The 57671-nt window shown below is 38.5% G+C and carries 55 protein-coding genes (1 of these 55 running past the window's edge); 24 read left to right on the forward strand and 31 right to left on the reverse strand.

The genetic code is table 11. The features are described 5' to 3' along the window. Nucleotides 1-240 precede the first annotated feature (240 nt). Nucleotides 241-1425, reverse strand: a complete 1185-nt coding sequence (locus M998_RS01440) for an MFS transporter (protein ID WP_068443810.1) — start codon at nucleotides 1423-1425, stop codon at nucleotides 241-243. 117 nt (nucleotides 1426-1542) lie between these two features. Here M998_RS01440 and M998_RS01445 point away from each other — a divergent pair, with 117 nt between their 5' ends. Further along, nucleotides 1543-2442: a LysR family transcriptional regulator gene (locus M998_RS01445; RefSeq protein ID WP_111750950.1), complete on the forward strand. Its 900-nt coding sequence runs from the start codon at nucleotides 1543-1545 to the stop codon at nucleotides 2440-2442. On the opposite strand, the gene M998_RS01450 is transcribed toward M998_RS01445, so the two are convergent. Continuing rightward, nucleotides 2435-2809 (reverse strand): helix-turn-helix domain-containing protein, encoded by a 375-nt coding sequence (locus M998_RS01450; protein ID WP_082912985.1) that lies wholly within the window; start codon nucleotides 2807-2809, stop codon nucleotides 2435-2437. The two genes, M998_RS01445 and M998_RS01450, sit on opposite strands and share 8 nt — an antisense overlap. Nucleotides 2810-2990: 181 nt before the next feature. Here M998_RS01450 and M998_RS01455 point away from each other — a divergent pair, with 181 nt between their 5' ends. Then, on the forward strand, nucleotides 2991-3857 hold the full coding sequence (locus M998_RS01455) for an NmrA family NAD(P)-binding protein (protein WP_068907208.1): 867 nt from the start codon (nucleotides 2991-2993) through the stop codon (nucleotides 3855-3857). 51 nt (nucleotides 3858-3908) lie between these two features. Here M998_RS01455 and M998_RS01460 read toward each other — a convergent pair whose 3' ends face one another. Next, nucleotides 3909-4829 carry a DMT family transporter gene (locus M998_RS01460; protein WP_068443800.1) on the reverse strand — a complete coding sequence of 307 codons (921 nt, stop codon included), beginning with the start codon at nucleotides 4827-4829 and terminating at the stop codon, nucleotides 3909-3911. A gap of 104 nt (nucleotides 4830-4933) precedes the next feature. Here M998_RS01460 and M998_RS19755 point away from each other — a divergent pair, with 104 nt between their 5' ends. Together M998_RS19755 and M998_RS19760 are read left to right on the forward strand one after the other, a co-directional pair. Continuing rightward, the gene (locus tag M998_RS19755; RefSeq protein ID WP_232007504.1) at nucleotides 4934-5326 is read left to right on the forward strand and encodes a LysR family transcriptional regulator; all 393 of its coding nucleotides are present in this window, start codon (nucleotides 4934-4936) and stop codon (nucleotides 5324-5326) included. Nucleotides 5327-5332: 6 nt separating this feature from the next. Next, entirely contained in the window at nucleotides 5333-5806 is a 474-nt protein-coding gene (locus tag M998_RS19760; RefSeq protein WP_282956286.1) for a LysR family transcriptional regulator substrate-binding protein, read from the forward strand. 4 nt (nucleotides 5807-5810) lie between these two features. On the opposite strand, the gene yqfB is transcribed toward M998_RS19760, so the two are convergent. Then, nucleotides 5811-6131, reverse strand: coding sequence for a N(4)-acetylcytidine aminohydrolase (gene yqfB, locus M998_RS01470; RefSeq protein ID WP_068443792.1), 321 nt, complete (start codon nucleotides 6129-6131; stop codon nucleotides 5811-5813). A 230-nt stretch (nucleotides 6132-6361) separates the two neighbouring features. Between yqfB and M998_RS01475 the strand changes: the two genes are divergently transcribed. Beyond that, on the forward strand, nucleotides 6362-7144 hold the full coding sequence (locus tag M998_RS01475) for a GNAT family N-acetyltransferase (protein ID WP_068446488.1): 783 nt from the start codon (nucleotides 6362-6364) through the stop codon (nucleotides 7142-7144). A gap of 271 nt (nucleotides 7145-7415) precedes the next feature. On the opposite strand, the gene M998_RS01480 is transcribed toward M998_RS01475, so the two are convergent. Both M998_RS01480 and M998_RS01485 read right to left on the reverse strand, forming a co-directional pair. Further along, nucleotides 7416-7775 carry a LysE family translocator gene (locus tag M998_RS01480; RefSeq protein ID WP_082787552.1) on the reverse strand — a complete coding sequence of 120 codons (360 nt, stop codon included), beginning with the start codon at nucleotides 7773-7775 and terminating at the stop codon, nucleotides 7416-7418. A 90-nt stretch (nucleotides 7776-7865) separates the two neighbouring features. Next, nucleotides 7866-8639 (reverse strand): DeoR/GlpR family DNA-binding transcription regulator, encoded by a 774-nt coding sequence (locus M998_RS01485; RefSeq protein WP_068443787.1) that lies wholly within the window; start codon nucleotides 8637-8639, stop codon nucleotides 7866-7868. Nucleotides 8640-8728: 89 nt separating this feature from the next. Here M998_RS01485 and M998_RS01490 point away from each other — a divergent pair, with 89 nt between their 5' ends. From M998_RS01490 to M998_RS01515, 6 genes are all read left to right on the forward strand, one after another. Continuing rightward, the gene (locus tag M998_RS01490; RefSeq protein ID WP_068443785.1) at nucleotides 8729-9526 is read left to right on the forward strand and encodes an inositol monophosphatase family protein; all 798 of its coding nucleotides are present in this window, start codon (nucleotides 8729-8731) and stop codon (nucleotides 9524-9526) included. 29 nt (nucleotides 9527-9555) lie between these two features. Then, nucleotides 9556-10716, forward strand: a complete 1161-nt coding sequence (locus tag M998_RS01495) for an MFS transporter (protein WP_068443782.1) — start codon at nucleotides 9556-9558, stop codon at nucleotides 10714-10716. A gap of 233 nt (nucleotides 10717-10949) precedes the next feature. Then, on the forward strand, nucleotides 10950-12050 hold the full coding sequence (locus M998_RS01500; protein WP_068907209.1) for an NAD(P)/FAD-dependent oxidoreductase: 1101 nt from the start codon (nucleotides 10950-10952) through the stop codon (nucleotides 12048-12050). A 3-nt stretch (nucleotides 12051-12053) separates the two neighbouring features. Continuing rightward, nucleotides 12054-12827, forward strand: a complete 774-nt coding sequence (locus tag M998_RS01505) for a GNAT family N-acetyltransferase (RefSeq protein ID WP_068443777.1) — start codon at nucleotides 12054-12056, stop codon at nucleotides 12825-12827. 139 nt (nucleotides 12828-12966) lie between these two features. After that, nucleotides 12967-13518: a P-loop NTPase family protein gene (locus tag M998_RS01510; RefSeq protein ID WP_068907210.1), complete on the forward strand. Its 552-nt coding sequence runs from the start codon at nucleotides 12967-12969 to the stop codon at nucleotides 13516-13518. A 75-nt stretch (nucleotides 13519-13593) separates the two neighbouring features. Further along, nucleotides 13594-14649 (forward strand): alpha/beta hydrolase family protein, encoded by a 1056-nt coding sequence (locus M998_RS01515; RefSeq protein ID WP_197713305.1) that lies wholly within the window; start codon nucleotides 13594-13596, stop codon nucleotides 14647-14649. Between the two features lie 58 nt (nucleotides 14650-14707). On the opposite strand, the gene ddlA is transcribed toward M998_RS01515, so the two are convergent. Together ddlA and M998_RS01525 are read right to left on the reverse strand one after the other, a co-directional pair. Next, the gene (gene ddlA / locus M998_RS01520; RefSeq protein WP_068907212.1) at nucleotides 14708-15811 is read right to left on the reverse strand and encodes a D-alanine--D-alanine ligase; all 1104 of its coding nucleotides are present in this window, start codon (nucleotides 15809-15811) and stop codon (nucleotides 14708-14710) included. Between the two features lie 138 nt (nucleotides 15812-15949). Beyond that, the gene (locus tag M998_RS01525; RefSeq protein ID WP_068907213.1) at nucleotides 15950-16828 is read right to left on the reverse strand and encodes a LysR substrate-binding domain-containing protein; all 879 of its coding nucleotides are present in this window, start codon (nucleotides 16826-16828) and stop codon (nucleotides 15950-15952) included. A 168-nt stretch (nucleotides 16829-16996) separates the two neighbouring features. On the opposite strand from M998_RS01525, the gene M998_RS01530 reads away from it, so the two are divergent. Further along, nucleotides 16997-17611: a LysE family translocator gene (locus tag M998_RS01530; RefSeq protein WP_068443763.1), complete on the forward strand. Its 615-nt coding sequence runs from the start codon at nucleotides 16997-16999 to the stop codon at nucleotides 17609-17611. Between the two features lie 10 nt (nucleotides 17612-17621). Here M998_RS01530 and M998_RS01535 read toward each other — a convergent pair whose 3' ends face one another. Further along, nucleotides 17622-18110 carry an NUDIX hydrolase gene (locus M998_RS01535; RefSeq protein WP_232007505.1) on the reverse strand — a complete coding sequence of 163 codons (489 nt, stop codon included), beginning with the start codon at nucleotides 18108-18110 and terminating at the stop codon, nucleotides 17622-17624. A 378-nt stretch (nucleotides 18111-18488) separates the two neighbouring features. Beyond that, a complete protein-coding gene (gene leuE, locus M998_RS01540; protein WP_068443749.1) occupies nucleotides 18489-19130 on the reverse strand; it encodes a leucine efflux protein LeuE in 642 nt (213 codons plus the stop codon). A 497-nt stretch (nucleotides 19131-19627) separates the two neighbouring features. Here leuE and M998_RS01545 point away from each other — a divergent pair, with 497 nt between their 5' ends. From M998_RS01545 to M998_RS01565, 5 genes are all read left to right on the forward strand, one after another. Beyond that, nucleotides 19628-20329: an AzlC family ABC transporter permease gene (locus M998_RS01545; RefSeq protein WP_068907215.1), complete on the forward strand. Its 702-nt coding sequence runs from the start codon at nucleotides 19628-19630 to the stop codon at nucleotides 20327-20329. Beyond that, nucleotides 20326-20640, forward strand: coding sequence for a branched-chain amino acid transport AzlD family protein (locus M998_RS01550; protein WP_068907216.1), 315 nt, complete (start codon nucleotides 20326-20328; stop codon nucleotides 20638-20640). The genes M998_RS01545 and M998_RS01550 overlap by 4 nt, the downstream gene beginning before the upstream one ends. Nucleotides 20641-20860: 220 nt before the next feature. Then, nucleotides 20861-21340 carry a YehS family protein gene (locus M998_RS01555; RefSeq protein ID WP_068443741.1) on the forward strand — a complete coding sequence of 160 codons (480 nt, stop codon included), beginning with the start codon at nucleotides 20861-20863 and terminating at the stop codon, nucleotides 21338-21340. Nucleotides 21341-21421: 81 nt separating this feature from the next. Further along, nucleotides 21422-21886 (forward strand): Xre family toxin-antitoxin system antitoxin, encoded by a 465-nt coding sequence (locus tag M998_RS01560; RefSeq protein WP_068907217.1) that lies wholly within the window; start codon nucleotides 21422-21424, stop codon nucleotides 21884-21886. Beyond that, nucleotides 21883-22341, forward strand: coding sequence for an RES family NAD+ phosphorylase (locus M998_RS01565; RefSeq protein ID WP_068907218.1), 459 nt, complete (start codon nucleotides 21883-21885; stop codon nucleotides 22339-22341). Before M998_RS01560 ends, M998_RS01565 begins: the two co-directional genes overlap by 4 nt. On the opposite strand, the gene M998_RS01570 is transcribed toward M998_RS01565, so the two are convergent. The 7 genes from M998_RS01570 to M998_RS01600 form a co-directional block, all read right to left on the reverse strand. Beyond that, the gene (locus M998_RS01570) at nucleotides 22342-23232 is read right to left on the reverse strand and encodes a LysR family transcriptional regulator (protein WP_068907219.1); all 891 of its coding nucleotides are present in this window, start codon (nucleotides 23230-23232) and stop codon (nucleotides 22342-22344) included. It lies immediately after the preceding gene. A gap of 46 nt (nucleotides 23233-23278) precedes the next feature. Continuing rightward, the gene (accA, locus tag M998_RS01575) at nucleotides 23279-24238 is read right to left on the reverse strand and encodes an acetyl-CoA carboxylase carboxyl transferase subunit alpha (protein WP_068443729.1); all 960 of its coding nucleotides are present in this window, start codon (nucleotides 24236-24238) and stop codon (nucleotides 23279-23281) included. 120 nt (nucleotides 24239-24358) lie between these two features. Then, nucleotides 24359-24775 (reverse strand): helix-turn-helix domain-containing protein, encoded by a 417-nt coding sequence (locus tag M998_RS19980; protein ID WP_068443727.1) that lies wholly within the window; start codon nucleotides 24773-24775, stop codon nucleotides 24359-24361. 36 nt (nucleotides 24776-24811) lie between these two features. Further along, nucleotides 24812-25375, reverse strand: coding sequence for a GNAT family N-acetyltransferase (locus M998_RS19985; RefSeq protein WP_068443724.1), 564 nt, complete (start codon nucleotides 25373-25375; stop codon nucleotides 24812-24814). Beyond that, entirely contained in the window at nucleotides 25356-26789 is a 1434-nt protein-coding gene (locus M998_RS01590) for an AMP nucleosidase (protein WP_446000161.1), read from the reverse strand. The genes M998_RS19985 and M998_RS01590 overlap by 20 nt, the downstream gene beginning before the upstream one ends. Before the next feature lie 141 nt (nucleotides 26790-26930). Beyond that, the gene (locus M998_RS01595) at nucleotides 26931-27839 is read right to left on the reverse strand and encodes an AEC family transporter (protein WP_068443719.1); all 909 of its coding nucleotides are present in this window, start codon (nucleotides 27837-27839) and stop codon (nucleotides 26931-26933) included. Nucleotides 27840-28073: 234 nt separating this feature from the next. After that, nucleotides 28074-28532, reverse strand: a complete 459-nt coding sequence (locus M998_RS01600; RefSeq protein WP_068907221.1) for a GNAT family N-acetyltransferase — start codon at nucleotides 28530-28532, stop codon at nucleotides 28074-28076. Between the two features lie 104 nt (nucleotides 28533-28636). Here M998_RS01600 and pdxR point away from each other — a divergent pair, with 104 nt between their 5' ends. Further along, entirely contained in the window at nucleotides 28637-30163 is a 1527-nt protein-coding gene (pdxR, locus tag M998_RS01605; protein WP_068907222.1) for a MocR-like pyridoxine biosynthesis transcription factor PdxR, read from the forward strand. A 131-nt stretch (nucleotides 30164-30294) separates the two neighbouring features. Then, entirely contained in the window at nucleotides 30295-30876 is a 582-nt protein-coding gene (locus M998_RS01610) for a YebB family permuted papain-like enzyme (protein ID WP_068443709.1), read from the forward strand. A gap of 89 nt (nucleotides 30877-30965) precedes the next feature. On the opposite strand, the gene ahpF is transcribed toward M998_RS01610, so the two are convergent. The 6 genes from ahpF to M998_RS01640 all read right to left on the reverse strand — a co-directional run bounded on the left by ahpF (nucleotide 30966) and on the right by M998_RS01640 (nucleotide 39331). Continuing rightward, nucleotides 30966-32540 (reverse strand): alkyl hydroperoxide reductase subunit F, encoded by a 1575-nt coding sequence (gene ahpF / locus M998_RS01615; protein WP_068907223.1) that lies wholly within the window; start codon nucleotides 32538-32540, stop codon nucleotides 30966-30968. A 196-nt stretch (nucleotides 32541-32736) separates the two neighbouring features. Then, nucleotides 32737-33300: an alkyl hydroperoxide reductase subunit C gene (ahpC, locus tag M998_RS01620; protein ID WP_068443704.1), complete on the reverse strand. Its 564-nt coding sequence runs from the start codon at nucleotides 33298-33300 to the stop codon at nucleotides 32737-32739. Between the two features lie 190 nt (nucleotides 33301-33490). After that, nucleotides 33491-34615, reverse strand: coding sequence for an ABC transporter permease (locus tag M998_RS01625; protein WP_166696386.1), 1125 nt, complete (start codon nucleotides 34613-34615; stop codon nucleotides 33491-33493). A gap of 5 nt (nucleotides 34616-34620) precedes the next feature. Continuing rightward, a complete protein-coding gene (gene rbbA / locus M998_RS01630) occupies nucleotides 34621-37377 on the reverse strand; it encodes a ribosome-associated ATPase/putative transporter RbbA (protein WP_068907224.1) in 2757 nt (918 codons plus the stop codon). Further along, complete coding sequence (locus tag M998_RS01635; RefSeq protein WP_068907225.1) at nucleotides 37374-38444, reverse strand: HlyD family secretion protein; 1071 nt, start codon at nucleotides 38442-38444, stop codon at nucleotides 37374-37376. The genes rbbA and M998_RS01635 overlap by 4 nt, the downstream gene beginning before the upstream one ends. A 410-nt stretch (nucleotides 38445-38854) precedes the next feature. Continuing rightward, entirely contained in the window at nucleotides 38855-39331 is a 477-nt protein-coding gene (locus M998_RS01640) for a GNAT family N-acetyltransferase (protein ID WP_068443692.1), read from the reverse strand. A 397-nt stretch (nucleotides 39332-39728) separates the two neighbouring features. On the opposite strand from M998_RS01640, the gene M998_RS01645 reads away from it, so the two are divergent. Next, entirely contained in the window at nucleotides 39729-41471 is a 1743-nt protein-coding gene (locus M998_RS01645; protein WP_068443690.1) for an ABC-F family ATP-binding cassette domain-containing protein, read from the forward strand. Between the two features lie 204 nt (nucleotides 41472-41675). Here M998_RS01645 and M998_RS01650 read toward each other — a convergent pair whose 3' ends face one another. From M998_RS01650 to M998_RS01670, 5 genes are all read right to left on the reverse strand, one after another. Further along, nucleotides 41676-41882: a DEAD/DEAH box helicase gene (locus tag M998_RS01650; protein WP_068443687.1), complete on the reverse strand. Its 207-nt coding sequence runs from the start codon at nucleotides 41880-41882 to the stop codon at nucleotides 41676-41678. A gap of 4 nt (nucleotides 41883-41886) precedes the next feature. Then, entirely contained in the window at nucleotides 41887-42426 is a 540-nt protein-coding gene (locus M998_RS01655; RefSeq protein WP_068907226.1) for a PadR family transcriptional regulator, read from the reverse strand. 254 nt (nucleotides 42427-42680) lie between these two features. Continuing rightward, nucleotides 42681-43829 (reverse strand): tyrosine transporter TyrP, encoded by a 1149-nt coding sequence (tyrP, locus tag M998_RS01660; RefSeq protein ID WP_231906724.1) that lies wholly within the window; start codon nucleotides 43827-43829, stop codon nucleotides 42681-42683. 82 nt (nucleotides 43830-43911) lie between these two features. Further along, nucleotides 43912-45852 carry a pyridoxal phosphate-dependent decarboxylase family protein gene (locus M998_RS01665; protein WP_068907227.1) on the reverse strand — a complete coding sequence of 647 codons (1941 nt, stop codon included), beginning with the start codon at nucleotides 45850-45852 and terminating at the stop codon, nucleotides 43912-43914. 410 nt (nucleotides 45853-46262) lie between these two features. Next, nucleotides 46263-47240 (reverse strand): NAD(P)H-quinone oxidoreductase, encoded by a 978-nt coding sequence (locus M998_RS01670; protein WP_068907248.1) that lies wholly within the window; start codon nucleotides 47238-47240, stop codon nucleotides 46263-46265. Between the two features lie 396 nt (nucleotides 47241-47636). On the opposite strand from M998_RS01670, the gene fnr reads away from it, so the two are divergent. Continuing rightward, on the forward strand, nucleotides 47637-48392 hold the full coding sequence (gene fnr, locus M998_RS01675) for a fumarate/nitrate reduction transcriptional regulator Fnr (protein ID WP_068443675.1): 756 nt from the start codon (nucleotides 47637-47639) through the stop codon (nucleotides 48390-48392). Between the two features lie 124 nt (nucleotides 48393-48516). Further along, complete coding sequence (gene uspE, locus M998_RS01680; RefSeq protein ID WP_068907228.1) at nucleotides 48517-49464, forward strand: universal stress protein UspE; 948 nt, start codon at nucleotides 48517-48519, stop codon at nucleotides 49462-49464. Nucleotides 49465-49648: 184 nt separating this feature from the next. Here uspE and pntB read toward each other — a convergent pair whose 3' ends face one another. Beyond that, a complete protein-coding gene (pntB, locus tag M998_RS01685) occupies nucleotides 49649-51037 on the reverse strand; it encodes a Re/Si-specific NAD(P)(+) transhydrogenase subunit beta (protein WP_068446483.1) in 1389 nt (462 codons plus the stop codon). Between the two features lie 13 nt (nucleotides 51038-51050). Then, nucleotides 51051-52580 (reverse strand): Re/Si-specific NAD(P)(+) transhydrogenase subunit alpha, encoded by a 1530-nt coding sequence (pntA, locus tag M998_RS01690; protein ID WP_068907229.1) that lies wholly within the window; start codon nucleotides 52578-52580, stop codon nucleotides 51051-51053. 383 nt (nucleotides 52581-52963) lie between these two features. Between pntA and ydgH the strand changes: the two genes are divergently transcribed. Together ydgH and M998_RS01700 are read left to right on the forward strand one after the other, a co-directional pair. Continuing rightward, the gene (ydgH, locus tag M998_RS01695; RefSeq protein WP_068907230.1) at nucleotides 52964-53914 is read left to right on the forward strand and encodes a DUF1471 family protein YdgH; all 951 of its coding nucleotides are present in this window, start codon (nucleotides 52964-52966) and stop codon (nucleotides 53912-53914) included. 420 nt (nucleotides 53915-54334) lie between these two features. Next, the gene (locus tag M998_RS01700) at nucleotides 54335-55675 is read left to right on the forward strand and encodes a basic amino acid/polyamine antiporter (RefSeq protein WP_375342641.1); all 1341 of its coding nucleotides are present in this window, start codon (nucleotides 54335-54337) and stop codon (nucleotides 55673-55675) included. Nucleotides 55676-55953: 278 nt separating this feature from the next. On the opposite strand, the gene hrpA is transcribed toward M998_RS01700, so the two are convergent. After that, nucleotides 55954-57671: the 3' end of an ATP-dependent RNA helicase HrpA gene (gene hrpA, locus M998_RS01705; protein WP_068907231.1), read on the reverse strand. 2203 nt of this gene lie beyond the right edge of the window; 1718 of the gene's 3921 nt are visible here — the last part of the coding sequence; its start codon lies off the right edge, out of view; it ends in the stop codon at nucleotides 55954-55956.

The raw sequence follows: 57671 nt of genomic DNA on the forward strand, positions 1-57671 counted from the left end.
ATCTATGTGATATTTAAAAGCTATTCGCTTGGAACTTCACATTACAATAAATAGAATAAATTATTTAATTAAAACATATTATCCACATTGAATGGATAATTAATATAGTTTATATTTTTTATCCGATTCTTTAGTCAAATGTGCCATCTATAATTATTATCTACTACAAAGTCGTAAAGCGAATGTTGTTTCTTACGGTGGAAAAATATTGCCACCGTAAGAATATTTACTTTTTACCCATCAACTACAGGCACATGCTATTTCTTGCTCAGCTTTTTGATAAGAATTTCTGCGCATAATAATCAAAATAACCATCATTCCAAGCACTGCGACCAATGTTCCCATATAGCTAATCATTGAATAACTATAGCCATTCGCCAATACAGCCCCACCGATGGCAGCCCCAATTGCATTGCCCAAATTGAATGCCCCAATATTAACTGATGATGCCAACGCTTGCGCTCCTATAGCTGCATTCATCACTAATATTTGAATTGGAGGAATAATACCAAAGCTAAAGATACTCCAAAAAAGAAGTCCTATACCCGCACCTATCGGATTTACTGCAATAAAAGGAAATACAGCCATACTTAGCGCGAGCAAGATAAATAATGTCAATAACGTGCCGTATAATGATTTGTCTGCAAATAATCCACCAATATAATTACCAATAGTAAAACCGACACCAATAATCACTAACATGATGGTGATCATTTGATCTGACGCATTTATAAATTGCATTAGCATTGGTGTAATATAAGTGTACAACGTAAACATTGCACTTGCTCCGAGTACTGTTGCAGACATTCCTAATAGTACTTGCGGTTTACGTAAAATACGTAGTTCACTCCTAACATTGAGTGTTTTTCCTTGTAAATGACTCGGTATAGCTAAAATTAAGCTGATGATGGTTAATAGACCTAAGGCTGAAATAAAATAAAATGCCTGACGCCAGCCCACAACTTGAGTTAATTTTGTCATTAATGGGACGCCGCCAATATTAGCGATCGTTAATCCCATAAACATCGCTGCTATCGCACTCGCTTGTTTACCAGCAGGTACAACACTTGCGGCAACGATTGCACCTAAACCAAAAAATGCCCCGTGATTTAAACTCGTTATAAATCGAGAAAGTGACAATGTCACTAGATCTGGAGACAGTGCAGAAAGCAAATTCCCAACCGTAAATATTGACATCAAAAAGATTAGAGCAACCTTAGGCCGACGCTTTACAAGTAATAACGTCATAATAGGCGCACCAATCATCACGCCAAGGGCATAAATTACAACAATGGAGCCCACTGAAGGAATATCAGCGTGAATATTTTCAGCGATATACGGCAACATCCCCATTGGAGAAAACTCCGTAGCACCAATCGCAAAAGCCCCTACTGATAGCGCTAAAAGCGCAGTATTAATTTTCATTGAAAAACCTTATTAAAAATAAACTCTCTACCCACTTTTATATGGCAAGATTTTTTCATATTGAATCACAATATAAAAGCCGTTAAGGTGGAAATAACTTTTGTCGGAAATGCAATAATGAAAATTACCTTTGAAGAACTTCAAGCATTTATTAGTGTGATTGATTGTGGGTCAATTACTGCCGCAGCAGAACAGCTCGGAATGACCATATCCACCGTAAGTCGTGCTTTACTCCGGTTAGAAGAAAAGTTGGAAACCACGCTTATCTATCGAACAACGCGAAAAATAAAGCTGAGTGAAGAAGGCGCTGCATTTTTGCAAAAAGCGCGAGAAATAGTTAATTTAGCACAAGAAGCCGAAGAAATGCTTTCCGCACGCCAATCGATACCTTCAGGAAAGTTACGTATTGATGCATCTACGCCCTTTATTACCCATGTCATTGCTCCTTTAATTCCTTCATTTTATGAACGTTATCCACAAATTGAATTAGAAATAAATAATAATGAAGGTATCGCTAATTTACTTGAAAAAAGAATTGATGTGGCTTTTAGAATTGGTGTTTTAAAAGATTCATCACTCAATGCTACATTACTAGGTTATAGTCAAAAAAGGCTCGTTGCTAGCCCTGCTTATTTCGAAAAAAAGGGTATACCAAGAAGTGTTGATGACCTTAGCAATCATTGCCTACTGGGGTTTACAACCCCAGAGTCGCTAAATACTCTACCAATAAAAGATAACAAGGGTAATTTTTTAAAAATTACGCCAAACATTGCAGCAACCAGTGGTGAGGTACTTTTTCATCTTGCAATGAATGGAAGTGGTATTTTATGCTCCGCAGATTTTGTAACGATAGATGCATTTGCAAAAGGCCAGCTGGTGCAAGTACTTAAAGATCAAACAGTCAACATAAAACAACCCATTAATGCAGTGTACTATCGAAATCAATCGGTCTCACCTAGGCTGCGTTGTTTTATTGATTTCATAAAAAAACACTCATCTAAACTAGATCCTAATTAATTTTAATACGCGAATTATTATGCCTATATTTTTTAAATTCAGATAAAGTCATTCCCGTTTTCCGTTTAAAATAACAGCATAAATACGAGGTGTCTTCAAAATTGAGTTGTTCTGCAATTTGTTTAATGGACAATTTTCCAACATCATGTAGAGCTTTAATCTCTAAGACTACTTGCCTATCAATTAATGCTTTTGGCGGATCATTAAAAAAGTCTTGCGTTATTTTCGATAAATAAAATGGCGTAATCGCTAGCTTTTGAGCATAAAATTGAACATCTCGGCGAGCCTTACAATATTCAGTAACTAGCGCCCAAAATTTCCAACATAGCTGAGCTTTTCGACTGTTTTCAAGGCAATCAGCAATCAAAAATTGCCCAAGAAAAGTGTGGGTTTACCTATTGCAAGACTTTAGAACCTAAATTCATTGAGTTAATTGGTGAAACTAAGACTGAAGATACCAGCCGGATCACCTATAATGAGTGGTTAGGCTCCTTATAATAAATTTAAAGCCACTTAAGTGATTCTCTACAATAAAACTGGAATAATTTATGAAAAATACCCTCTTGATTACAGGTGCAACAGGTCAAGTTGGCAATTACCTTATTCAAGCATTGCAACGCAAAGGTTACCAAGATGTCGTCTTAGCAGTTAGAGATCCGGCAAGAATTAAAGCTGCGCCCTATCCAACTGTTTTAATGGATTATGATAAACCAGAAACCATCAAAGCTGCCCTCCAAGGTATTGATTCTGTTTTTATGATGACAGGCTATACCATCGACATGCTGTCCCAAAGCAAAATTTTTGTTGATATGGCAAAGTCAGCTGGAGTGAAATACATCGTTCATTTAGGTGCGTGTGGTGATGATAATGCCCAAGTTGCTCATTGGGCTTGGCACCAACTTATTGAGCGTTATATTGAATGGTCTGGTATTCAATATACTCATTTACGTCCCGAATCCTACATGCAAAATTTATTAGGTTATCAGGGGGATAATAATCTACAAAAAGGTGTTTTACGGTCATATTTTGGGAATGCAGTGCTTAGTTGGGTTGATTGTCCGGATGTTGCCGAACTTGCGGCTTACTGTTTACTTTCGCCTGAACAACATGCTGGTAATATATACCGTTTAGGGTATGAAAATAAAAGTTATCCACAAATAGCTCAATGTTTAACAGATGAAATTGGTATTCCTTTCCAATATCAAGCTGAAAACCCCGATGAATTTTGGCAACATGCTCTTAAAAATAATTTAGAATTAGCTTATATGAAGAGCATTTATGACCACTATGTCACCTTTACATCTGGAGAGTTAGACCGCACAGGTATGGTATTCGATAATTACCTTAGAATTACAGGTAAGTCACCCACAACGTTAAAAGAGTTTATTTTAAAACACCAAAAACACTTCGAGTGATTTTGAGCACCGCGCAATTGTGTGCGGTGAACTTTAATTGGTAAGCTTATTTTATGCTTTATTTTTTCTATTGGTTATCAGTATCCCTAAAATTACCATCGCACCGCCAGCAAACACAATTGTATTTATATTTTCATCAAGAAACAGTGATCCAATGAGAACTGCAGTTAATGGATTAAGTGCAATAAATGAACCTGCACTCGCCGCACCCAATTGATCTACGCCTTGGTAATACCATACGTAGGCTATTGCCGATCCTAAAATACCCAAATATGCAAGGCTCAATAAGTCATAAAAGGAGAATAAAGCGAAGTTATCTAACGTTAGCGTTTGTGTAAATAATGAGGCAACAACCAACAAAAAAGTACCCAATAAAATAGCATAAGTCACTGTATGTAATGCACCAATTTCACGGATAACACGCTTTCCTGCAACGGTATAAATTCCCCAGCTAATCACACAACCTAAAATAGCCAAGTCACCTTTATTTGTTAAAAAACCATCAGCTTCAGCTGCTTTATTTGACAATAAAACAACGGCACCTATCACGCAAAAAGCAATCCCTACCCCTTTAGTTAATGTGATTTTTTCTCTCCATAATAGGAAAGCAATTAACGCTATCATGGCTGGGTTAATCGCAACTAATAATGCAGCCCTAGAAGCAGGAATAATTTGCAATCCGTAAAAAAATAAAACTTGATAGATAAATACGCCACTCACACCCAGCACCATAATTTGGAGGAATTGATTCAGTGTTACCTTTTTCCATCCCAAACGAGTAACAGTTAACAATAAAACCAATGAAATAGCGGCAAAAATAAAGCGTACCGTTGCTGACAGCAAAGGGGGAATTTCTGGTTGTAAAATTCTCCCCGCAATAAATGTTCCCCCCCAAATAACGGAAACAAGCACCATTTGAATGAACATAGTATTTATCGTTAACCGATGTGTCATTATTTTTACGTTATTCATTTATGCTCCTATAGCAATCTAATCTGTGAACCTGAATTAACTGGACAGCCGAATAGGAATAAGTTATTACTTCTCAAAACTCATAAACAAATGAGCAAAAACTCATGACATTAACTCAACTTGAAATATTTACCATTGTTGCGGAATTAAAAAGCTTCACATTAGCTGCGATGAAATTAAATATCTCTCAATCCGCAGTATCTCATGCGATAAAATCCCTTGAAAAAGATATCAATGTCACCCTATTTACCCGCGAACAGAACCAAACTACATTGACAGAAATAGGCAATATATTGCTGTTGCGTGCCCATAATATGCTCAGTATTCAAGAAGCGATGAGGCAAGAGGCTCTGGCGGCTAATGGGTTAAAGAAAGGTATATTGAGAATAGGCTCGTTTGGCCCTGGTTCTTCCTCGCGAATTTTACCCCCTGTACTGGCGCAATTTCGTCAACAATATCCTCTTATTAATATTATTGTCGATGAAGGAGATGATTAAAGCGTAATTCATTGGCTTCAAGAAAAGCGTATTGATATTGGCTTTGTCATATTACCTGATGAAAGATTTGATACTTATAAGGTAAAAGAAGACCAAATGGTCGCAATATTACCTGTTGGTCACCCATTAGCAAACAATGATGCAGTTTCATTGAAAGAGCTTTGTGAATACCCTTTCAATTTAACTCAAGCCGGTTCAGGAAAAACGGTTATGGACTTATTTCATGCACAAAAACTGACACCAAAAATTCAATTTAAAACGCGACAATTACTGAGTACATTTGCATTAGTCTCTCGAGGAGAAGCAGTTTCCATCGTTGCTCAATTAGCTATTCCTGATAATTCGGATAATATTGTGGCCAAACCACTAAAGCCAGCCATAAAAAGAACCATCGCTTTTGCGGTAAATAACGAGCGTGACGCTTCACCCGCAACAAAAGCATTTATCAAAATAGCGAAAACCATCTACAAAACATGCTAGCGCTTTAGTTTACTAACCGATAGTGGATTACATATAAGTATTGCTCTGTCGGGTAAATCTCACGAATCAATTTTTTCAACGTATCGAGACTCATCGCTTCCTGCTTTGCATGGAAATCAGAGATATCATCATATGAAATTGGCTCGACTGACAATATTTCGATATCCGTATAATATTCCCCTGTTTCAAGTGCATACACTTTAACTATTGAGCTGGGTACATAATGGCTCTCGCTTTTATCACGAATGGTAATAATTTTTTCACCCGAAACAACTAAGGGTAATAGGCGTTCAAAAAAAGTTATTGTATCAGGAACTCTGTTCACTTTATTTTCCCTAATATTGAGACTCATTATCAGATTGTAACCACTATTGTTTCTTTAATTAATCTAAAATGCAACAAAATAGCCTTATGAGAAAACAGCGGATCACACCGCTAGCAAGCCTCCTATCCATAATGGGTAATATAAATGCGTTATAGTTTGTTATAACTATGACAAGAAAGTGATTATTGATAAGATATGACTAAATTATTATGTATCCAGCATGTGATAAAATGAACAATAATGAAGCATTATTTTATGAACAAGAAAAATATTTTTGGTCAGCAATTTGCTGTAATACGGTAAATATTGATGACCAGACAATTGCCTATTTTACCAAGTTAATGACCCCTGAATTTAACTTTATCTACCTACATCAAGGGGCATCTGTTGATAGTTTTAAATCCGCAGAAAGTTTATTTAAAGAACAAAGAAAATCCTATATCCTTGTTGTTCATAATGCTGAACTTGAAAAGTTTCAACCCTACATTAGTCAAAGAAATCTGATTAACGATGGTGAATCAACCGCTATGGTTTTAAATCATGCAGATTTGATTAAACAGACTAAATACAGCGTTCCAGAGAACTACCACATTCAGCAATGCAATAAACAACTAATATCTTGGGCACAACCTTTAATCACGGCGTTTCCTTCTGCAAAAGAAGATGGTGAAATAGATGATGATACGGTTATTAATGAGTATATTCGTTATCACCAACGCGCCTTAGATAAAAATATTAATATGATGCATTTTGTCTTATTTCATGAACAGAATGCAGTGTCTGCCTTAACATTAACCATAAATGGTCAGGTAGCTCGCCTTGATGATATCGGTACTGATGTTCGATATCAGAAAAAAGGATTAGCAACAATATTGATTAAATTCGCATTACAATTTTGCCAGCAACACGGTATTGAACAATGTGTATTGGAAGCATCCAGTGATGGTTTATCCATATATCGCAAGTTAGGTTTTCAGCCTATCTTTAACTACACCAGTTTTATCGCTGAATAAAACTTAAAATATTGCCAAAATATTTAACCCAATATAAAGGGGTTTAATATTATCAACAGCAATAGTATTCCTCCTCCAAGATTAATGTATTTTCTCATCATCGTTACTTGTACCGATGATGAGAAAGAAACCAGCATCCCGCAAGAAAGAACTAACCTGAGTGCCATTATAACCGTATGAATAATTGATAGAAAAAGGAAATCTAGCAATGTCGGATTATCACCAACAAAGCTTGAAATAACCACAAGATATAAAATAATAGTTTTTAGATTCAATAAGTTAGCATGAAAACATCTTTGATTGTTACTTTTTTTATCTTATTTTGATGTTGATTTTCACTCGCCCTAATACCTGAAGTAATTAATGAAAAGGAAAGATAAAGTAAATAAATAGCCCCTAAAATACCAATTAGGCTCATCATTACCCATTCAGAAGAAGCTAATATCTTTGTAAGACTTACTCCAACTAATAGCCCATGAGTGATAATACCTAAACCAGTCCCAACGATAGGAACAATTAACCCTTTCATTACGTTATTTAGAGTACTATTCAATGCAATAGCAAAGCTTGCACCCGGTGAAATAATGATGGGAAATAATGTGATTATGAAGCCTAAATATCCATAAATTATCTTTTATTGGCTGATCTCAATTTTGATTATCATTCACAATCATAGCATTCTGTGATTTTTCTTTGCTATCTTCAAAAAAATAATAATGCGTTAATCTGTGAGTAATATACGAACAGAACTACCATCAAATAAAGTGGTTACATCCACAGGGGTACGCTTATCCATTACTAAAACCGAAAGTTGATCACAATCCGCAATTGCATATCGCGCCACACCCGGTAATTTATCCATCGTGACTCCCATAATAATTTGGTTACTTTGTTCAATTAATACTTTTTTAAACTCAGCCTCTTCATAATCAAATATCGTAATTCCTATTTGGGGATCTAACGCGCAACCCCCAAGAAAGCATTGATCAAAATGAATTGAGTTAATTTGTCGAAGCGCAGCACTATCCACACTCGCACCAATTTGCGAATTCAATTTTCCACCAATTAGAATCACCTCACACTGAGGTTTTTTCATTAATTCAAGGGCAATTGAAGGTGAATTAGTCACTGCAGTAATAACGAAATCATTCGGTAAATACCGTGCTATTTCTAAATTTGTTGATCCTGAATCAATAAAAACACACCCATTTTCTTTGATAAGAGTCACACATTTCTGCGCGATATTGATTTTCTCTGCTTGATTTTGCCCAGTTCTTTGCTCGAACGAGCCTGATTCTTCGAGTATATTGACTGCGCCTCCATGTACACGGCGACAAACGCCTTCCTGCACTAACTCATTTAAATCCCGACGAATTGTATGCTCTGACACCGCCATTTCTCGGGCTAATGCCGTGCAAATCACACGGCCTTCATCTTTTAGTCGCTGGCGAATTTTATTTTGTCTTTGATCTGGGAAAGCGGCATAATCGAGCATATATTACTCCTGTTAGCGATTTAAAGTATCATAATCGAGCACGTCTAGATGTCAAATTATATGTATAAAAACGGATAAAGGACTGAAAAATGAATACCTCTGTGCTACCTGATAGTTTCTTTTTACACGAACTGGCGAATATTGCCGGTAAAGCATCTTTAAAACATTACCGGACGAATGAATTAACCGTACTACAAAATAAGCCTAAAGCTGATTACCGTTTTGACCCTGTCACGCAAGCTGATAAACTTGCTGAAAAACTTATGCGTGAGCATATCTCTGCAATTTATCCTAACCACTCAATTATGGGCGAAGAGTATGGCATCACAGGTGATGGGCCTATTCAATGGGTACTAGACCCTATTGATGGTACTCGACCTTTCTTATGCGGTTTACCACTATGGGCAAACTTAATCGGGCTCACTCTCCATGGAAAAGCAATTATGGGAATGATGAGCCAACCTTATGCGGGTGAACGTTTTTGGGCCGACGAAAATGGAAGTTGGACAAGTAGTGCTCATGGGCAATATCGCTTAGAAACACGTAAAAATATTGAATTAAGCCAAGCTATTTTACATACCAATTCGCCAGAACCTTTCGCCTCACATCCTGATATCCATTTTATGACACTCACCGAGCAAGTTTTAATGACCCGTTATGGCGGTGAATGTTATGCAATGGCGATGTTAGCGGCGGGTAGAATCGATATTTGTTTTGAATTCGCACTAGAACCTTATGATATTGTTCCATTAATCCCTATTATTGAGCGGGCTGGTGGAAGAGTAACAACACTGGATGGAGGTCGCGCGGAGTCAGGTGGCCCAGTTTTAGCCTCTGGCTGTCCTATATTACATGAACGGATCCTGACTATCCTAAATAAAGGTTAGTTTATTTTAACTTATTGAAAATCGATAAAATGCAATCAACTCAACAACGAGAAGCCAATATTAACGAAGATTCTGCTAAAACTGAGCAGATGTCTACCCGTATTATCTTTTTTATCGCAGGCTTTGTAACCGCAGCATGGGCAGCACTCGTACCCTATGTGAAACTAAACACCGGAGCAAATGATGCAACGCTAGGCATGCTATTACTTTGCTTCGGTGGGGGCGCACTGATTGCTATGCCGGTTACCGGTGCTCTCGCGGCTAAATATGGTTGCCGAAAACTAATGGTTTTCTCCACCATCGCCTTTAGCATTTTGTTACCCATGTTACCTTCTACTTCACAAATTAGTTTTTTGGTTGTTGGGTTATTTTTATTTGGTATTTTTATTGGTTTAACGGATTGTGCTATGAACGTGCAAGCGGTTATCGTTGAAAAATCATCGGATAAGCCGATTATGTCAGGATTCCATGGGTTTTATAGTATCGGAGGGATTGCTGGTGCAGGATCGATGAGTGCAATCCTATTGTTTGGTATCCATGCCACTTTTGCCGCAACCATTATCAGCATCATTGCATTAATATTACTGACGATGAGCTATAAAGGATTTTTAAATTACGCGAGTGCGCCATCTGGCCCTTTAATTGCCGTACCTAAAGGGGTTGTCCTTATTATTGGTATTGTTTGTTTTGCAACTTTTCTTTCTGAAGGCGCAGTACTTGATTGGGGTGCTGTGTTTTTGATTGAACACCATGGCTTGCAAGAAACACTGGGTGGACTTGGCTTTGCTGCGTTCGCCACAACGATGACTATAGGACGATTAACGGGTGATAAAATTGTTATGCGAGTTGGTTCATCTAGAGTGGTATTTTTAGGTGCTTTTCTTGCTTGCTTTGGTTTTCTTATCGCGGTTTTATCCCCCTATTTACCGCTTGCCATCGCCGGTTTCGCCTTAGTCGGCGCTGGATGCTCTAATATCGTTCCTGTCATGTTTTCAGCCATCGGTAAACAAAATACCATGCCTGAAGCGCTGGCAGTACCCGCCGTTTCGACGCTTGGATATCTTGGTATTTTAGCAGGCCCCGCAGCCATAGGATTTGTCGCGTTTCAATTTACGCTTGGGACCGCATTGTTGATTATTTCTGTTTTATTGATTGTGATTGCCTTTGTCACGCGATTTATTCGAGTCTAGGTTTAATGATCAATTAAGGTTACTTCGCGTGATCTTAATTGGTCATCCATTTGCCCAAGTATAATCTGTACTTTGTACCCTATTTCACCGATATACATGAATAATAACGCCTATATATTTACTATTTTGTCTCTATAATGTCAGGTTAATTAATCAGATAATAAAAAATTAAAACACGCTATTTCAAATAAGTACTACGCTTATTCAACTTGATTCGGTTATTCAGGTAAAACATGATTTTAGAACAAAATGAAAATATCGTTATTATTGGTGCAGGTATTGTCGGAACCACCCTTGCATGGTACTTATCCCGTCATTACCAAGGAAAAATCACACTGGTAGACAAAGGTCGTGCCGCTCAAGGTGTTACACAACATGCTTTTGCTTGGCTTAACGTCTCTTATGGTCGTCCTGATAACTATAGTAAACTCCGTCAGCAGGCATTACAGGAATGGCGAAATCTCGATAAACTCACAAAGGGTAAGCTTGATATTGATTGGTCAGGGGCTATTAGCTGGCATGATTCAGATGAAGCCACCCAAAATTTTATCCAAGACCATCAAGAAACAGGTTTTAATATCCGAGCACTAACTAAGAATGAATTAAAACAGATGGAACCTAATTTACAGACATTGCCATCTGTTGCTGCATTTTCTATCGATGAAGGAAGTGTTGACCCCGTTCATGTCACTGAAACACTGCTAGCAGGGGCTATCGCACAAGGTGTTACCTATCTCCCAGAACATGAAGTTTTTAATATTCAACTTAAAGATAACAAAATTATCGGCGTTACCACTAATCAAGGTAGTCTCTTCGCTGAAAAAGTTATTGTCACTGCGGGTGTTGGGTCGATTGATTTAGTGGAGTCATTGTCGATAAGCCTACCTTTATCTGCTTCTCCGTCAATCATTGCACATTTTAATCATCCAGATGCACAACCTTTTATTAAACATATTATTTCAACGCCTGAAATGGAGTTCAGACCTGTTTCTGCAGGTAAAATACTCTGTGCAGAAGACTATATTGATGATGCGCCAGAGCATAGTGCAATACACATCGCACAAAACGCCTTATCAACAATTAAAAATTCCTTTATAGGTACTGAAACGCTAAATCTTGAAAAAGCTTTCATAGGAATGCGACCTATGCCAAAAGATGAGATGCCAATCGTCGGAACTGTTGCTGATTTCGAGGGTTTATATATTATCTGTATGCATGCAGCAATCACCCTAGCGCCTTTGATGTGCCAATTAGCTAAAGAAGAGATTATACATGGGACTGAACAGGCTGCATTACGCCCATATCGATTAACACGCTTTGCTTCAGGTAACTAAGAAATGAATATTCCGTTGTATTATTTAAGACATTACCAATCTATTGAAAAGACGTTCTGGACCTCGATTTGCGAGCACAGCATACAGATTGCACAGCATACTATCTGTTATCTGACCCCATTAGATTCCCCTGCTTTTAATTTTATTTATCTTCAGCCTGAATCAACTATTCATACGTTTATGCAGGCACATAACCTTTTTGTCGCACAGAAAAAAAACCATACGCTGGTTATTCCTGAAGAAATGTTACCGCAAATTGTTGAAGAAGCGGAAGCACTTAACTACAAACGTGACAGCGTCACAACAGCAATGGCACTTTCCTTAGATGAACAACGTGAAGTCGCATTACCTGATCATCAAATTGATATTGTCCTTGCTAATCATGACCTTTCTTTATGGGCTAAACCTCTCGTTTCTGCGTTTTATTTATCGGATGAACATGATCAAGTTATTAATGAATATGTACGCTACCATGAAGATGCTTTGCAGCAAGGTGCCCCTCAGTTCCATTTAGTCTTACTTGTTGACGGTGAGCCTGCAACGTCAATGACTGTCACAATAGAAGGTCAACTGGCTCGTTTTGATGATATCGGTACCGAGCCTTCTCACCAAGGAAAAGGCTATGCATCACAACTTATCAACTATGCTTTAGCATTTTGTCGTCAGCAAGGTGTTGAGCATTGCTTCCTTGACGCATCAGAAGCAGGCTTTGATTTATATAAAAAATTCGGCTTCGAACCTCTTTTTCGCTATATCAACTATGTTTGGTGCAAGTAATTTTCTCGATGAGTAGCCCCAGCATGCCAGCATGATGGCCCCTCTCTGAAACCATTGCTTTCAAAATGGTTTCAGCATGAGTGGTTAAAGATAAAGACCCTTCTGCTTCATCTGATAATATAGAGTGTTGATATAAATAATGAAGATCAATGTTATTGGCACCACAGGGAGTGGGAAAAGTACGCTAGGCAAAGAACTCGCCGCCCTTTTCCAGGTCTCTTATGTTGAACTTGATGCAATTTATTGGAAAAAAAATTGGCAATCATCGAGTGATGATGAACTTAATCAAAAATTAACTCATGCATTAAATAGTGCTAAAACGGGTTGGATACTTGATGGTAACTACAGTCGTACCATCCCAATCAAATGGCAAACTGTTGATATGGTCGTTTGGCTCGATTATTCTTTCCTTCGTACCCTCTATCAATCTATTAGCCGTACAATTACCCGAATTTTAAGCCAAGCTGAACTTTGGTCTAATACTGGAAATACAGAAACATGGCGAAAAGCCTTCTTTAGCCGAGATTCGATCATTGTTTGGTTGTTTAAAACTTATCACTTAAATAAAAAACGTAACATAAGCTATTTTATTGATCCTCAATATAAACACATCCAATTTGTCCGGCTCACCTCGCCCGCAGAAACAAGGCTTTTTTTGCAATTGATGAAACAACATAAAGCACACCCATAAAACACAGATCTTATTTGCAAATTAGCACAATTAAAATTAGACTATTTAGTCTAAAATGGCAATATGGCTATTCTAATGACTAAAAAGCGGTTTTTAATCTACTTAATACTTTCAACTTTATTGATTGTATTTGCTATTCTTTTCACTGCCCGACTTGATGACTTTAGTCTAGAAAAAACACAAACTGTTGATATTAAATTCAAGGTAAATAATAATTTATTATCAGGTACGCTCATTTTGCCACCATCAGGAAGACCAAATGCGATTACCCTTTTTATTCATGGGGATGGCCCTCAAGATAGGTATTCTAATGGTGGGTATATGCCTTTAATCAATACACTTGTTGCCAATAACATAGGCGTATTTAGCTGGGATAAGGCAGGCATCGGTGAAAGTGAGGGAAACTGGCTAACGCAAAGCATGAACGAACGCGCTACTGAAGCACAAGTGGCGCTAAATTTATTACGCGAAAAATACCCTACCACTCAGATCGGCTATTTTGGTTTTTCACAAGCAGGTTGGGTTATCCCAATTGCCGCTTCTAATAGCTCACCGGATTTTTCAGTCATTATTGGCGGTGCCGTAAATTGGCGTGACCAAGGTGCTTTTTATCATCGCACTCGCTTAAATCGAGCGGGTCTTTCACCAAAAGCCATTAACCAACTAGTCGATGAACAACTTCAATCCAACGACCATACTTTTGGTATCAATGGCAACCATGACCCCGCAACAAGCCCTGAAATGTCAACTGACCGCTTTAATTTTGTGGTTAAAAATTATCTCAATGACGCCTCAAAAGATATTCCACAGATGAATGGCAGAATTTTAGCTATTTGGGGGGGAGATGACTTAAATGTTGATGCAAGAACCGATGCTTGTCGTTATAAAAAGTTATTAGCGAAAAAACCAGACAGCACCGTTATTTTAATTAAAAACAGCACACATGGATTACTCAATGCATCTTGGTTTAATTATCAATTAGAAAGCCAATGGCCATGGTGGAAAAAAGCCTATTTCCTCTATTTAGGCCGTGATGGTTACAATCCGGAAGCGCTAAATTTCTTAATTAATTGGCTAAATGATCTGCAAACTGCCATTCCTACAGATTGGCAGCCTCATTGTAATAAATAATTTAAATACGAAAAACATAGCCAGTGACTTCAATAATAACTGGCTATATCATTTGATATTACACGGGGTCACATGCCGTTTTTAAAGCTGCGGTTTGCTGGTATTTTTCAATACCTAGCTCAATTAAACGACTGATCAGCTGTTGATATGTCATGCCGCCTTGCTGCCATAATTTAGGGTACATGCTAATATTGGTAAACCCAGGCAATGTATTGATTTCATTAATAACCACATCATTGTTTTCAGTCAAAAAGACATCAACACGAGACATGCCACTACAGTTCAGTGCCTGATATGCCGCTAACGCAATTTTTCTTATTTTATCGCTAATATCATTATCTAATTCAGCAGGAGCGACAACCGATGCGCCATTTTCATCAATATACTTAGTGTGGTAAGCATAGAAGCTATCATGCAACACTATTTCACCACATGGGCTCGCCAATGGTTGATCATTACCTAAAACCGCACACTCTATTTCCCGCCCTTTTACTGCACTTTCAATCAATATTTTAATATCGAATAAAAAAGCAAAATCGAGCGCTGCATAAAATTCGGTTTCATTGTTAACTTTACTGATACCAACTGAAGAGCCTTGGTTCGCAGGCTTGATGAATAAAGGCAAACCAAGCTCTTCAACTGTCGATTTATAATTAATAGATTCACGTTCAATTTTTGTATATGTAAGAAATGGTGCAATATTTAGGCCGGCATCTCTAAGTAATCTTTTTGTGACGTCTTTATCCATACAGGCAGATGAACCTAATACACCCGGCCCAACAAAAGGAAGATTAGCCATACGCAGTAGGCCTTGTAATGAACCATCCTCCCCTAAATTACCGTGTACTATCGGAAATATGACATCAATTTGCGGCAGTGGCCGCGCATCTTCTAATGAGATAAATTGCTCACGCGTTTTTCCTGGCACAATCGCGATGCTGCGTTTAGGGGTATTCAGGGCAATACGGGATGGGTCGTTACCATGCAATAAAAAATCGGCTTCATTATATTCGTGCCATTGCCCATCTTTATTAATACCAAGAAGACATACATCATATTTATTGCGATCAAGACCATTAATAATATTTTTAGCTGACTGTAAAGACACTTCATGCTCTGTCGATTTGCCACCAAAAATCACACCAACCCGTAATTTGCTCATTATCTACTCCGACTGAAATACACCAAACCATAGCAGGGAAATATAACACGCAAAGAAAGGGTTATGTCACAAAATCTTTGTTTTACAGCGAGGTTCGATGAATTAATCGTCAATCAGATGTGTTTTCTTTTTCTGATCTCATTTAGTGATTGAATTTAAGGTTTCATTCATTCGTTCCATAAGCCATTCCATTAAAATGGATACCGCACTTTTTGGCTTTGGAGTTTTAGCAGCTAATAAATAGTACGCCGAGCCATCTTCAATAAAACCTTTTGGCGCCATTAATTGTTTTGATTGTATTTCATCTGCAACCATTAAAAATGAGGCAAGTGCAATCCCTTGTCCAGCAAGAGCCGCTTGAATACAAAGGTAAAAATGTTCATAAGTGATTTTCTTGTTTTTTGACAACAACATCCCTGTTCGTTTTTCCCATGTTTCCCAAGCATTTGCTCTTGATGCACTGGTGAGTAATATTGCCTTATTAATATTATCCGTATGCTTATTTTCTGGTGGCTGAACTAGCCCCATGTTTTCACTACAGACTTCTCGCGTATAAATATTTTCATCCCATTTAAAATCATTACGTCGTAAAGCCAGATCAACACCTGTCTTTGTAAAATCGATTGCGCCACCAGCAGCAATGAGATGTACCGTAATGTGTGGATATTGTTGATAAAAGCCAGTAAGTCGTGGAATTAACCACTTCATCGCTATCGTGGGTTCACAAGATAAACTCACCACATTAGATTCAGTTTTTGTTTTAAGATCTACAACCGTTTCACTCAGTTGAGTAAACATATTCGTCGTTGTATTGAATAATTGCCGCCCTTCCGCGGTTAAAAATATTCCACGATTACGTCGTTCAAATAACTCAATACCCAAATACGTTTCTAACAATCTAATTTGCCGACTAATTGCGCTATGAGTGACATGCAATTCTTGTGCTGCTTTCACAAAACTGCCGCATCGTGCCGCAACATCAAAAAAATGCAACGAAGCTAAGGGAGGAAGTTTCATAGAATAGTCACTCCATTTAAATAGGTAATGAAAACTAACAGATTAATGTCAGAATAAATCGCTTTTTAGATAACTACAATCTATTGATAATAAAAACAATAAATAATCTAGCTAACTTAAAAAATAGAATAGTTAAGTTAGTTTTCATTGTCTTTTAGGGGAATTAACATGAATGAGTTAATTGCAGTCGCCACAATTACAATCTTAGCCGTTATTAGTCCAGGACCTGATTTTGCCATGGTTACGCGCAATAGTTATACCCATGGCATAAAAACCGGTTTATTTTGTGCACTAGGTATTGCTATCGGTGTTCAAGTACATGTGTTTTATACTATTTTTGGTGTAACGCTCATTATCATGAATTCACCCACGTTATTTTTAGCCGTTAAACTACTTGGGGTGACCTATCTGATTTATATCGGCTTTAAATCATTAACTAATAAAATTAAAATTGATACTGAAGAAAGTGTGATGCCACAACCTTCTGTATTTTCAGCCTTTAAAAATGGATTTCTGACTAATGCCCTAAACCCCAAAACAATGTTTTTTGTTGTTTCCGTTTATACCCAAGTGATCCATGCAGGAAATTCATTACTTTTAAACTTCAGCTATGGGTTATTTATCTCTTTTGCTCATTGGGTATGGTTCAGTCTTATTGCACTATTTTTTGCCGCGCCATTGATTCGCATTAAAATACTTAAATATCAATTAATTATGGATAAAATTATCGGTTCACTTTTAATATTACTAGGAACCTCTCTACTATTTTTTAATATCCAATAATTTCAAATAATTAGTCTTGATAGCATTCATTAACTCTACTCGCTAACTCAACTACATCATCTGGGATATTGAGCTTAGTGAGTTCTTCAAAAGGTACCCAGCGAAACTCATCATAAGGTTGTTTATTTGGCATTGTGAGTTCACATAAATACACCATATCAATATGCCAATGACCACCTATTTTCTTATCGGTAATAAACTCTTTTAAAATAGCCAATGGCATCGGTAAAGACTGTACATGAGATGAATGGCTAATGCGTGTTTTGAATGGATAAGCACAACTTACTACCTTACATTCAAGACCTGTTTCTTCTAAAACCTCACGAACCACTGTATCTTGAGGTTCTTCATTAGGTTCAACATGCCCACCAGGAGGAAGCCAAATTCCTAGTTTTTGATGCTTGTGCAATAAAAAGTCCCCCTTTTCATTGCGGATCATACCTGTTGCCGTAAAGTGTTTTACCTCTTCGCTCATGACTTTTACCCTATTCTTTATCATTACGTTTAACCTCAAACCCGAGCAGTAATAGCCGGAAGCACTACAGTTGACGTCAAGTAAGACCCCCATGCTACTTACCGTGATATGGTACTCAATACCGTATCGAAACGCACTCCTTCTGATAATGGAAATCAAATAAAACAGTTACTCACTTAATTGAGCGCTTATACCAAGAGTATCGCCTAAACACTGATGAGAATCTTTACTTGTATACTCCGGATATGCAGGTACTTTATCGTCGTATGGGATGGGTAGATGTTGAACAACGTTCGGTTAACGGAGAGTTTGTGACGGTAATGAAACGTTAAGTTCATAAACCTTATATCGAAAAAAACAGCCGGTATTAGACCAGCTGTTTAATCAAAATAAAATAGACTTCTAGGCGGTAAGTGCCAGTTTTGCACCAAACATTAAAAAAACAGCACCAATACAGCTATTTGAAAATTTAGACAACTTTTTATTGTGCTTAACCATATTGGTCACTGCCACTGCACCGAATATCAACATTGTCAAATAAATCATGCTGCAGACTTCTAAAATAATGCCTAAGATAAAAAACGGGACGCCAGCATTTGGGTATGCAGGATCAATAAATTGAATAAAAAATGAAACATAAAAAATAATCATTTTAGGGTTCAATAAACTCAAGAATACTGCTTTTTTATACGTTCCTTTCGTTTCTAAAATGATCCCATCGACATCTGTCGTTTGCTCTTTTTTATGTAATACGCTGTACAGTGTTTTTATTCCTAAGTAAAATAAATAAGCCGCACCAGCATATTTAATAACACTAAAAAATATTGGAGAGGTTTTAACTAATGAAGCCACGCCTAAAAATGACAAAAAAATCAACACAGCGTCACCAGTAAATACACCTAATGCTGCTTTATATCCATTTTTAACACCATATTTTGCACTACTAGTTAAAACAAATAAAGAATTAGGGCCTGGTACCAGAGTAATAAAAATCACACCAATAAGATAAGTCCACAAGTTTGTAATACCGAGATTTTCAAGCATAAGAAACCCCTAACTCAATAAAAGTTATAACAAAAAATTCACATTAATACTGTATGGTTACTATAATACAGGCTTTGTGTTTTTTATAAAAGATATCACTGCATAAACAACCCATTTACAGTTATTTGTGCTAAACATATTCTAATTGATGGATTAAACACCATAGTTTAGCAGCGGAAAATGAAACTATAAACCAAAACAACAATGTTATTCAGCTTATTACTAAAAACAACTTATCCGATAGCTAAATAATCTAACTATTTATTAAATATCATTATTAAACACTAAAACAACCGTAATAATCGCTATAGTGAATTTATGTTGATTTCGAGATATAACATTAACGCCTATTTTTAGTGGCAAACTGATTTTTATTAAAAGTAATTAAATAGATTTTGTTAAAAAGTAATTTTGTTCTATCCACCAGACATTTGTATCACCAAGATAAAATAAATTTTATTCGTTAATCAATATGAGTTAATAGGTGCTAGTTTAATATGAGTTATCAACAAAAAAATCACTGGCGGCGAGCAATGATGGACGGTGCCGTTCATGCTTCTCCCCTACATCTTGCCGTTATTCCTTGGGGAGTCTTGGCTGGGTCAATGGCCGTCGAGACCGGTTTGGATTTTTGGCAAAGTATTGCTATGTCAGCGATGCTTTTTGCAGGCGCAGCACAGCTTGTCACTTTGGGACTGCTTAATTCAGGGGCAGGTTATATTACCATTGTTATTTCTGTATTTTTCATTACCTCCCAGCACTTATTATATGGGCTAACCATGCGTCCTCATGTAAGTGGTTTCACTACCCCTCAACGTATCGGTATTGGTTTTTTACTCACGGATGAATTATTTGCCATCAGTGCTGCGAAACGACAAGTCCTCAGTTTTCCTTATTTATTCGGCGTAGGCTTTAGCTTCTATCTTGTTTGGGTTATTACCAGCCTACTGGGAATATTGATGGCCAATATGGTCGGTGATCTTAGTCGATTACACTTGGATTTTTCAGTGGTTGCGACATTGCTAGCGATTGTTGTGCCGTTAACAAAAAAAATAAGTACAGTTTGTGGGGTTTTATTCTCATTAATTACTGCAATCACTTTATCGATGTATTCGATTAGTAGTGCGATCGTCATTGCCGGTGTTGGTGGGATGTTTGTCTCGGTTGCCGTATCGCGCTTGCTGAAGGAAGAAAAATGATTTGGGCTTTGATTATCACGCTAACCGCAGTTGTTTTCTCCCTGCGCTATGTTTTTTTGATCCCGCAACTGCCTGTGCGATTACCATTAATTATTCGCCAAGCCTTAAGTTACTCAGCACCCTGCTTGCTTACTGCGATTTGCGCACCGGTTATTTTATTAACAGAGCATGAATTAAAAAGTTTTCCTGACAACCCTTACTTATGGGGAGCGCTTTTCTGTGTAGTCATCGCATCTGTGATTAAAAATATGTTATTAACAGTAGGATTAACGCTCGCCTTCTTTTATGGGCTAATTTACTTTATGGGCTAACCTATTTATGGTTTAAAATGGATAAGCATCGGCGTAAACCTTTGCTTTATTCTAACACTCTCGACATAATAAGCCTGCTCATCAACCGCCCCTGTGCCTTATCGATGAAAAACGTTGTAATGACGAGTTTTGCAATAGCAATTTTTGCTGTTGATTCTATTTATTACTGCACTAATTTTTATTGTTAATTATATTAACAAATGATGGATAACCAACAACCATGCTTAATAACTATGTTTTACGAAGTGTTCGCTATATGCTGGATTTGAGCGATGCTCAAATGGTCAAAATCGTAGAACTTGCAGATTTAACGGTCACCAAGGAAGAGATGGCCAGTTGGCTGAAAAAAGAAACCGACCATGATTATGTTGAATGTAACGATAACGTTATGGGACATTTTTTAAATGGTTTTATTTTTCATCGCCGTGGGAAAGATGAAAATCACCCAGTTCCTGAAGTTGACTCGCGTCTAACGAATAATATAATGCTAAAAAAATTACGCGTAGCTTTTGAGTTAAAAGATACCGATATGATTGAAATTTATAAATTAGTTGATTTTAATGTGTCGAAGCCAGAGCTTAACGCTATATTCCGTAAACCAGGACATAAAAATTACCGCGATTGTGGTGACCAGCTACTACGATATTTTTTAAAAGGCTTAACAATTCGCCTGCGTGGTGATAAAAAACCTACTAAATAAGCGGTTTATTTTTGACCTATGGTTTTACTCCATCATGACATTTGTCTATACTAAGAAAGACAAATGTCAATGGAGGTTCAAATGAGAAATTATATTCCCACCCTTCCTACCTCAAATATTGTATCGCCTACATTCAAACCACTGTGGCGCTTTGCAGGTTTGCCTGCAGAAAGAGGCGTTGAACTCACTCACTTTTTACGCCAAGGGCTATCGGTCAACGTATTGGACAATATCCAAGAATGGTCAGGAATGAGTAAAGCAGAATTACTTCGCATATCCGGTATTAACGAACGTAATTTTGCTCGGCGTAAAAATGCCGGTCAGCCACTTAATACGGATGAAAGTGAACGAATTGCGCGTTTAGTTCGTGTTTTTGATGCTGCAGTACGACTATTTAACGGTGATAAGGTTGCGGCCAACGACTGGTTAAACCATCCGGTAAAAGGCTTAGGACATCTTCGTCCTATTGAATTAATTGCGACAGAAAGCGGGGCATTAGAGGTTATAGACCTTATCGGGCGCATCGAGCAGGGTGTCTTTTCATGATTTTATACCGGTTAATCAAATCTGATTTTGTACATGATGCATGGTCAGGGCAAGGTGCTCGATTATACGGTGGTCGTTGGAATCATAAAGGAACCTCCGCAGTTTATGTCTCTACACAAATCTCTTTAGCTACTCTTGAAATACTGGTGCACCTTAATCAAGAGCGCTTATTGAATCATTATAATTTATTTTCAATTGAAATCAGCGATAAGCAAGTGATGAGGCTACCGTTAGAGCATCTACCTGACGATTGGCAGAGTGATCCAGCCCCTACATCTACAATGGATATCGGCACCGCTTGGCTAACCGATAATGCGAGTGTTGCACTACTGATCCCTTCTTGCGTGATCCCATATGAATATAATGCAATTATTAACCCGAACCATCCCCAATTTACTAAGGCAATCAATAGTATTAAACCGCTCGATTTTAGTTTTGATGCTCGGCTTAAATAATTAAACACATTGTAGAATATGATTTAAAAAGGCTTCAATCTTTGGCGATAACGCGCTACGGCTCGCATAAACAGCCCTTAGCTCAATCGGCGCAGGTTGTTGATCTTTAAAAGTAACCACTACCAGCTTACCTTGCTCTATTTGAGTCTTACATCCTTCATAAGATAATATGGCATAACCTACCCCACTTATAGCTGCGGCATTTGCCAATATACCGCTATTAACACGATACTGACTGTTTATATTGACCTTTTTTTGTTGCCCTTCCTTATTGATAAAAATCCATGGTTGCCCCTGCAATGCACTTAAACTCGAAATGCATGGCATGTTGGCAAGTTGAGTTAGGGTTTCTGGCATCCCCGTTCTTTTTATCAACGCTGGCGCTGCAACAACGACACTGCTCCATGACTTAATTAAGCGTGAATGGTAACTACTGTTCGCTAATTCACCACGATGAAATGTTAACAATAAATCGATATCATCACTAATTACATCTAAAGGCATTAATTGAGTATCACAATGAAGGCTCAATTTAGGATGGGATAAAGCAAATTGAGCCAGTAAATCAGCAAGTAATAGACTACCAAACTCACTCGGGATAGTGAGTCTTAAAGTGCCTGACAGCGCTTGAGGATGACTAATCTGCCTAATGGTTTCGTCTAATTCATGATACAGTTTTTCACTTTGCTGCAATAATACAGCACCTTGCTCCGTCAATCGCATTCGCCTTGTTGTGCGTTCGATCAATCGGCAATTAAGTTGTTCTTCTAACTGTTTGATGCTTCGACTCACATTCGATGTTGGAATTGATAACTGCTTAGCTGCGTTGGCAAAGCTACCTTCCGTGGCTACACAGACAAATACTCTCAATAAATTCAAGTCAACTGACATCACATTTACCCACGTATTTATTATCAATAGGCCTGAACTAATAACACTAGCAATAACCAAAAGCCATGATTTTTTGGTAGCGTTCTGCTAATAGAGTTTCTGTATCCAATTGACTAAGCATATGTAAATCTACCAACAATTGTTGCTTTAAATTTTCACCAGCTTGTTGATAATTACGGTGTGCACCCCCTAAAGGCTCAGGAATGATGGTGTCGATGATCCCGAGCTCTTTAAGCCGTGGCGCTGTCATGCCCATCACTTCAGCCGCAATTTGGGCTTTTTGGGCATCCTTCCACAAAATGGAAGCGCAACCTTCCGGAGATATTGCCGCATAAGTGCTATATTCCAACATATTAATCCGATCGCCAACACCGATACCCAGCGCTCCTCCTGAGCATCCTTCGCCAGTGATAACACAGATAATCGGTGTTTTTAAGCGGGACATTTCCATGATATTCCGTGCAATGGCTTCCGCTTGGCCTCGTTCTTCAGCGCCAATACCTGGATAAGCCCCTGCCGAGTCAATAAAGATGATCACGGGCAAATGAAAGCGTTCCGCCATTTCCATTAATCTCAATGCCTTGCGATAGCCTTCAGGTGATGGCATACCGAAGTTGCGCTTTACTTTTTCTGTGGTACTACGTCCTTTTTGCTGCCCCATCACCATAACGGGGCGCCCATCTAATCGAGCCAATCCCCCCACTAAGGCTTTATCATCAGCGAATACTCTATCACCAGCAAGTTCTTGGAATTCTGTAAAAATTAACGGAATATAATCAAGGGTATAAGGTCTTGACGGGTGCCGAGCCAACTGCACGATTTCCCATGCACCAAGGGACGAAAATATAGTTTTAGTTAATGAATAGCATTTTTTTTCAAGTAACTTTATTTCGTCTTCAAGTTTAATTTCAGAAGGGTGGCCCTGTTGTTTAAACGCAACTAATGCTTCAATTTTTTCATTGAGTTCAACAATCGGTTTTTCAAAAGCAAGAAAATGAGTAGACATAACAACCTTAAAATTAATCTTGTAATTTTAACAGTGTAATCATGTTCTCAATCCCATTCTATGCATGATAGTAGGATTAATTGTTATCAATAATGGGATAATAGAAGAATGACATGCGCTTTATTTATGCTTTTTACGACTTAGCTTCAAACTAGTGGTCATGATTTTTTGAAAATTAGGGCACATTAAATGGTTTTCTTCAGGGCAATTTGCGATATGTATGATGCCGCTTTTCAGTACCTTTAAATTTACAATCGTTTTTTCAATTTCTTCGGCTTTACGTATTAAACTTGCACGCTCAACGCTAGGACCTTCTTTATTATTTAACATTTTAGCGATTTCATCGAGGGAAAACTTCGCTTGCTGGCCTAACGAAATTAACGATAAACGAGTCATAACCTCTTTAGATAGATAAACACGCTTAAGCCCTTTGCGGCCAATTGGTGTAATTAGCCCCTTCTCTTCATAATAGCGCAGAGTCGAAGGCGCTAGCCCTGATAATTGGCTTACTTGAGAAATATCGAGCTCATCATTCATAAAGTTATAACTCGTTATCAGTCTAATGGTAAAGACTCAATCTAAATTTTGCTGAAACCGAAGGGTTAGTTCCCCATTCATGAATATTTCACCATCTTCGATATAACCTAATTTTTTGGCAACACGTAAAGAGGCTTCATTATTAGGTTCAATAAAGCAGATTGTTTGTTTATGTTTATTTTGCGATTTTAGCCAGACTAATGCAGCCCTCATAGCTTCAGTTGCATAACCCTTACCTTGGTGTTCAGGCGCAATCACCCAACCCGCTTCAGGGATCCCTTTCACTGACGGCTCCACGACGCGGTGAAAATCAGCAAAACCTAGATCGCCTATATACAAACCGGTTTTCTTGTCACGTAAGGCCCAATAGCCAAAGCCTAATAATGGCCACAAACCGCTATATGTCAGCATTCGCATCCAAGATTCACGCTCTGTTGAGGGGACTCCCGTAATATAATGAGTAACAGAATCAGTCGTCCATAATCGAGCTAGACTCGGAAAATCATCCACCTCATGCTTTGATAAAATCAAACGTTCCGTTTCAAGTATAGGAATGCGTTCCATTAATGACTTCTCCTGATTATCTAAAAGGTGGCTCATCGAAGGTTCTCAATTTTCTTGAATGCAATTTATCCCCTTCTTGTCTCAGTAAGTCAATAGCACGAATACCTATCTGTAAATGCTCCGAAATAGCACCCTCATAAAAACTATTTGCTTGGCCTGGTAGTTTAATTTCACCATGTAGTGGCTTATCTGATACACAAAGTAATGTGCCATAAGGAACGCGAAAACGATAACCTTGCGCCGCAATAGTGGCGCTTTCCATATCGACAGCAACTGCGCGACTTAAACTGAATCTACGTGCTGTTGCAAAAAAACGCAGCTCCCAGTTTCTATCGTCGGTAGTGACGACTGTCCCTGTACGTAAACGCTGTTTAACCAGCTCTCCAGGCATGTTACTGACCTGTTTAGTTGCATCATACAAAGCTCTTTGTACTTCAGCGATACTTGGAATAGGAATATCTGGTGGTAATACATCATCCAATATGTGGTCATCACGCAAATAAGCGTGAGCAAGAACATAATCACCAATTTTTTGGCTTTCACGTAATCCACCACAATGTCCGATCATTAGCCAAGTATGAGGACGTAATACCGCCAAATGATCGCAAATATTTTTTGCATTAGATGGGCCAACACCAATATTGACCAATGTAATACCCGCGCCATCTTTTGCTATCAGATGATATGCAGGCATTTGGAATTTTTTCCATGTTAAATCAGAAATCGCAATTTGAGGATCGGCATTTTCATCAGTAAGGTAATTGTGTCCAACACAAGACAGCGCAATATAACGGCTTTCAGGATCGCGTATTTGCTCACAGGCCCAACTCACAAATTCATCCACATAACGATTATAGTTTGTGAATAAAATATAAGGTTGAACATGTTCAGGAGGCGTACCCGTATAATGTTTTAATCGCGCTAAAGAAAAATCAACGCGTAATGCATCGAAATGGGAAAGAGGCATTTCATCGGTGATTTGATACAGACCATCTGTAATATCATCACTGATATCGGCTAAATCTGTAATAGGAAAATGCGCGGCAAGACTGCTACTCATACTTCGATCAAGGCTCAGGTCTGAGCCGTCAATAACGAAAGGATAAGGAATTTCTGTCTGTGAAGGACGCACAGTAAACGAAACATCATAATCCTGCTGTAAAATTGTTAGCTGCTCAACCAAATAAGCTCTAAACAATTCAGGCTGTGTTATCGTAATACTGTAATTCCCACGCTTTACAAATCTTGCATACGCCCGAGTTTTCTCACAATGATCAACTTCACCTTGCCACATCACGCAAAGCTCAGGATAGGCAAACAACCCGCTTTTTCTCGCATCTATATCAGGTAAGCGCCCTTCTTTTACATAAATAGCGATTGCATTTCTTAACGATTCAATCGCATTTGAGTACAAAGATGAAAGTTTATCTAAAACATCTTCAATAGACAGTTTTTTAGATTTCAGACTTTTTTCCAAAGACACACACAACTCCTTATCAGATGTAGTCATCAGTCGATAACATAGTGTATGTGCGCAGCGGTTGCAAAATATATCTTAATGCTTTTATTTCATCATGTTTTAATTAAAAATTTAATGCATAACTAAGGTTAAAACTAATGGTAATGTGAGCACAGCGATAATGGTTTGTAATGTAATGATCCCCGCCATCAATTGGCTATCACCACTTAACTGTCGAGTAAGAATATAGGCCGTTGGAGCTGTAGGTATCGAAAAGAAAATAACTAATAAAACCGTTTCAAGCTCAGGCAATGAAAATAAATAGGCTGTAAATACAGCTAAGATAGGCATCACAAGCAAACGTAATAATGTTGTTAATACAAGTGGCTTAAACTCTTTCTTCAATGTGGAAGTTTGTAATGCACCACCTATACAAATCAAGCCTAATGGCAGGCTTGCTGCCGCTAATAATTTTAATAACTGGTCTGAACCAAATGGCAAACCAATTGGTGATAAGTTTAATAAAATTCCGAGAAAACATGAAATAATCAGCGGGTTTTTAATGATTGGTAAGAAAATTTGTTTGATTGAAATTTTCTTACCTGCCGTTAATGACAAAACTGATATGATATTTGTGCTTGGTACTAAAATCGCCATGATAACCGCAGCAATCGCGATCCCCTCATTGCCAAACAGGTCTGCAATAATCGCTAATCCTAGATATGTATTAAAACGGATAATTCCCTGTATATATGCACCAAAGCGGGGAATATTAATTTTAAATAAATATTTATTTATGAGTGCCAACAATGCACTTACCGCGAGAATAAAAAATATGGCACTCGCTAAATAAGGTAATTTAGGATTATCAAGAGGTGCCTTTGCCAAGCTATTAATTAGCAATGCAGGAAATAAAATAAAATAATTTAACTTTTCAGCACTAGGCCAAAAATCCGCCGAAAAAAGCGCTGTACGACGTAACACAAAACCCATAGCAATTAGTGCAAATAATGGCCATAAAACGAATAAAATCTTTTCCATGTTGATTAATTTATTTTTTCATTGCATTAAATTAGGATATCAACAAGCCTAACGTTACACGCATGTAAATGTTAGGTAAAAAAAGCGCTTATTTTTATAATGAACATTTTGTATTGCGTTATTTTGTAAAAATCAAAAGTAACTCACACTTATATTATAAAAACCCGTTGTTGCCTAACAACGGGCCAGCCAATCACTCACTGAAATGCGTAGAATAATTATTACTCAATATATTTACAGCGGCATTCTGTATTCAATTACGCCTGGTTTTTCTGCGACCCAATTATACAATTTTTGACCACGTAAATTGGTTTCTTGAGTATGCCAGTATAAACGACCACATTGGTTTTCTTGTGCCTGTGCTTGGACAAACTCAATCAACTGCTTACCAACATGACGCCCTCTGACTTCAGGGGTGACATAAAGGTCTTCTAAATAGCAAAAGTCATTTTTAGCCCATGTAGACCGATGATATAGGTAGTTAACAAAACCGATAACCTTATCCCCTTCAAGTGCAACAGCACAGTACATAGGTTCATTAGCATCAAAAAAACGTTCCCATGCTTTGAGAGTCACATCTTCATCTAAATCAACACGGTAAAATGCTTGATAATCTAACCAATAAACTAACCACTGCGGATAATGTTCTACTGAGACAAACTCAACCGTAACTGGTAATGCTTCATTATTCATAATAACCCTTCCGTTTGTAGATATATTACATAATGCAGCTATAGTACATACCAATATGGTGCCGTATAAGATACACTTTTGTTATTTAAATAGGATCCACTTAAATGCGATGTAAGCAACAAGCTCAATTTCCGCTTCTACTTCTAGATGAAGGGATCCTAAAAGAGAACAGTATTAAAGACAGCGTATATCACACTATTCGTAATGCCATACTTGACGGAAGAATAAGTACGGGCATCAAACTCCCTTCAACCAGAGCGTTAGCTGAAATGATGTCGATTTCACGTAACTCTGTGATTGCCGGTTTTGAGCGGTTAACTGATGAAGGATATCTCTATTCTAAGCAAGGATCTGGCACATATGTTTCAGCAAATATCCCAGATGAACTGGTTCGAACAACAAATAACCCACATGCTACTGAACATCTTGAATATACTGCACTTAATCTGAACCCTATGGTTAATCATCTCACCAGATCATGGAATCAATCACGCCCTAATACCAATAAACACCAAATGTTTAATATCGGTATTGGTTGTGTTGACCAATTTCCACACGAGCTTTGGGGAAGGCTATTAGGGCGTGTTTGGCGTAAATCAAAACATGTCATTACTCACTACAATCATCCAGATGGTTATTCACCATTAAAACAGTTATTAGTCGATTATGTACGGTCAACCCGAGGCGTTCACTGCTCAGAAAAGCAAATTATTATCGTTAATGGAACACAACAAGCCATAAATCTTGCAGCCAGAGTACTACTGAAACAAGGGGATAAAGTTTGGTTAGATGACCCGGGCTATGACAGTGCTAAAGCCATTTTAATGGGGCAAGGTGCTCAAATAATACCTATCCCATCGGATGATGAGGGAATGAATATAGCTTATGCTGCTAAATATCATCCCGATGCTAAATTAGTTTATACCGCCCCTTCCCACCAGTTCCCGCTTGGGACCACCTTGAGTTTAGCCCGCCGATTAGCTTTATTAGATTGGGCACAACAAAATAACGCATGGGTTTTTGAGGATGATTATAATAGTGAGTTTCGTTTTTTATCTAAACCCATTCAAGCATTACAAGGACTCGATAACCACCAACGCGTTATTTACGCAGGTACATTTTCTAAAATGATGTATCCCGGATTTCGCCTCGGATTTTTAATTGTGCCAGAAATTCTGAGTGATGCATTTACGATGATGAAATACTACAGCGATAGCCATTGTAGCTATTTAGAACAAGCCGCCTTAGCGCAATTTATTCAAGAAGGCCACTACGCTCGGCATGTTAGAAAAATACGTAAAATATGTCACGAACGGCAAAATACCTTTTTTACTGCAATTAACTCATATCTACCTGATATATTTGATGTACAGCTGACCGATTCTGGAATTCATACCGTATGTTGGGTCAAACAAGGTTATGATATTGATATCATTTTACAGCAATGCCGCTTATTAGGTTTTGGCGCACAGCCGCTATCAAGGTATTGTATTAATAGTAAAAATAACAATGCAATTTTATTTGGTTATGCAGCACATGCAGAATCTGATATTACCAATAGCGTTAAATTGCTTAGTGAAAGACTTGAGAGCATATACTCTAGATCACTCAACACTAATTTAGATGAGTAATTAATTTAAAATATGATGATATACCTTAGATAAACAAATTATAGATTTGAGTTATTGTCTGATTGTGGCTTTTCTTTATGTCGCTTTAAATGGTCTCAATATCTTTATTTTATTTATGTTGAGGTGTGTTGATGGAACAAATTAATTATCCTTATAATCTCGAAGTTGGTGATGTCATTTTTACCAGTATCGGTACTGAGCTATTTCGTCAAATTGCATCTGCATCGCAATGCTGGAGTAATCATGTTGGCATGATTATCGGGCATGATGGTAATGATTATTTAATCGCCGAAAGCCGTGTCCCTCTCTCAACTACCACCACATTGTCACGCTTTATCGCGCGTTCATCGGATAAACGTTATGGTGTGCGACGACTAGCGAGCCACCTAACTAATGAGCAAAAAAATGCATTAGTGGCGGAAGTTCCACCGAGACTTAATAAGTTTTACCACACTGGATTTAAGTATGAATCCTCAAGACAATTTTGCTCTAAATTTGTTTTTGATATTTATCAATCCGCATTATCTATTCGCATTGGTGAAATAGAAACTTTCCATGAATTATTAAGCAAAAATCCGAATGCGAAATTAAATTTTTGGAAGCTATGGTTTATCGGACAAATTCCATGGGAACGCACCACTGTAACCCCAGCAAGCCTATGGCATCATCCTGAGTTATCGTTGATTTATCGGAGTCATGAAGATATTCATTAGAAATATAACGATTAAAATACACACAAAAAAAGGCACTCGCCCCCGAGTGCCTTTTGACTACAACCTACTGAATTTAGAGTAAAAAACTCCTATTCAGCGGTTCTGGTACTTGTGCGGATTAGGTAGTCAAATGCGCTAAGTGCGGCTTTTGCGCCTTCTCCGGCTGAAATAATGATTTGCTTATAAGGAACAGTGGTACAGTCACCTGCAGCAAAAATACCTTTAATATTGGTTTCACCACGAGCGTCAACTTCAATTTCACCTATGCGATTACGGGTAATTGTATCCCCTAACCAGTTGGTATTGGGTAATAAACCAATTTGTACGAATGCGCCAGCCACGGCTAAAGAATGCACTGTTTCATTAGTACGATCTTTATATTCAAGGCTCGTCATCTTGCTACCATCACCTTTAACTTCTAAGGTTTGTGCGTTCAAAATGATATCGATATTTTTTAAACTACGCGCTTTTTGTTGCAATACTGAATCCGCTTTCAGTTCTGGTGCAAACTCAAGCACAGTCACGTGTTCAACAATACCGGCTAAATCAATCGCGGCTTCAATGCCTGAGTTACCACCACCAATCACCGCAACTCGCTTGCCTTTAAATAGAGGGCCATCACAGTGTGGGCAGAATGTTACCCCTTTGGTACGATATTCTTGCTCCCCCGGTACACCCATGTTTCTCCAACGTGCGCCGGTTGAAATAATAATACTGCGTGATTTTAAGATACCACCTGATGCGGTTTCAATTTGATGTAAGCCACCCGCTTGTTCTGCGGGGATTAATTTAGTCACTGACTGACCATCAATGACATCGACATCATAATTATCTACATGGTTTTTTAATGCACCGGCAAATATCGCACCTTCTGTTTTAATCACAGAAATATAGTTTTCAATATCAACCGTATCCATAACTTGGCCGCCAAAGCGCTCGCCAATCACGCCAGTACGAATGCCTTTACGAGCGGTATAAATGGCAGCAGAAGCTCCCGCGGGACCACTACCAATAATCAATACTTCAAATGGCTCACGTTCGGTCAATGATTTTGCCGCACGCTCATCGGCTTTAGTATCAACCTTGCTGACAATTTCACTTAATGTCATGCGCCCTTGCCCAAATTCTTTTCCGTTTAAGAAAACAGCGGGGACGCCCATCACATTGCGTTCTTCAATTTCATTTTGGAAAAGCGCGCCATCAATCGCCGTATGGCTGATATTTGGGTTCAAAATCGCCATTAAATTAAATGCTTGAACAACATCTGGGCAGTTATGGCACGATAATGAATAATAAGTCTCGAAATGAAATTCGCCTTCAAGGCTTTTAATCTGTTCTAATAGTTCTTGTGCTTCTTTTGATGGATGTCCACCAACTTGTAATAATGCTAAAACAAGAGAAGTAAATTCATGTCCTAGTGGGGAACCCGCAAAGCGAACACCACTATCCACACCTGGATTAGTAATTAGAAATGATGGCATTCTTAATGATTTGTCATGAACTTCACGAACACTAATTTTGTCTGATAGCGAAGCAATTTGTTCAATTAATTGTTTTATTTCATTTGATTTTTCGCTGCTATCTAAATTTGCAACTAACTCTAAAGGTTTAGTTAATTTTTCTAAATAGGCTTTCAATTGTGCCTGTAAATTATTATCGAGCATGTAATCCCCTTTAATTTTAATCATAAAATCGGGTACATATACCCGTCACGCTTTTAGCTACAGGCTTATTTAGTTACCTATAACTTCAATATTTTTCAGTTAATCTATCAATTTATACTCAAAATAATTCGAGTTGCAGGTTGCTGAGTGTAGTCAACAACCCTGCAACTTGAAATATGACGAGTCAGTGAGCGAATTAGATTTTGCCGACTAAGTCTAACGACGGAGACAATGTAGCCTCACCTTCTTTCCATTTCGCTGGGCAAACTTCACCTGGGTGACTTGCAACATATTGAGCTGCTTTAACTTTACGCAGCAAATCTGATGCGTCACGGCCGATGCCTTCCGCTGTGATTTCGATTGCTTGGATGATACCTTGTGGATCTACAACGAACGTACCGCGATCTGCAAGGCCTTCCGCTTCACGCATATTTTCAAAGTTACGCGTTAATGCGCCAGTTGGGTCACCGATCATGGCATATTTGATTTTGCCGATAGTATCTGAACTTGCATGCCATGCTTTATGCGTGAAATGTGTGTCTGTCGAAACAGAGAAAATCTCAACGCCCATTTTTTGGAATTCTTCGTAATGATCAGCAACATCACCAAGTTCTGTTGGGCAAACAAAAGTAAAGTCCGCTGGATAAAAGAAAAATACACTCCATTTACCTTCAACGTCTTTTTCAGTAACTTCGATAAATTTGCCGTCTTTAAATGCTTGATTAGTGAAAGGTTTGATTTGAGTATTAATTAATGACATTTGATGTCCTCCTGTTGGGTTGCCTATTAAGTTACTGTTTTCCAGCAGCTTTATCCAATCAGTAGGCACTATCGATTTGATAGGTATAATCTTTTGATTATTTAATTATTGATAGGTTAAACATTAAAACGCCTACTGGGAATATCAGCAAGCGTTTTTGACATAATGACAACAGCATTTATTTATAACATTAGGCCATCGTTGCAATTGTTTTGCGAAAACGCACAAGTGCAAGACTAAAGAATACAGCACCAATTATCACCAAAATGATGAATTGAGGCCACACAATCTGAAAGCCAGCCCCCCGATATAAAATAGCCTGAGCAAGATTAACAAAGTGTGTTGTTGGCATGGTTAACATGATGTCTTGAACTAGCTGCGGCATACTTTCTCGAGCTGTCATCCCTCCTGAAAGCATATTTAATGGCAATAGAACGAGTATCATTAATAAACCAAACTGTGGCATCGAACGAGCAATCGTCCCCATAAAAATACCAATGGATGTCGTTGCAAATAGGCTTAGTGCCACACCACACATAAACAATAGGATAGAGCCTTCAATCGGGACTTGTAGCAGCGTTTTGACTACTAAAAGCAGCGAAACCCCCGAAGCAATCAACACGACCAGCCCCATTGACCAAATTTTAGACATCATAATTTCAAAAGGCGTCAATGGCATCACCATCAGATGCTCAACCGTGCCATGTTCTCGTTCACGGATCAAAGCCGCTCCCGTTAATACAATAGAAAGCATGGTGATATTATTGATAATCGCCATTACAGAGCCAAACCATGACTGCGTTAAGTTTGGGTTAAAGCGCATTCTCACTTCCAAATCAACCGGTAAGCTGGCATTACTACGAGACTTGGCTAAAAATTCATTCACTTCCCCTAAGGTAATATTTTGAATATAACTATTGCCTAAAAATGCCTGACTCATACGAGTCGCATCAATATTAACCTGTATTTCAGGATGGCGGCCTGCAAGCACATCCCTTTGAAAATTAGGTGGAATATCTAAGGCAAAGGTATAAGAACCTCGATTCAGTAATCCATCAATTTGGTCGGGCGTAATATCCGCAGGGGGTAAAAAATAGGGTGCATAAAAGCTATTAATAATTCGATTGGATAGTTGCGATTTATCCTGATCAGCAATAGCGATGGGGGCATTATGCAGTGAGCCCGGTGTGACTGTTGCAGATGAATAAATTGATACTGTAAAGGCAAATACGATCAATGCCATCATCGCTTTATCACGGCTCAAGCTGCGTAATTCTTTGATACCTAAGTTAATAATATTTTGTATTTTCCGCATCATTGCTAAGACTCCTGTTTTTTCAGGAAATAGACACTCAGCCCAATGACGATTGGGATCGTAATCAACAGCGGTATAAACGACCCCTGTAAATCAAATAAATTAAGCCCTTTTGAAAATGTGCCCCGTGAAATGGTTAAAAAATGGGAGGTTGGATACACCATTCCGACCCAACGCCCTATCCCTTCCAGAGATGAAACCGGGTCAATCATACCTGAGAATTGCGTCGCCGGGATGAGTGTAATAATCGAGGTTCCAAATATCGCGGCAATTTGGCTTTTCATAAAGCATGAAATAAGCAACCCCATTCCCGTCGCTATGGTGATATAAAGGAAGGCTGCAAGCGTTAATGTCAAAAAACTCCCTTTAAATTCAACACCAAATATATACACCGAAAGAATGCACAGCATCACAAAGTTAAACATTCCTAAAACAATATAGGGGAGTTGTTTACCAAGTAAAAATTCTAATTTGGTGATCGGGGTGACATATAAATTAATAATTGATCCGAGTTCTTTTTCACGCACCACACTCAGTGCACTCAGCATCGCGGGGATCATCATCAACAATAATGGAATAACGGCAGGAACAATCGCGGGAAGGCTACGTACGTCTGGGTTGTAACGATAGCGAGTTTCAATGTCGATTGCAGGTATTCCCGCGACGCCAACAGGTTGACGTGCCGCCATCGTACTTAGCCAAGCAAGATGCATCGCTTGCACATACCCTCTCACCGTTTCAGCGCGATTTGGCATTGCACCATCAATCCACACACCTATTTTGACATTATTACCTCTGGCAACATCACGTGCAAAATTAGGTGGAATTTCAATTGCTACCGTAATTTTTCCACTGCGTAAACCTTGCTCTAGTTCATCATAATCTTGAATAGGCGGCTGCTCAATAAAATAGCGAGAACCTGCTAAATTTAAAGTGTAGCCTTGGCTAAGACCTGTTTGGTCACGGTCTAGCACCGAGAATCTCAAGTTTTCAACGTCCATGCTGATACCGTATCCCATAATAAACATTAGGATCACAGTACCGAGCAATGCAAGTGTTGAGCGCACCGGATCACGCCGCAATTCCATGCCTTCTCGAATAGAGTAGCTAAATAATCGACGTAAACTAAAACGCTTTTTAAGCGCTTCTGTAGCTTGCGCTTTTAATGCAGAATCAACATGGAATTCAGGGACGCTATCTTGCTCGGCTGCGGCTTCACCAACGGCATCTTGCAAGTAGGCAATAAAGGTTGCTTCAAGGGTATCAAGCCCTCTTTTTTTGGTTAAATTAGCCGGAGTATCACAATCTAATACTTTTCCTGCATGCATTAGTGAGATACGGTCACAACGTTCCGCTTCATTCATAAAGTGAGTAGAAATGAAAATAGTGACGCCGTCACGTCTTGATAAGTCAACCATCAAATTCCAGAACATATCTCGAGCAACTGGGTCAACGCCAGAGGTCGGTTCATCAAGGATCAGCATTTCGGGTTTATGGATAACCGCAACGGCAAGTGATAAGCGCTGGCGAATACCTAAAGGTAAATCATCGGGCATCGTATCGCGCACATCATCAAGCTCAAATCGCTGACACATTTCGTCAATACGTTGTTTTATCTGCTCTTCAGGAATATGAAAAAGTTTAGCGTGTAAATCAAGGTTCTGTTGAACGGTTAATTCACTGTAAAGGGAAAAGGCTTGGGACATATATCCAACACGCTTGCGTGTTTCAATATTTTTCGGGTCGATTTCCTGACCAAATAACCATGCTTGGCCTTCACTTGCTTGCAACAACCCCGTTAGCATTTTCATTGTGGTTGATTTACCGCAACCATTAGAACCGAGAAAACCGAAAATTTCACCCTTAGGGATCTTGAAATTAACGTGATCTACCGCAACAAACTGGCCAAACCGCATGGTTAAATCTTGTGCTTCAATAGCAATAACATCATCTTTCGATGTATCACGAGGGGGGATAATAACTTGTTTGTGTCCGCTACGTTTCTCTTCAGGCAATAACGCGATAAAGGCAGCTTCAAGGTTATCACATTGAGTTTGAGCTTTTAATTCAGATGCATGGCCTGTTGCCATAACTTTGCCATCATCCATTGCCACTAACCAATCAAAACGCTCAGCCTCTTCCATATAGGCCGTGGCAACCAAAACGCTCATATTGGTTTGTCGTTCACGAATTCGGTCGATAAGATCCCAAAATTGAGCACGAGATAAGGGGTCAACCCCAGTGGTTGGTTCGTCTAATATCAATAAATCAGGGTCATGAATTAAAGCACAACATAGGCCCAGCTTTTGTTTCATACCACCAGATAGCTTTCCTGCCGGCCGGTCTTTAAAAGGGGCAAGTCCCGTACTTTCTAACAAATCTTGTATACGATATTGCCTTTCTTCTTTTGATTGACCAAATAGTCGACCGAAGAAATCCACGTTTTCATAGACAGAAAGTGTATGGTAGAGGTTTTTACCTAACCCTTGTGGCATATACGCAATTCTTGGGCAAACCGCTCTGCGGTGTTGTGCATCCGTCATATCACCATCAAGAACCATTACACTGCCTTGTTGAATGGCTCTTGCGCCGGCGATTAATGAAATCAGGCTTGATTTACCTACTCCGTCAGGGCCTATCAACCCGACCATTTTTTTAGCCGGAATAGAAAGTACAATGTCATCCAACGCACAATTATCACCATAATGTTGGCTGACATGTTTTATATCAACAATCACATCATCCATCAGTTTATTGGTCATTGTGGAATTCTCACCTCAAGGTCAGCAGGCCATGGTTCATTAGGGTCTAAACTGATATAGGCTTTTCCCGGCAAACCTGTTTTGACATATTCAAGGTGTTGTTCTAGTAATTCAGGTGAAATCCGTGCACGAACACGGAACATCAACTTTAAGCGCTCATTTTGGGTTTCTACTGTTTTGGGGGTAAATTGTGCCACACTCGCAACAAATGTAGTTTTCGCTGGAATAACAATGTTTGGCGCCGCATCCAAAATAATATGAACTTCACTGCCTAAAGCCACTTTTCCGGCATCTTCTGTTGGTAAGAAGAATGTCATGTATACATCACTTAAATCCACCATATTGAGTACACGTCCACCAGCGCCTAGCACTTCGCCCGGCTCTGCTACACGATACTGAATACGACCATTTCGAGGCGCTTTTAAGACACTATCATCTAAGTCGGCAATGATACGTCTTTCTGTTGCAGTGGCTGCCTCAACACGATTTTTGGCTTGAACGATCCCTGCACTAGCGGAATCTATTGCCGCTGTTGCCGCTGCGACTTGGGCTTTCGATGCTTCAAGTGCAGCTCTTGCACCTTGCATTTGAGCGGTATCATCATCGACTTGCTGTTGGGATACAGCATTTGTTCTAACCAATATTCTTGAACGATTTAGCCGTTTTTGTGCCGCATCAAGTTCTGCTTCACGTTGACGAACTACAGCTTGAGCCGCTAACTTTTCACTTTTTCGTTGCGTTAAACCTGATTCCGCTGTCACGACCGCACTAATCGCTTGGCGCAACTGAGCTTGTACTTCATGTAATTGTTCTTGTAGAGCACGGGTATCCATTCTCGCTAACTCTTGTCCTTCCGTTACAAAGTCTCCTTCTTTAACCGTGATGTTTTCAATCCGCCCCGCTGTTTTGGTCGCAATATCAATCTCTGTGGCTTCTATACGCCCATTACTTTGCGCAAAGCCAGAAGGCAACCCGCCAGAGTTTACACTCCAGTAATAAAAACCACCCGCTGCAATAATTAAAATTAAAACTATGTAAAAAGACATTTTCTGCTTATTTATTTTCATACCATCCCTTTTCCATTCAATGAAGAAAATAGCGAATAACAATTATTTTGATTATTAACCTGGTGAATTAATAAACCCACATAACTGCCTATATGTGAAATAAATATCGATAACAACCTAAAATATTTTTTTATTATTTTTAACATTATCGAAAACCATCGAACATTCTCTTAATAATGCTATCTATCTAATTTAATGTGATTTTATCAGAATTATACTTAAGTAAAATAGCCATGTATCACAAAAAAACATATTATGATTACAAAAGTATACATAAGGCATTATTTGTATAAATTTACCCATAGCAAGCAAAAAATAAAGCCAGTATTTATCCTTACTAGCTTTATCGTGAGGGGAATAATAAAAGTATGATTTATAAATATTCTTTGTCGAATTTATTTTATATGAAATTAACGCACAAATTCAGCGATGGTTTTTGCATCCATACGATAGCGGATCCACTCATCTTGTGGCTCTGCACCAATACTATTATAGAAGTCGATAGCCGGTTGATTCCAATCCAGCACACTCCATTCCAAACGTTGACATTTTCGCTCTGCCGCCAAGACCGCAATATGTTTTAATAATTTTTTTCCTGCCCCTGCTCCGCGAAAATCAGGCGAGACATATAAATCCTCCAAATAGATACCGTTATTTCCCAGCCATGTGGAATAACTGGTAAAAAAGACCGCATAACCCGCTGCTTTTCCATCTATATAACAAATAAGCGCTTCTGTTTTTGAATCTTGACTGAACAAAGAATCTTCAATATCCGCTACGCTCGCCTTGACCTCATGGCGCGCTTTTTCATAATCTGCAAGTTCGATAATCATATCAAGAATTAAAGATGCATCTTTAATTGTGGCTTGTTTTATTTCTACATTCATTAGCGACTCTCTTTTAAGTTAAGGACTAACTTTAAACGGGGTTATGCGAACTCCCAATCCCTCAGAAATATAATTCATGTAAATACCGCCATCATTAGAATAAGTTATAACAATGAATAAACAGCGTAATTATTACTATTGCTATAAAAATATCGAATTTGCTATGATGAGGTATTGTTTCACCCTATGAAAAAATAAGGAGGCTAATCTATGCTGTTGTGTGATCTAATTGAATATTCACACTTCTTTGGTAATCGCCAAAGCTCAGGCTTTCACAGTTTTATACTGCGATAACCCTGCCTGAGCGAAGCGACTAACTAAAGAGGCCTCCCTCAGCTTACTGGGTTGTCGTCAAGACTATACCCCGGCATTATTATGCCTAAAATTCGAGTAAGCTATGAGCACATTATTATCTGTAAAATCACTGAATTACGACACATCTACTACCCTATTATTGAATGATATTACCTTTACACTGCAACAAGGTGATCGCATTGGCTTAATTGGCCATAATGGTAGCGGTAAAAGTACTTTACTTAAGCTAATCACACATCAATTATCCCCTGCTAGTGGGAATATTACCTATGCCAACCATTGTGTGACGGCTTATATTGAACAGCACCTACCTGATGATATTGCAGAATTAACGCTTATCGATGCCCTTGTGCAAAAAATTCCAGAGCAAGACAAAATGGCCGAACGCTGGCGGGCGGAAGTGCTGTTATCTGAACTCGGGTTTACAACTGAACAATGGACGCAAAAAGCCAATGAAATAAGTGGAGGCCAGCACACTCGACTATTACTTGGTCGTGCATTAATTTCACAACCTGACTTGCTATTACTTGATGAACCAAGCAATCATCTCGATTTGCCTACCTTGCTTTGGTTAGGTGATTTTTTACAATCATGGAAAGGTAGCTTTGTACTGGTATCCCATGACCAAGCTTTACTCGATAAAGTCACCAACTGTACTTGGATATTGCGTGATAAATCATTGCATTTTTATCGATTACCTTGCAGCAAAGCTCGCCAAGCATTGATAGAAAAAGATGTCACTGATGAACGTCGTCATCAAGCGGAACAAAAAGAAATAGACCGGATTGCAGCAAGTGCAAAACGCTTGGCGATCTGGGGACATGTTTATGACAATGAAAGTCTGTCAGGTAAAGCAAAACAAATGGAAAAGCAAGTTGACCGATTGAAAGAGGTTCAAACCGAACTTTCAGATGGTTACCAATGGAAGTTAACACTTAGCGGTAAATCAATACCGGCCAATCGAGTTCTCGAACTTGATTGTGCAAATATTAATACGCCAGATGGCGCGTTATTATTTACAACCCTTTTTCATCAAGTCAAAAGTGGCGATCATGTTGCTATCATTGGTGCCAATGGGTGTGGAAAATCAACACTTTTACGTTTGCTTTGGCAAAATTATTTGCAAAATGAATGCAATAGCTCACAGTTAAAATTTCATCCAACAATTAACACGGGTTATTACGATCAACAATTAGCACAACTAAATGATAATGATAGTTTGCTAGAGGCATTGCGAAATTTTGCCCCTTTAAATGATGAGCAACGAAAAATGGCATTAATTGGTGCTGGTTTTGCTTATACCCGACATCAGCAAAAGGTCGCCACACTCAGCGGTGGTGAGCGAGCACGATTACTTTTTATTGGTTTAAGTCTTGCCCAATATGAGCTTATTTTATTGGATGAACCAACCAATCACCTTGATATCGAAGGCAAAGAAGCACTTAGTGAGCAAATAAAACAATTTACGGGCGCATTATTGGTTGTCAGTCATGATAAATGGTTGATAGAAAACAGTTGCCAGAGATTTTGGTATATTCACAATAATCGTTTAGAAGAATATCTTAATGTTGACGATATTTATCAGCAAATTGAGCTTCAATCGCATTTATCTAGTCAATATAACATGAGTAGCAATTTACCAAACTTAGCATCTAAAGCTATTGTTGAAACTCTTGCTCATGAAGATAAATTGCTTGAGCAGTTATTTGAATTAGAGGAAAAATTGCAAGCAGATAGGCAGCGTAAACCTTCTCATCAAAAACCACAGTTACAACAACGATGGATTGAAGAGATACACAAGATTCAAAGCCAATTAGATTTTTAACCTAAACAGCCCTTGATAATTATCGGTTATCAAGGGCTGTGAATAACATTTTGATTGTGATGTGACTGAAAACATTTTACCAAAAGAAGATACCGAGTTTACAAAATAACTATACCTATACCCGAAATACGCATTTATCAAAAATAAATTATCCTTGATAAAAACTTATCGTTATAAGAATAAAGATTTTGTAAACCATCAATTTTAATATTGATTTTTTTGCTTTTTCGCACGTTTAAAATAAGACGTCGGCACTTTAGGGCATACTGCCTCCTTAAATTTAGCATCTGTCGTATTTTTTTTAACTGACTCAGTGTCTGTGAGGTCAGTTGAATTTTCTGGTGCTGATTTCGGGGTTTCTTTCATATATGACTGCTCTTTAGCTTGAATAATATCATTTGTTTTGGCCATTTTATTAATCCTCTACCACTAACGCGGCATTCACTTGCTCTATCCTATCAACTGCACTATTAATAATGTTCACAACCTTTGCCGATTCTTCGCAAGTTAATTGCTGTAAAACAATTTTGTGTCTTAGTAATGATTTAAACTTATCTACTGCACACTCAATTTCATTTGCAAACAAATTACCGGCTCTAAGCTCTTGTGCATAATCTAATTTCATCTTAACTTCAGAAAAAATATCTGCTTTTAATAACAAAAAGCATCTTCCTTCGGGGGTGATTGTATAGCACTTACGCCCCTTTCCACTCTCTTTACCTGCCGCAATAAAACCTAATTCTTCCAGCAAAGTTAATGTAGGATAAATAACGCCGGGGCTTGGACAATAAAACCCTGCTGTTTCCTGGCCTATTTTTTTGATAAGCTCATAACCGTAATTCGCACCATCGATAAGCAGATGGAGAATATAAATCCGCAACTGCTTCGGATTAAACATGCGCTTGACGCTTTTTCCGTTACATGCACATACATCAGGCAGTTTTTCATTACTCATTAAAATACTCAACGTTATTTTGACATCTAAAACAGATATATCTAACATCATAGTATATTTTGCAAAAAATACCAGCTTTAGATATATCTGTTTTTGTGCATAACGTGCTAATGATAATTATTCGCAGATAAGCCACTCCAAAGAAAAGTGAGTGTCGATGATAACCCTGCTGGCGACTTAAATTATTACCTATAAAAAAGCCAGTAACTGTAAAAGTCACTGGCTTGATGACGTTTATATTTTAACGATAATAACTAACCAATATTCGGCAATATATTAAACGCAATGCCTAGCTGAACACCTATCACAATAATTCCACATAAAAAAACCACCAATAGCCCTGTTGTACCACCTAGTACCTGATACTTACGTTGATTGGTATAGCGAGATTTAAATGCCATTGCACTTGGTAATAATAAGGCGAGCACTGACAGAGCAATAGCCGCAAAGCCTAATGCCATCACAAAGCCTTTCGGATAAAATAATGCAAATACCAGCGGGGGTAAAAATGTTAATAGCCCAGTTTGCAATCTTCCCGAGGCATTATCTTGCCTTTTAAATAAGTCAGCTAAAAAGTCAAATAAACCCAATGCTACGCCAAGGAATGATGTCGCTAAAGCTAAACTCATAAACATTTGAGCAATTAATTCAGTTCTACCCGATTGAGCAACATCCTTAATCGCATCCAGTAATCCATTTAGCCCTGCATTTTCTGCTAAAATTCCGACAAACGTTGTAGTGCCAATGCTGCCTAATGTGGCGATTTGCCATAAGATATAAGCAACCAACGGAATAGCACTACCAATAATAAATATCATCCGTAGTTTTTTTACATCACCGCCCATGTATTTCACAATGCTCGGCACGCTACCATGAAAACCAAATGAAGTGAAAAAGACAGGTATCGCCGACAGGATCAATACTTTTTGTGTTGGGGCCGATAATAAATTTTGCTGCTCAACATGGGGTACCATTAATGCTAATATCATGACTAAAAAAACAATTTTAGCGGCAAATAGAATGCGGTTGATAAAATCAACCGATGAGGTACCAAAGCAAACAACCCCCCCACCAATCACCGTAAAAACAACAATCCCCATCCAATCTGCCATATCAATGGCAAAACTACTTTTTAAATTTGAAGTGATGATTTCCCCTGCACCGCTCACATAAGCAGCGGTTAACGCGTACATTAGGAACATCATACTGAAGCCTGTAATAAATTTACCACCAGAACCTAAATAGCGTTCTGCAACACTGCCGATCCCCGTTTCATGAGATTCATGCTGATACACTTCCACTAATAATAAGGCTGTGTAGCACATCAGCGCCCATAAGATCAGCAACATGGCTAAGCTAACCATAAAGCCATTACCCGCTGCGGCAATTGGCATTGCCAACATTCCCGCGCCGATCGTAGTACCTGCAACAATAAAAACACTACCAAATGTGCGATTTTTCATATTGAGATCCTAACAAGTAAAATTAAATACTAACCTTTTGATTGGGTTGACTATGTTTATTTTCTTCATCAATGAGCTGTTGTAATTTGTCTTCAAAGATGTTTGTTAATTCTTCCCAATAACTATCAAAATGTTGTTTATCCCGCAGGCAATGGGTCATGATTGCGGCTCTTAAAACATAAATAGAACGCACTTTATCCCATTCACTTTCACTAAAACCAGCATCACAACATAGATTTTTAGGGTTATCCCCATATTCTTCATAGCTTAATGACGTCGATGATGTCAGGAAATCATTGGCATAAGTCCGCCCCGCAGCATATGAACACAGCTCATATATACGTTTATTAAGTTGATTTTGCTTCACGAGACAGGTGTTACTGCTCTCTTTAAACATGAAATTGACCATATGAAAATCCGGTGATGGCATCGCCATAATTTCAAATTCACGGTTATCGATAACAAATGGTTGGCTTAAATTAATTTTTTCTATCAACCAATTTGCGGTTGTCACTCCCGCAGCAATCACTTTCCCATATCCCCACAGATTTAACGGCACTAAACGATGAGCAGCCCAAACAGCGGCTGCGGTAGCGCCTGCCTTAGAGCCTTCCATAATTGAGGATCCAAGTAATACATTTTGCTGTTTATCTGATTTGCGGCTTTTTTCTTGAACTTCTTCAAAAACGTAGGCGGCATGATAGGAAATAAGATCCACAATTCGCTTATCTTTCATACAAATTGCGCCCGCGGCATAAGGTATAAAGCCAACTTTATGCGGGTCAACGGTAATTGAATCAGCTTGATTAAGTGCCTTAAAACTTTCATAAACATCCGGTTTTGGCCAGACAACATCAGGAGGGAAAACACCTTCATTGTGATAACGCTGTATTAATGCTTCATAGTCGATAAATTGATTGTTTTCATCGCGAAACATTGCACAAGCATATCCCGCATATGCTGCATCAATATGCACATAAAAAGAAACGCCAAAGCGTGTTTCACATTCACTGCGTAATTTGATCACTTCAGCGACATTATCAATTGCCCCTGTTTCGGTTGTTCCCACAACCGCAACAACCGCCAAAATAGGTTCACCCTGTTCAATCAATGAAAAAATGATTTGTCTCATTTGATTGACATCTGTACGGTAATTTTCATCAACAGGTAATTGTACGATATTTTGTTGACCTAACCCCAAAATGTCCATTGCCTTTAACCACGAATAGTGTTTGGATTGTGGCACTAATAGCTTGCCAAGCTTTCCTTGCTCAATTCCTTCACCACGGCAAGTCATCTCTCTAACTGCTTCAAATAATCCTTGTTTTTTAAGTACATCTATTAAATCCAATATAGATACCGTAGACATATTTAATAATGCATGGTCAGACTTATCACTCAATAGCGCTTGAGCTTGTGGATGCTTAGCCATCGCCAAAGGAAGCGTCTTCAAGTTACGGGCAACCCATAACCCTTCATAGTTAGCAACCGTTCCTCCTGATGTTATATGACCCCAAGAATTTTGTACGTCATAACCGAACATTCCACAAAGATCCAGCCCAGCTTCTATTTCCAACACAGTCGTGGTTGGTGAAGATTCTTGAGCACAATTATTGGGGTTGTACATCATGGCCATTACATAAGCGAGGTTGGATATCATAAAGGTATCCGCATTCATATGACCCATATAACGAGGTGAAAACCAAGGTACTGAGGTTGTTTTAAGTTTAGATGAAAGCTGATTCAAAATACCTTCTGTACGATATAAAGTATCTCGATATTCCGGAGCATACCTGTCTACCGTAGAGATAAGGTCGGGGTCTTCAGGGTGATAACCTGAACGCCAATGCATATGCTCAGAAACAGCATACTCCATCATTTCTTTGAAAAAGACGGCATTTTCAGATTTTGGCCCAAGAAATAAGGCGTCTACATTCATTTTTGAGTTTTTAAAATTATTCATTTATCACTACACCTTCGACTCACAGTGTCAAAAAAACACCCACTGCTTTTAAGTTATTTAACTTATTATCATTGGAAAGTGCAATAACGGGTCTATGTCCTTATAAGACAACAATGTATTAATGACATTGTCATATTCTCTATCATTTCATTATTAAATATTGATAGGCAAACCGTTAATGAGCCAACTTATCTATAGATATAATCTATCTTCATTAAAATATTAATAAACTCATATTTATTTCGTTCGGATTTGTGGGCGGGGACAAAAATTCAAAATTTAGTCAGCTGTAAAGAGATATTTACGCCAAAAAGACTTGATAATGTAAATTATTTGTTATAAACAAAAGTTAAATGTAATTATTGGCAATATCCTCACCCTAATAGAAACCAGGATGAGGATTTCTTTATTTAATTATTTAATAAAACAATTTTCCCAAAAAGATCGCCAGATTCCATATAGCGGTGCGCATCAGAAACTTGAGCCAAACTGTAAGTTTTGTTAATAATGGGTTTTATTTTACCTATTTGCAACATGTCCCAGACCTGTTCTTTTAACTCAAGTGAAATTTGACATTTTTCTTCAATAGTTCGTGAGCGCATTGTGGAGCCCGTATGTTGTAATCGCTTCACCATCAGTGGCATCATATTCAAATGTGTCGGATTTCCTTTCATCATACCAATTTGAATAATACGCCCACACTTAGCCGCAACCACATAATTTTTAGCAACATAATCACCGCCAATAATATCGACAACCATATCAACCCCACGTGATAACGTATAATTTAGCGAGGCTTGGACAAAATCATCTGTCTTATAGTTAATCACACAATCAGCACCTAACGATTTCGCAATATTGACTTTTTCTTCCGAGCCCACCGTTGTGATCACCGTTGCGCCAAATGCTTTGGCTAACATGACAGCAATACTACCAATTCCTGATGTTCCACCATGAATAAGCACGGTTTCATCTTTTTTAAGTTTGCCTATTTGGAATACGTTCGCCCAGACTGTGAAAAAATTTTCAGGAACGGCTGCTCCCTCTGCAAATGATAAATTGCCTAATGGCAAAGCAATATCTTTGTGAACTAAACAATATTCTGCATACCCCCCACCAGCAACTAAACCACAAATTTTATCGCCGAGCTGCCATTGAGTAACATCATCCGCTTTCGCAACTATTGTGCCTGAGACTTCTAATCCCATAATAGGCGAAGCATCTGGTGGTGGTGGATATGACCCCATTCGCTGAAATATATCAGGTCGATTAACGCCTGCGGCTTCAACCTTCACTAATAAGTATCCAGCTGATAAACTAGGTAGTGGTTTATCTATTAATTGCAATTTTTCTGGTCCGCCGGGTTCTATAATGTCGACAACTTTCATTGTTGTTGGTAATGTTAATTGGTTGTTTATCACTATGATTTCCTTTTACAGGTTCATTTGAAAAATTGATATTTTTATGTTTACTTTTCTGTTAAATTAATGCTAATTAGTTTAATGAAAATACAGATAACTCATTAATTTATTTAGCTAAAGAAATATCTACTTAACACCTTTTATTATATTTAAAATACAATTATTTAATTTATATCCGGCTTATCATTTAGTAATCGTACTTAATTTAGCATTTCCATCTAAAATCATTAATTTGATATTTTTAGCTTCTTTTGCTTTTTTATTTGATAACTTTGTTCTGTTCTATATTACTACTTACCAGCCGCATTATCTTATGCTAAAATTGACTCATATCAATAATTTTAACTTGATTGAGCATTTAATATGATCCCAGAAAAAAGAGTTGTTCGTCGCATCCAGTCTGGTGGTTGTGCTATTCACTGTCAGGACTGCAGCATTAGTCAACTTTGCATTCCTTTTACACTGAATGAACATGAACTGGATCAACTTGATAATATCATTGAACGCAAAAAACCAATTCAAAAAGGTCAAGCCTTGTTTAAAGCAGGTGATGAGCTACGTTCGTTATATGCCATCCGTTCAGGCACAATAAAAAGTTACACAATCACCGAAGAAGGTGATGAGCAAATTACAGGTTTCCACTTAGCGGGCGACTTGGTTGGTTTTGACGCTATTATACATACACAGCACCCAAGTTTTGCTCAAGCGCTTGAAACTTCAATGGTTTGTGAAATTCCATTTGAAACACTCGATGACTTGTCAGGCAAAATGCCTAACTTACGTCAACAAATTATGCGTCTGATGAGTGGTGAAATTAAGGGAGATCAAGAAATGATCCTCCTGTTATCCAAGAAAAATGCAGAAGAACGTCTAGCCGCATTTATTCTTAACCTTTCTCATCGATTTGCAGAACGTGGTTTTTCACCGCGTGAGTTTAGATTAACAATGACACGTGGTGATATCGGTAATTATCTTGGTTTAACCGTTGAAACCATAAGCCGCCTTTTAGGTCGTTTCCAAAAAAGTGGCATGTTAAGTGTTAAAGGTAAATACATCACAATTGAAGATATGACGAAACTTACTGATATAGCGGGTAAAGTTTCAGCTATTACCTGCTAATCCCCCCAAACGGATCACATTCCCAGTGATCCGTTTTCGTTTTTTTTCCCTGAAATCTTGCCTATTTAACGCTGATATCATAGTTTATCTATATGGACCTATCCGTTGTTGAGAGGATTTCAAAATGGCAAACTACAAAAATCTCCTAGTTGCAATTGACCCAAATCAGGATGACCAACCTGCGTTAAGACGTGCTGTTTACATCGTGCAGCGTAATGGTGGACGGATAAAAGCTTTTTTACCTATCTACGACCTTTCCTATGATATGACTACTCTGCTCTCTCCTGAAGAGCGTAATGCCATGCGAAAAGGTGTTATCAGCCAAAAAGCCGCATGGATCAAGCAGCAAGCCCACTTTTACCTTGAAGCGGGTATTGATATCGAAATTAAAGTCATCTGGCACAATAAGCCGTATGAAGCCATAATTCAGGAAGTGATTAGCGGAGAACATGATTTATTGCTGAAGATGGCACACCAAACAGATAATTTCGAGTCAATCATCTTCACACCGTTAGATTGGCATCTTCTCAGAAAATGCCCAGCGCCAGTTTGGATGGTTAAAGATAAAATTTGGCCCGATCATGGTTCCGTTGTTGTCGCGGTTAATTTATCTAACGAAGAATCTTATCATGACGCTCTCAATATCAAGCTGGTTGAGAAAACCAAAGATTTAGCTCAACGCATTATCAAAGAGCAAGATATTCACTTAGTGAGTGCTTATCCTGTCGCTCCGATGAATATTGCGATTGAACTCCCAGATTTTGATCCTAGTTTGTATAACAACGCGCTACGCGGCCAGCATCTCATTGCGATGAAAGAATTACGCCAAAAATTCTGTATTGATGAAAAATTTACTCATGTTCGCGAAGGGTTGCCTGAAAAAATCATTCCAGATATGTGTGAAGAACTTGAGGCTGGTGTTGTTGTGCTTGGTATTTTAGGTCGTACCGGGATATCAGCCGCATTTCTAGGTAATACTGCGGAACACGTCATTGATAAGCTTAAATGCGACTTATTGGCCATAAAACCCGATGGATTTGTATGCCCTATTAGTCCTGCTGATGACGATTAAACGCCCATAACGTAATATTGTAAAGGCCAATGAATTATACCATTGGCCTTTTGTTTTATAAGTCCTAACCGCATACCGGATATGATTTAAGCTATTACCCACTATCCGCTTAATATCATAATAGTAAATTAAATATAAAAAAGGGCTCTAAAAACAAGAGCCCTAAATAAATATTAATTAAAGATTAAAGCGAGCGTAAAATAGCTTCAACGCTATCTTTAGCATCACCAAATAACATCTGTGTATTTTCTTTAAAGAATAATGGGTTTTGAACACCCGCATAACCTGTATTCATTGAACGTTTAAAGACAATAACGTTATTTGCTTTCCAAACTTCAAGTACTGGCATGCCCGCTATTGGGCTGTTCGGATCTTCTTGTGCTGCCGGGTTAACGGTATCATTGGCACCAATAACTAACACGGTATCGGTATTTGAGAAATCATCGTTGATTTCATCCATTTCCAATACGATATCATAAGGTACTTTCGCTTCAGCAAGTAGTACGTTCATATGCCCCGGCAAACGCCCAGCGACAGGGTGAATACCAAAACGAACTTTGATACCGCGCTCACGCAATTTTGCTGTAATATCCTGAACAGGATATTGCGCTTGAGCTACCGCTAGACCATAGCCTGGCGTGATAATAACAGAAGTCGAATTTTTAAGCATTTCAGCCACTTCTTCCGCTGTTGTTTCACGATATTCACCCATTTCTTCATCGGAGCCTGTTGAAGAACCATCGGTACCAAAACCACCGGCTATGACGCTGAAGAAAGAGCGATTCATTGCTTTACACATGATGTAAGACAGGATTGCCCCAGAAGAACCTACCAGTGCACCAGTCACAATTAATAGGTCATTACTTAGCATAAAGCCCGCCGCTGCGGCTGCCCAACCAGAATAAGAGTTAAGCATTGAAACAACAACTGGCATGTCAGCACCGCCAATTGAAGCAACAAGATGCCAACCAAATGCAAGAGCGATGACCGTCATAATTAACATGACAAACACTTGTAGGCCAACGCTATCAGTTCTGACAAAAATAACTAATAAGATTAATGAAACAACGAGCGCAGCTAAATTGAGTTTATGGCGATTCGGCAACATCATCGGCTTCGATGACATTTTTCCGGATAACTTACCATAAGCCACAATTGAGCCTGTGAAGGTTATCGCACCAATGAAAATACCTAAAAAGACTTCAGTCAGGTGGATATTTTCCATGACTGAATCAAGGTGCCCTTCGCTCGCAATAAAACTATTAAAACCGACAAGAACAGCCGCTAAGCCCACGAAACTATGTAAAATAGCGACGAGTTCCGGCATTTCTGTCATTTCAACTTTTTTCGCTAACCGAATACCGATAACCGCACCGATGACCATTGCTATAATCATCCAGCCAACATTACCACTATCGGGTCCAAGGATCGTTGCAAGTAACGCAATCGCCATCCCAATAATACCGTAAGTATTTCCTCGCTGGGAACTCTCATGGCGCGATAACCCTGCAAGGCTGAAAATAAATAGGATAGCAGCAACAATATATGCAGCTGTCACAATTCCACTCGACAACATAAGTTACCCCTTATCCTTTACGAAACATTTTTAACATGCGATGTGTTACTGTGAACCCACCGAAAATATTGATACTGGCTATCAAGATGGCAATAAAGGATAAGAAGCTTACCCAACCACCACTCCCTATCTGCAATAACGCACCCACAACGATGATCCCTGAAATAGCATTCGTCACCGACATTAATGGTGTATGTAACGCATGTGTCACGTTCCAAACCACGTAGTAACCGACGACACAAGCAAGGGCAAAAACAGTAAAGTGCGACAAAAATTCTTTCGGAGCAGAATTAGCGAACCATCCAAAAAGGATAATCGCTAGTGCCATCAAGCCATATTTTACGACCGGTGACATTTTTTTCTCAGGCGCTTTCGTTTTTTCCACCGCTTTAGGTTTCGCCTGCGGTTGAGCTGAAACTTGAATTGGGGGAGCTGGCCAAGTTATTTCCCCTTGTTTGATGACGGTCACACCACGAATAACGACATCATCAAAATCAATAACAATTTGACCATCTTTTTCTTTGCACAGCAGTTTCATTAAATTAACGAGGTTAGTCCCGTATAATTGTGAAGACTGTGTTGGAAGGCGGCTTGGTAAATCGGTATAGCCGATAATTTTCACGCCATTAGCTGTTACGACCAATTTATCTGCTTGAGTTAATTCGCAGTTTCCGCCAGTTTGTGCAGCTAAATCAACGATAACGCTACCCGGATTCATTGATTCAACCATTTCTTTAGTAATTAACTTAGGTGCTGGTCTACCTGGAATAAGTGCGGTTGTAACAATGATATCGACTTCTTTGGCTTGTGCGGCAAATAACGCCATTTCAGCCTTAATAAAGGCCTCTGACATCACTTTAGCATAACCGTCCCCACTCCCTGCCTCTTCCTTAAAATCAAGCTCAAGGAATTCAGCGCCCATACTTTGCACTTGTTCTTTAACTTCAGGACGAGTATCAAATGCACGAACAATTGCACCTAAACTGCCTGCGGCACCGATAGCCGCTAATCCTGCTACGCCAGCACCGATGATCATCACTTTCGCTGGTGGCACTTTACCTGCTGCGGTAATTTGCCCTGTGAAGAAACGACCAAATTCATGTGCCGCTTCGACAATAGCTCTATAGCCCGCAATATTCGCCATCGAACTCAAAGCATCTAGTGACTGTGCCCGCGAAATTCGAGGAACAGCATCCATCGCCATCACATTAATGTTACGTGCTTTTAGTGCATCCATTAGCTCTGCATTTTGCGCAGGCCAAATGAAGCTCACCAATGTTGCCCCCTCTTTAAGCAGAGGAATTTCATCATCTAGTGGTGAATTTACTTTAAAAACAATATCCGCAGCAAAAGCAGTATCACGGTCAACAATTTCTGCTCCCACCTGCTCGTATGCTGCATCATCAAAGCTTGCTAAATGCCCCGCATTGCTTTCTACACAGACAGAAAATCCTAACTTAAGTAGTTGAATTACTGTTGACGGTGTAGCAGCAACACGCGCTTCATTGGCAAGTCGTTCTCTTGGTATACCAATACGCATAATGTTCCCTTTTTAAAGCTTAAAGTAATGTTGTATGTACGGTGTTTGCCAAAAAAGTAACCATCCCACATGGAAAAGTCCTATTTTCGCATAAAACAATTTTTAAATGTTCTAATAACCTACTGAAAATAACCTTATTGATCCATAATTGATCACCATTCTTAGACAGTAAATGGGATTCTCAGGGAAAATCTTAGTTTTAGGTCAATAAAATACTGGATACTTTGAAAAAACTGGTAAATTTGACTAGTCAATCATTATTTATTTCCCATAAAAAGAAAATCATGAGACAACGAGAACGGTTACGTGTAATAATCACTAACATGTGGTAAAAAAAGGCTCAGCACGTTTATAATAAATTGCGCAAGGCGGAAGGATTTTGTATGAAGCTGAAAACTACGGTCATCGCAGCCGCGGTGTTATCAATAACGAGTATAACTGCTACTCAGGCGGCTGTTGAATTAACGCCAAAACAGGCCGAAGAATTAAAACCTTATGAGCGTATAACAGTCACCGGACGCTTTAATGCTATTTATGAAGCATCCGACGCAGTCTCCCGTAGGGCTGATAAAATGGGGGCTTATGCCTTTTACATTCAAAGCCTTGATGATATAGGTGATAGCGGTAACATGCGTGTTGTTGCTGATGTCTTTGCAAAAGACGCACCTAAAACTGTAGAGTCAAATCGCCGAGTATTCGGTGGTGTTGAAGAAATGTCAAAAGACGATGCTGCTCAATATGAACCTTTTGATACAGTTACCGTAAGCGGTTTCTATCCTTCACAACCTGACCTTTATGAAGCGATTGCCAAAAAAGCAAAAGTAAAAGATGCCGCATCATTCTATGTTGTACGTAATATTGCAATGAATGATGGTGGTAACACGCTGGCAACTGCTTATGTGTATAAAAAAGATGCACCTAAGCGCCAAGTCCAGCTAGAAGAAGCTATTATTCCTGCCGATTCAGATGCAGGACGTGCTCTGCTAGCTGAAGGTGGGGAAGCAGCGAAAAAAGTCCGCATACCCGGTGTAGCTTCTTCAGAAGAACCTACAACTGCAGTTGGGCGTTTCTTTGAAACTTCAAGTAGTCAGCCAGGCCGTACAAGCGTGACTTTACCAAGCGGATATGCTATTGAAGAAGTTAATAAAACTGCCGCTGCACAAATGGTTCCATTTGATTCAATTACATTCTCTGGTTATTACACTAACACCCCTGAAGTACGCTATCAAATTGCTAAGCGTGCTGAGGCTAAAGGTGCTAAATACTTCCATATTACAAGAGAATGGCAATCAAATGGTGGTAGTGTGACCATTAGTGCTGACCTATTTAAGTAATAGAAAATAAATCTCGCTGAAGCCAGTTTATATCTTAAACTGGCTTTTCTTATTTTTAACGATACGCTTCTTCTATATTGACCTTATATCCAACCTCACCCTCTCATTCCCTACATTTTGAATGTATCATTTGATTCATCAAATCCTTATATCAATATAAATTTCAGGATCAACAGTAAAAGTGCATAAAATATCTAATTAACTGCATATTTTTCCATTGCATATCTTTCGTTTCATTCGTAGAATCTCACACTTGTTTTTTAACAGTCTATTAAACTGGTTTTTTGAAATTAACTGGTTTAATTACTTATCATAATTATTAAATTAACGTCATTTTAACTTTTGATTGTAGAACAACCAGGATATACCTTGAAAAATACATTAAGTCTTACAGCCCTAACCGCATTAGTACTTAGCTCAATGGTTGGTGCTGGTGTATTTAGCCTTCCTCAAAATATGGCTGAAGTTGCCAGTCCGATGGCTTTGATAATTGGCTGGTGTATTACTGGCGTTGGTATTCTATTTTTGGCATTTTCACTTTTACTGTTATCCCGGCTCCGTCCTGACCTAGATGGTGGAATATTCACTTATGCAAAAGTAGGATTTGGTGAGTTCGTTGGCTTTTGTTCTGCATGGGGATATTGGCTATGTGCTGTTGTCGCCAATGTGTCTTACTTAGTCATTGTCTTTGCAGCCATTAGTTTTTTTACAGATACGCCAGATAACATCATTTTCGGTGATGGCAACACGTGGCAAGCATTAATTGGTGAATCTATTCTTTTATGGATTGTTCACTATTTAGTTTTGCGGGGAGTGCAAACTGCAGCAGGTATCAATAAACTCGCAACGCTCGCAAAGTTAGTGCCACTTGGTTTATTTGTTGTGCTTGCCTTTTTAGCTTTCAAGCTCGATATATTTAATGCTGATTTTAGTGGTATTGAACTTGGAGTGCCTGTTTGGCAACAAGTCAAAGACACCATGCTTATAACCTTATGGGTATTTATCGGTATCGAAGGTGCGGTTGTTGTCTCTGCTAGAGCTAAAAATCGTCGTGATGTGGGCTTAGCAACTATTTTTGCTGTTAGTTCCGCTTTAATAATTTATATTTTAGTTACACTGCTATCATTAGGAATAATGCCGCAAGCTGAGCTTGCTCAAATCAAAAACCCATCAATGGCAACTTTAATGGTTAATTTGATAGGATCGAGTGGTGATATCATTATTGCTGCGGGTCTCATTATTTCTGTTTGTGGTGCTTATTTAAGCTGGACAATCATGGCTGCTGAAGTTCCTTATATTGCAGCCCAATACCAGTCATTTCCAAAAATATTTAACAAACTCAATGCGAATGATGCCCCCTCATCTTCCTTATGGCTAACTAACAGTGCTGTACAGCTTTCTCTGGTTCTTATCTGGCTCAGTGGTAGTAATTACAATACATTGCTAACTATTGCATCTGAGATGATACTAGTCCCTTATTTCTTAGTGGGTGCTTTTTTAATAAAAGTCGCACTTGAGCGACATAATAAAGCATTATTTGCTGTTGGTTTTGTGGCCAGCACTTATGGGCTATGGCTCTTATACGCTTCTGGGTTAATTAATCTTTTGTTATCTGTCGTGCTATATGCACCGGGCATCCTCGTTTTCTTATATGCACGCTCTCAACAAACAGCCAAAATGCCATTAAAATTAATTGAAAAAATAGCAGCCTATTGTATTGCATTTACGGCAATACCGGCTCTTTACTATTTAGTGGCATAAAAATCTTAGGAGAAGGTGAATTAAGTTAGTCTAAATTTACCTTCTCCTTTATGCCATTCCTTGTTCCAAATCTTAAGTCACCTTTCCATTTACTACCCTTGAACCAACCACCCTTTTAGACTTTTTATTTTTATGTAATATTTCTCATGCTTCAGGTGTAAATTTCATTAAACGCACTAGTATGTTGTAACTAAATTGGAATATAAAAAGAAAAGGCACTTAAATCATCAGAGAACCCGATCTAAGTGCCTATATTAATTATGATAAATTTGTAATCATTACAATTGTGCAGTGATATTTTCCATCGTTTGAATTATTCGTTTATCAGAAATTGGATATGGCGTCCCTAATTGCTGTGCAAATAAACTCACTCGTAATTCTTCAATCATCCAACGAACTTCTTGCACTTCAGGTAATGTTTTCTGTAATGGCGTCAATTTTGACATCCACTGCTGCCACATATTTTGTACATGTTCTACCTTACTCATCTGTGCGCGGTCTCTATTTGGATCAATTGCTAATTTCTCTAATCTACGTTCTATGCCATTCAAATAACGTAAGATATCAGGTAAGCGTTTCCAACCATGAGTCGTTACAAACCCTTTAAATACTAAACCGGACATTTGTGCTTTTAAGTCTGATAGCGCTAATGCCATAGAAAAATCTACACGCCCCTTTAACCTTTTATTTATGGCAAAAACTGATGTTAAAATTTGCTCAACTTGCTTAGCAATATTAACAACCGCATCATTTAATTCAGCGCGTGCATACTCTTTTAATTTTTCAAATTGTTCTTCATTCCAAACTGGCCCACCATAAGTTGAAATTAATTGATCGATACCGCATGCAATACAGTCATCAATTAACTCTAAAACCTTGCCATATGGATTAAAGTAGAGCCCAAGTTTCGATTTATTGGGTAGTTTTTCATGTAAATATTTAATTGGAGATGGGATATTCAATAGTAATAATCTACGTACCCCAGCCCACATGGCTTGTTGTTGTTCAAGCTCAGTTTCAAATACACGAATGCCTACACTCGTTTTTTCATCGACTAATGCAGGATAAGCTTTAACTGAATATCCACCGCGTTTTTGTTCGTAACGTTGAGGTAATTCGCCAAAGCTCCAAATATGTAATCCGTTTTGTTCAATACCATCATCTACAACTTCTGAAAGTGTTTCTTGCACTTTTTCTTTTAGGCTATTTTTTAATGCATCTAGATCTTGCCCTTCCGCAATAGTTTTATTTTTATCGCCAATGACCCGATACGTCATTTTTAAATGCACCGGTAGTTGCTCAAGTTGCCATGAATCTCTATCAACCGAAACGCCTGTCATCCGGCGCAGTTCACGTTCGAGCTTATCGAGAACGCTACCTTCAGGTACAGGCACGCGTTCAAGAAATGCAGATGCATAATTAGGTGCAGGGACGAAATTACGTCGAATCGGTTTAGGTAATGACTTAATTAAAGCTACAATTAATTCATGCCGTAATCCGGGAACTTGCCAGTCGAAACCCGTATTTTGGACCTGATTTAAAATCGCTAATGGAATATGTACCGTGACACCATCAGCATCAGTACCCGGTTCAAATTGATAACTAAGGCGGAATTTTAAATCACCTTGATACCAATAGTTAGGATAATCAAGGGCTGATACATTCGCAGCATCATCCTTAATAAGCATATTTTTTTCGAAATTAAGAAGGTCAGATTGCTGCTTAGATACCGTCTTCCACCAATTATCAAAATGACGAGATGAAATAACATCATTCGGAATTCGTTGATCATAAAAAGCAAACAGTGTTTCATCATCAACAAGTATATCTCGGCGTCTCGATTTATGTTCTAAATCTTCAATCTCGGACAATAACTTCAGATTTTCTTTAAAGAATGCATGTCGGGTTGTCCAATCACCTTCAACCAAAGCATGGCGAATAAATAATTCACGGCATAATAACGGGTCTATATTGCCATAATTAACCTGACGTGAAG

It is taken from the genome of Providencia heimbachae ATCC 35613, assembly GCF_001655055.1.
Classification (GTDB): domain Bacteria; phylum Pseudomonadota; class Gammaproteobacteria; order Enterobacterales; family Enterobacteriaceae; genus Providencia; species Providencia heimbachae.

Bases quoted from the DNA above. Each gene is read 5' to 3' on its own strand.
- M998_RS01550 (WP_068907216.1), top strand. From the start codon at position 20,326: ATGATTTGGGCTTTGATTATCACGCTAACCGCAGTTGTTTTCTCCCTG.
- fnr (WP_068443675.1), top strand. From the start codon at position 47,637: ATGATCCCAGAAAAAAGAGTTGTTCGTCGCATCCAGTCTGGTGGTTGT.
- M998_RS01505 (WP_068443777.1), top strand. From the start codon at position 12,054: ATGAATATTCCGTTGTATTATTTAAGACATTACCAATCTATTGAAAAG.
- ydgH (WP_068907230.1), top strand. From the start codon at position 52,964: ATGAAGCTGAAAACTACGGTCATCGCAGCCGCGGTGTTATCAATAACG.
- M998_RS01555 (WP_068443741.1), top strand. From the start codon at position 20,861: ATGCTTAATAACTATGTTTTACGAAGTGTTCGCTATATGCTGGATTTG.
- accA (WP_068443729.1), bottom strand. From the start codon at position 24,238: ATGTCTACTCATTTTCTTGCTTTTGAAAAACCGATTGTTGAACTCAAT.
- M998_RS01570 (WP_068907219.1), bottom strand. From the start codon at position 23,232: ATGTCAGTTGACTTGAATTTATTGAGAGTATTTGTCTGTGTAGCCACG.
- M998_RS01545 (WP_068907215.1), top strand. From the start codon at position 19,628: ATGAGTTATCAACAAAAAAATCACTGGCGGCGAGCAATGATGGACGGT.
- M998_RS01600 (WP_068907221.1), bottom strand. From the start codon at position 28,532: ATGAATAATGAAGCATTACCAGTTACGGTTGAGTTTGTCTCAGTAGAA.
- tyrP (WP_231906724.1), bottom strand. From the start codon at position 43,829: ATGTTGGCAATGCCAATTGCCGCAGCGGGTAATGGCTTTATGGTTAGC.
- M998_RS01525 (WP_068907213.1), bottom strand. From the start codon at position 16,828: ATGAAACTTCCTCCCTTAGCTTCGTTGCATTTTTTTGATGTTGCGGCA.
- M998_RS01495 (WP_068443782.1), top strand. From the start codon at position 9,556: ATGCAATCAACTCAACAACGAGAAGCCAATATTAACGAAGATTCTGCT.
- M998_RS01445 (WP_111750950.1), top strand. From the start codon at position 1,543: ATGAAAATTACCTTTGAAGAACTTCAAGCATTTATTAGTGTGATTGAT.
- M998_RS01455 (WP_068907208.1), top strand. From the start codon at position 2,991: ATGAAAAATACCCTCTTGATTACAGGTGCAACAGGTCAAGTTGGCAAT.
- M998_RS01485 (WP_068443787.1), bottom strand. From the start codon at position 8,639: ATGCTCGATTATGCCGCTTTCCCAGATCAAAGACAAAATAAAATTCGC.
- M998_RS01700 (WP_375342641.1), top strand. From the start codon at position 54,335: ATGGTTGGTGCTGGTGTATTTAGCCTTCCTCAAAATATGGCTGAAGTT.
- M998_RS19755 (WP_232007504.1), top strand. From the start codon at position 4,934: ATGACATTAACTCAACTTGAAATATTTACCATTGTTGCGGAATTAAAA.
- M998_RS01560 (WP_068907217.1), top strand. From the start codon at position 21,422: ATGAGAAATTATATTCCCACCCTTCCTACCTCAAATATTGTATCGCCT.
- M998_RS01655 (WP_068907226.1), bottom strand. From the start codon at position 42,426: ATGAGTAATGAAAAACTGCCTGATGTATGTGCATGTAACGGAAAAAGC.
- M998_RS01535 (WP_232007505.1), bottom strand. From the start codon at position 18,110: ATGATAAAGAATAGGGTAAAAGTCATGAGCGAAGAGGTAAAACACTTT.
- M998_RS01665 (WP_068907227.1), bottom strand. From the start codon at position 45,852: ATGAATAATTTTAAAAACTCAAAAATGAATGTAGACGCCTTATTTCTT.
- pdxR (WP_068907222.1), top strand. From the start codon at position 28,637: ATGCGATGTAAGCAACAAGCTCAATTTCCGCTTCTACTTCTAGATGAA.
- M998_RS01650 (WP_068443687.1), bottom strand. From the start codon at position 41,882: ATGGCCAAAACAAATGATATTATTCAAGCTAAAGAGCAGTCATATATG.
- M998_RS01460 (WP_068443800.1), bottom strand. From the start codon at position 4,829: ATGAATAACGTAAAAATAATGACACATCGGTTAACGATAAATACTATG.
- M998_RS01635 (WP_068907225.1), bottom strand. From the start codon at position 38,444: ATGAAAATAAATAAGCAGAAAATGTCTTTTTACATAGTTTTAATTTTA.
- M998_RS01490 (WP_068443785.1), top strand. From the start codon at position 8,729: ATGAATACCTCTGTGCTACCTGATAGTTTCTTTTTACACGAACTGGCG.
- ddlA (WP_068907212.1), bottom strand. From the start codon at position 15,811: ATGAGCAAATTACGGGTTGGTGTGATTTTTGGTGGCAAATCGACAGAG.
- M998_RS01530 (WP_068443763.1), top strand. From the start codon at position 16,997: ATGAATGAGTTAATTGCAGTCGCCACAATTACAATCTTAGCCGTTATT.
- M998_RS01515 (WP_197713305.1), top strand. From the start codon at position 13,594: ATGACTAAAAAGCGGTTTTTAATCTACTTAATACTTTCAACTTTATTG.
- M998_RS01640 (WP_068443692.1), bottom strand. From the start codon at position 39,331: ATGAATGTAGAAATAAAACAAGCCACAATTAAAGATGCATCTTTAATT.
- M998_RS01645 (WP_068443690.1), top strand. From the start codon at position 39,729: ATGAGCACATTATTATCTGTAAAATCACTGAATTACGACACATCTACT.
- M998_RS01595 (WP_068443719.1), bottom strand. From the start codon at position 27,839: ATGGAAAAGATTTTATTCGTTTTATGGCCATTATTTGCACTAATTGCT.
- M998_RS19980 (WP_068443727.1), bottom strand. From the start codon at position 24,775: ATGAATGATGAGCTCGATATTTCTCAAGTAAGCCAATTATCAGGGCTA.
- pntA (WP_068907229.1), bottom strand. From the start codon at position 52,580: ATGCGTATTGGTATACCAAGAGAACGACTTGCCAATGAAGCGCGTGTT.
- M998_RS01610 (WP_068443709.1), top strand. From the start codon at position 30,295: ATGGAACAAATTAATTATCCTTATAATCTCGAAGTTGGTGATGTCATT.
- M998_RS01510 (WP_068907210.1), top strand. From the start codon at position 12,967: ATGAAGATCAATGTTATTGGCACCACAGGGAGTGGGAAAAGTACGCTA.
- ahpC (WP_068443704.1), bottom strand. From the start codon at position 33,300: ATGTCATTAATTAATACTCAAATCAAACCTTTCACTAATCAAGCATTT.
- M998_RS01625 (WP_166696386.1), bottom strand. From the start codon at position 34,615: ATGCGGAAAATACAAAATATTATTAACTTAGGTATCAAAGAATTACGC.
- M998_RS01500 (WP_068907209.1), top strand. From the start codon at position 10,950: ATGATTTTAGAACAAAATGAAAATATCGTTATTATTGGTGCAGGTATT.
- M998_RS01440 (WP_068443810.1), bottom strand. From the start codon at position 1,425: ATGAAAATTAATACTGCGCTTTTAGCGCTATCAGTAGGGGCTTTTGCG.
- leuE (WP_068443749.1), bottom strand. From the start codon at position 19,130: ATGCTTGAAAATCTCGGTATTACAAACTTGTGGACTTATCTTATTGGT.
- ahpF (WP_068907223.1), bottom strand. From the start codon at position 32,540: ATGCTCGATAATAATTTACAGGCACAATTGAAAGCCTATTTAGAAAAA.
- M998_RS01670 (WP_068907248.1), bottom strand. From the start codon at position 47,240: ATGAAAGTTGTCGACATTATAGAACCCGGCGGACCAGAAAAATTGCAA.
- uspE (WP_068907228.1), top strand. From the start codon at position 48,517: ATGGCAAACTACAAAAATCTCCTAGTTGCAATTGACCCAAATCAGGAT.
- rbbA (WP_068907224.1), bottom strand. From the start codon at position 37,377: ATGACCAATAAACTGATGGATGATGTGATTGTTGATATAAAACATGTC.
- M998_RS01565 (WP_068907218.1), top strand. From the start codon at position 21,883: ATGATTTTATACCGGTTAATCAAATCTGATTTTGTACATGATGCATGG.
- M998_RS01475 (WP_068446488.1), top strand. From the start codon at position 6,362: ATGAACAATAATGAAGCATTATTTTATGAACAAGAAAAATATTTTTGG.
- M998_RS19985 (WP_068443724.1), bottom strand. From the start codon at position 25,375: ATGAGCCACCTTTTAGATAATCAGGAGAAGTCATTAATGGAACGCATT.